At 26.7% G+C, this 47,065-nt stretch carries 25 protein-coding genes and 1 tRNA gene; 8 read left to right on the forward strand and 18 right to left on the reverse strand.

What is annotated here, in order from left to right; all coding sequences use genetic code 11:
* Nucleotides 1–971: DnaD domain protein (locus ACYUE0_RS13800; RefSeq protein ID WP_460271024.1), on the forward strand; the 971-nt coding region annotated here is incomplete at its 5' end.
* Between the two features lie 532 nt (nucleotides 972–1,503).
* Here the strand turns inward: ACYUE0_RS13800 and ACYUE0_RS13805 are convergent.
* The 3 genes from ACYUE0_RS13805 to ACYUE0_RS13815 form a co-directional block, all read right to left on the reverse strand.
* On the reverse strand, nucleotides 1,504–2,010 hold the full coding sequence (locus ACYUE0_RS13805; protein ID WP_460271025.1) for a DNA topology modulation protein: 507 nt from the start codon (nucleotides 2,008–2,010) through the stop codon (nucleotides 1,504–1,506).
* A gap of 438 nt (nucleotides 2,011–2,448) precedes the next feature.
* Nucleotides 2,449–3,432: an Rpn family recombination-promoting nuclease/putative transposase gene (locus tag ACYUE0_RS13810; protein ID WP_460271026.1), complete on the reverse strand. Its 984-nt coding sequence runs from the start codon at nucleotides 3,430–3,432 to the stop codon at nucleotides 2,449–2,451.
* A gap of 378 nt (nucleotides 3,433–3,810) precedes the next feature.
* Nucleotides 3,811–5,169, reverse strand: a complete 1,359-nt coding sequence (locus ACYUE0_RS13815) for an MATE family efflux transporter (protein ID WP_460271027.1) — start codon at nucleotides 5,167–5,169, stop codon at nucleotides 3,811–3,813.
* Nucleotides 5,170–5,456: 287 nt separating this feature from the next.
* Between ACYUE0_RS13815 and ACYUE0_RS13820 the strand changes: the two genes are divergently transcribed.
* Genes ACYUE0_RS13820 through ACYUE0_RS13830 form a run of 3 tightly spaced genes read left to right on the forward strand, consistent with a single transcriptional unit; the run spans nucleotide 5,457 to nucleotide 8,033 of the window.
* A complete protein-coding gene (locus ACYUE0_RS13820; RefSeq protein ID WP_460271028.1) occupies nucleotides 5,457–6,428 on the forward strand; it encodes a helix-turn-helix domain-containing protein in 972 nt (323 codons plus the stop codon).
* Nucleotides 6,429–6,484: 56 nt separating this feature from the next.
* A complete protein-coding gene (locus tag ACYUE0_RS13825; RefSeq protein WP_061996347.1) occupies nucleotides 6,485–7,246 on the forward strand; it encodes a thioesterase II family protein in 762 nt (253 codons plus the stop codon).
* Between the two features lie 13 nt (nucleotides 7,247–7,259).
* Nucleotides 7,260–8,033 carry a 4'-phosphopantetheinyl transferase family protein gene (locus tag ACYUE0_RS13830; protein ID WP_460271029.1) on the forward strand — a complete coding sequence of 258 codons (774 nt, stop codon included), beginning with the start codon at nucleotides 7,260–7,262 and terminating at the stop codon, nucleotides 8,031–8,033.
* A gap of 138 nt (nucleotides 8,034–8,171) precedes the next feature.
* Here the strand turns inward: ACYUE0_RS13830 and ACYUE0_RS13835 are convergent, their stop codons facing one another.
* The 10 genes from ACYUE0_RS13835 to ACYUE0_RS13880 all read right to left on the reverse strand — a co-directional run bounded on the left by ACYUE0_RS13835 (nucleotide 8,172) and on the right by ACYUE0_RS13880 (nucleotide 32,418).
* The gene (locus ACYUE0_RS13835; protein WP_460271030.1) at nucleotides 8,172–13,658 is read right to left on the reverse strand and encodes an amino acid adenylation domain-containing protein; all 5,487 of its coding nucleotides are present in this window, start codon (nucleotides 13,656–13,658) and stop codon (nucleotides 8,172–8,174) included.
* A gap of 40 nt (nucleotides 13,659–13,698) precedes the next feature.
* Nucleotides 13,699–14,793, reverse strand: coding sequence for a Gfo/Idh/MocA family oxidoreductase (locus ACYUE0_RS13840; protein ID WP_460271031.1), 1,095 nt, complete (start codon nucleotides 14,791–14,793; stop codon nucleotides 13,699–13,701).
* 27 nt (nucleotides 14,794–14,820) lie between these two features.
* A complete protein-coding gene (locus ACYUE0_RS13845) occupies nucleotides 14,821–15,945 on the reverse strand; it encodes a saccharopine dehydrogenase NADP-binding domain-containing protein (RefSeq protein WP_460271032.1) in 1,125 nt (374 codons plus the stop codon).
* A gap of 14 nt (nucleotides 15,946–15,959) precedes the next feature.
* A complete protein-coding gene (locus tag ACYUE0_RS13850) occupies nucleotides 15,960–23,828 on the reverse strand; it encodes an amino acid adenylation domain-containing protein (RefSeq protein WP_460271033.1) in 7,869 nt (2,622 codons plus the stop codon).
* A 188-nt stretch (nucleotides 23,829–24,016) separates the two neighbouring features.
* Nucleotides 24,017–25,606, reverse strand: a complete 1,590-nt coding sequence (locus ACYUE0_RS13855) for a (2,3-dihydroxybenzoyl)adenylate synthase (protein ID WP_460271035.1) — start codon at nucleotides 25,604–25,606, stop codon at nucleotides 24,017–24,019.
* A 44-nt stretch (nucleotides 25,607–25,650) separates the two neighbouring features.
* Entirely contained in the window at nucleotides 25,651–27,387 is a 1,737-nt protein-coding gene (locus tag ACYUE0_RS13860) for an ABC transporter ATP-binding protein (RefSeq protein ID WP_460271036.1), read from the reverse strand.
* On the reverse strand, nucleotides 27,387–29,198 hold the full coding sequence (locus tag ACYUE0_RS13865) for an ABC transporter ATP-binding protein (RefSeq protein WP_460271038.1): 1,812 nt from the start codon (nucleotides 29,196–29,198) through the stop codon (nucleotides 27,387–27,389). The genes ACYUE0_RS13860 and ACYUE0_RS13865 overlap by 1 nt, the downstream gene beginning before the upstream one ends.
* Before the next feature lie 35 nt (nucleotides 29,199–29,233).
* On the reverse strand, nucleotides 29,234–30,658 hold the full coding sequence (locus tag ACYUE0_RS13870) for an ABC transporter ATP-binding protein (protein WP_460271040.1): 1,425 nt from the start codon (nucleotides 30,656–30,658) through the stop codon (nucleotides 29,234–29,236).
* Between the two features lie 462 nt (nucleotides 30,659–31,120).
* Nucleotides 31,121–31,816 (reverse strand): energy-coupling factor transporter transmembrane component T, encoded by a 696-nt coding sequence (locus ACYUE0_RS13875; RefSeq protein ID WP_061995095.1) that lies wholly within the window; start codon nucleotides 31,814–31,816, stop codon nucleotides 31,121–31,123.
* The gene (locus tag ACYUE0_RS13880; protein WP_460271041.1) at nucleotides 31,816–32,418 is read right to left on the reverse strand and encodes an MptD family putative ECF transporter S component; all 603 of its coding nucleotides are present in this window, start codon (nucleotides 32,416–32,418) and stop codon (nucleotides 31,816–31,818) included. Before ACYUE0_RS13880 ends, ACYUE0_RS13875 begins: the two co-directional genes overlap by 1 nt.
* A gap of 327 nt (nucleotides 32,419–32,745) precedes the next feature.
* On the opposite strand from ACYUE0_RS13880, the gene ACYUE0_RS13885 reads away from it, so the two are divergent.
* Both ACYUE0_RS13885 and ACYUE0_RS13890 read left to right on the forward strand, forming a co-directional pair.
* On the forward strand, nucleotides 32,746–35,223 hold the full coding sequence (locus tag ACYUE0_RS13885) for a GxGYxYP domain-containing protein (RefSeq protein WP_460271042.1): 2,478 nt from the start codon (nucleotides 32,746–32,748) through the stop codon (nucleotides 35,221–35,223).
* A gap of 188 nt (nucleotides 35,224–35,411) precedes the next feature.
* Nucleotides 35,412–36,401, forward strand: a complete 990-nt coding sequence (locus ACYUE0_RS13890; protein ID WP_460271043.1) for a DUF4003 family protein — start codon at nucleotides 35,412–35,414, stop codon at nucleotides 36,399–36,401.
* 70 nt (nucleotides 36,402–36,471) lie between these two features.
* On the opposite strand, the gene ACYUE0_RS13895 is transcribed toward ACYUE0_RS13890, so the two are convergent.
* The 4 genes from ACYUE0_RS13895 to ACYUE0_RS13910 all read right to left on the reverse strand — a co-directional run bounded on the left by ACYUE0_RS13895 (nucleotide 36,472) and on the right by ACYUE0_RS13910 (nucleotide 42,542).
* Complete coding sequence (locus tag ACYUE0_RS13895; RefSeq protein WP_460271045.1) at nucleotides 36,472–37,809, reverse strand: MATE family efflux transporter; 1,338 nt, start codon at nucleotides 37,807–37,809, stop codon at nucleotides 36,472–36,474.
* 353 nt (nucleotides 37,810–38,162) lie between these two features.
* A complete protein-coding gene (locus tag ACYUE0_RS13900; protein ID WP_460271047.1) occupies nucleotides 38,163–39,521 on the reverse strand; it encodes an IS4 family transposase in 1,359 nt (452 codons plus the stop codon).
* Between the two features lie 142 nt (nucleotides 39,522–39,663).
* Entirely contained in the window at nucleotides 39,664–40,344 is a 681-nt protein-coding gene (locus ACYUE0_RS13905) for an HD domain-containing protein (protein WP_460271049.1), read from the reverse strand.
* A gap of 287 nt (nucleotides 40,345–40,631) precedes the next feature.
* Entirely contained in the window at nucleotides 40,632–42,542 is a 1,911-nt protein-coding gene (locus ACYUE0_RS13910) for an ABC-F family ATP-binding cassette domain-containing protein (RefSeq protein ID WP_460271051.1), read from the reverse strand.
* A gap of 756 nt (nucleotides 42,543–43,298) precedes the next feature.
* Between ACYUE0_RS13910 and glsA the strand changes: the two genes are divergently transcribed.
* Nucleotides 43,299–44,213: a glutaminase A gene (gene glsA / locus ACYUE0_RS13915; RefSeq protein WP_199869873.1), complete on the forward strand. Its 915-nt coding sequence runs from the start codon at nucleotides 43,299–43,301 to the stop codon at nucleotides 44,211–44,213.
* A 53-nt stretch (nucleotides 44,214–44,266) separates the two neighbouring features.
* Here the strand turns inward: glsA and ACYUE0_RS13920 are convergent, their stop codons facing one another.
* Nucleotides 44,267–45,625 (reverse strand): alanine/glycine:cation symporter family protein, encoded by a 1,359-nt coding sequence (locus ACYUE0_RS13920; RefSeq protein WP_460271052.1) that lies wholly within the window; start codon nucleotides 45,623–45,625, stop codon nucleotides 44,267–44,269.
* Between the two features lie 1,030 nt (nucleotides 45,626–46,655).
* Here ACYUE0_RS13920 and ACYUE0_RS13925 point away from each other — a divergent pair.
* Nucleotides 46,656–46,737: transfer RNA gene (locus ACYUE0_RS13925), tRNA-Leu, on the forward strand.
* Nucleotides 46,738–47,065: the final 328 nt, after the last annotated feature.

A 47,065-nucleotide genomic window follows, 5' to 3' on the forward strand; every position in this document is an offset into this window, starting at 1 on the left:
ATAATAAATTTATATCTAAARTTTTTAATGGAGAAAAATACTACTGGCTAGATTATGATGAAATGTTAGAAAATCTACTTATTCTTAATATAAAAAAAGATACACTTTATAGAAAGCTTAAAAARCTTTGCAGAAATAAAATTCTTAAACATACTGTGTTAAGAGATAACGGATCATATTCCTTTTATGGTTTCACAGAAATCTTTTATAAAATATTTGATATTAAAAATAATAATAATTCTAAAAATAATCATAGTGAAAAATCTCCGAATACATCTATGGATAAAAATACCGATAGTCTTGATAATTCTTTTTCTTCTTCGGATAATTTGCAAAACAGTTGGGATTCTCCCCATAATACTATGGATAAAAATCCTGACAATATGGATTTAGGTGATTTTATGTCCGTATCAAAGGGACTTTTTAAAGACCTTCATGGAGATAATTCCTTGATGAAAGATATATATAATATATTAAATAACATAACAATGTTATTTAATAATATAAAATCTATAAATAGATTTTATATAAATAATCAAAAAGATAATAATAATATATATAATAATATAACAACAACAACTACTAACAGTAGTACTAGTAGTACTTCTAATAGTTTTAGTTATAATTTAAATAAGGATTTAAATCCTATAAACTCTAAAGTTTATTCTTACTACAGCGAAAATGGTTTTGGTAATCTAACTACAGATGCAATTTTAACTTTAGATAGGCTTATAGATGATAATGACACATTTACTGTTATAGATGCTATGGAAGAAGCAATTAGCAAAGGAAATGTTAGACTTTGCTATGTTGAAGGTATTCTTAAAAATTGGAAAATTAACGGTAAGAAGATAATGCAAAGGCAATATAAGAACTCATCTTCTAACAAAGATACATTTAATAATTTTCATCAAAGGAAATATGATTTTGATAAATTAGAGAAAGAACTTTTAGGCTATGATTTTTGTTAATATAATGACTATAGAGTTTCATACTTAAAACTTAATTTTATAGCTTTAATCAAGTCAATAATTACTATGTTTCTAGTACTACTAAATACACTATGGGATAAAAAGATAGTTCTCATTTAGTTTTTAATATAAGTTTATTAAGATTTCGTTATAAGCAATAATTTTATACTAAAAGGTACAGACGAATAATCGTCTATTTTACTATATTTAGGGGTTGATGCTTTTCTTCATTTCGTTTATCTTCTAACTACTGAAGATCAGTCCCTAACATTATATTTGGGATAAAGCACCTAGCTAAGCAATGCTTTAAAATTTCTATGTCCTAACAAGAGGGACAGGTTCATTTGCGGCTAGTTGCTTTGTTTAAACCGTAGATTCTATAATTAATGTATATCCATAATAAGATAAGTAAAGAACCAGTACCTTTCTTAACTTTTATAAAAACTACTTAAAATCAATATTTTTTAATACAACCTAAAAGAGACATATGTTTTAAACACGCTTCTTAATTCTTAATTCTTAATTTATATTATTAAATAATTTTTTTCAAGAATAACTCCACATCTTTAGGCCTTTTCAATATTACAACTTTATCTTTAAATTCTTTTTCTATATTTTTATAATGATTATGTTTTTCTTTAGTTCTACCCTCATGTAGAATCCACCAAATGAATTCTACATCAATTTTTTCTATACACCCTTCAGCCATACTTTCTCGGGTTCTATTTTGATTCTTAAAATATCTTTTTATAGCTCTATAAATACATATCCTACGAGGGAAATCTAAAAAAATAATTTTATCAGCTTGCTCTAATCGTTCTTTCTGAAAAAAATCATTATAGTTTCCATCAATTACCCATGACTCATTCTTCATAAATTCCCAAGTTATAAAACGGCATTCTTCTGTATCACGCTCAACCCAATTTGGTAAAAACTTAACTGTATCAAGAAATAAAACAGGTATATCATAATGTTCTGCAAGTTTTCGAGCAAGTGTTGACTTTCCACTACCGCTATATCCAATTATTGCTATTCTCATAGAATACCCCTCTTCCTAATGAATTAATAATATATAAAATCTAATACATTTTCGATAAGTATGTCTAAAATTCCTCCATTAATTTTTAAAATTTAAAATTTTTATGTTTATACTTTAAATCCTATATTTATAGGGAAACAAGCTCCAATTTAAATTTATTCAATAACCTTAAAATACTCTTATACAAGTTACAGTGTTGAATTCTAGGTGATTGGGAGCATGTCTCACTATTTTAGGTATCCAAGTTTTGGAATGGATAATTTTAAAAGTCAACTTGGAACCCTATAGCTTTTTTAAAACTTTATAAAATAAAAAAACATATATTGTCATATGTTTTTTTATTTGTTTTCAATTGATTATATTATAATGTTATAAGCATGCACGTAAATCTAAGCCATTCTATTTCAATACTATAATTGAGAAATTTTTACAAATAAATTAATTACTTTTTTCTAAGTCTTTTATAATATTATTTATTTCCTCTAAATTTAATTCTGTTGTATCAATAATAATATCAATATCTATACCTTTTTTTAAAAGTTTTTTAGCTATTTCTCTTTTGCCTTCCTCTCTACCTTCTTCTCTACCTTCTTCTCTACCTTCTTCTCTACCTTCCTCTTTTCCAACTTGTTTATAATGTAGTTTTCTAATTTCTTCTATAGTCATTTTAAATGCACCTCCACTTTTCTTTTTATACTCATCAAACTTTTTTTCTAATTCATGATTTTCAATTAAAAATAAGTATTCTAAAAAGTCTACTAATGCCTTTATTTGCTCATTATTTTTTACTTTATCATAGTTTTTTAATTCATCAGCTAAATTGATTTTTGCGTCGTATATTTCTTTATCAGTTACACCTGTTTCCAGTAAACTTTTTGCCATTTTAAAAACCAATTTTAATGGGTTATTTTCACTAATTTCCTCAAAATTTATTTTCTCTATATCTATAGTTCTAAAATTATATGTTAATATATCATTATCTATTTCTGGCAACTTATAAACATACCTTTTATCTTTTCCACGTTGCCCCTTGTAAGTATATATTGCTGCAGCTACTATTTCTGATTTATCTTTTTGTTTATATCTAAACTTATCCCATATTCTGTAAAAATATCTAAACATTCTTTCCCCAAAAACTTCATGGTCACTACTATAACTTTGTACTTCCACATGTATAAATAGTATTTTACTTCCTTCATTTTTTAACCTTACTTTTATTATCTTATCTGAAATTATTTTCTCGCTACTGTCTCTATCAAATATATCCTTTTGAATTTCTTGCAATTCTTTATCTAGTGATTCGGTTCCTAAATTCCAATTTATCTTATTAAATATCTCTGGGAAAAGTAGTTCTACTATTTCTGTTTCAAAAGCTTCTAATATAGACTTCCAAGCTGCATCAAAATCATGTTTTTTAGCCAATTTATTCACATCCTTTGTTTATCTAATTATATCATAATTTAATTATTTTCTTCATCTCTTTATTTCATAAATAATTATTGTATTACCTAATTTAGTTACACAATTTTATTGTAAAAGGTTTTAATAAAAATTTTATTAGTGAAAATAATGCTTTAATGTTATTAAAAGAAAAAAATATTATAAAGATAAAATATTGGAACAATGTAATAAAATAATAAATATTGATGATTTTAAACTTAAATAAAATTCCTAGCTAAACTATATATTTTTTAATATATAATTTAACTAGGAATTTTTCAGTAAACTTACTTTATGCTTTTTTAGTCTATAATAAATCTTTTACATTCAACTTTAACTACAAACTTAATTTTATGCATATTACACTTTTACTTTCATTTCACTTGAGCTATCCATATTTTTATATTCCTTGAAAATTAAATATAACGCCATAATAAATACTGTTCCATCTACTAATGGTGTTGCAAGCCACACCCCATAATTTCCTATTATTTTAGGAAGTATTGTTATTGTCGGTATAAAAAGTATTACTTGCCTTAACAAAACCATAATACTAGCATTTTTTCCATTACCTATTGATTGAAAAAAAGTTATTCCCATAATTATTGTTCCCAACACTGGGAATACACTATACATAGTTCTAAAGCTAACTATTCCTGCCTTAACAGCTTCTACATCTGTTATAAATAATGCTAATACATTAGCTGAAAAAATTTCAATAGGAATCCAAAATATTAATGCCAAAACTGTTGCTCCTATTATAAATATATTGGTAGATTTTTTTACCCTTGAAAATAATTTTGCTCCATAATTTGTACCTACTACTGGTTGTAACCCTTGACTCATCCCCCAAAGAGGAATAAAGGAAAATGCTTGTATTCTTAAAACTGCACCCATTAATATTAACTGACTTTCTCCACCATACTTTGATGCCATCCTATACATTAAAGTTTGTTGTAGAATACTCATTAGTTGCATCATCATAGCAGATAATCCTACTGAAAATATTTGAGGAAGAAGTAGTCTTTCAACTCTTATTTTATGGAATCTTACAGTTTTACTCTTCTTAATAAAATATATCATTGTTATTACAAATTGTACAAATTGAGAAGATATTGTAGCTACTGCTGCACCTTCAATTCCATATTCGCCAAAAGCTATAATTAAAATAGGATCTAAAATTATATTTAATATTGCTCCTATACCCATAAAAATCATAGCTTTATTCATAAGTCCTTCACCACGCATTATCATATTAGCGCTTTGTGCAAAATTAACAAAAATTGAACCTAGAAAAACAATTCTAATATATCTTACTGCTAATTCTAATATTTCTCCTTTTGCTCCAGTTAAAAGTAATAACTTTCTAGCAAATATTATACCTAAAATCATAACGGCAAGTGAAAGTAATAAAACTAAAGATAGTAAATTTCCCATAATTTTATCTACAGTTTCTTGGTCATTTTTCCCTATAGCCCTAGCTAAAACCGAAGCAGATCCGATACCTACTAAAGTAGCTATGGCACAGTTAATTAAAGTAAGTGGATATGCTACTGATACAGCTCCCATAGCATTTTTTCCTATTAATTGTCCAGCAAAAACTCCATCCATGAAAGAATATAAGCCTATTACAACCATACCTACTATTGCTGGAACACATAACTTAACCATTAATTTTTTAGGATCTTCATTTATTAATTCTTCTCTATTTTTACTCATAAATTTATCCCTCCATTAACCCATTAATTATTAATAAATATTAATAAATCTAAAACACATATTAATCCCCCCTTAAACTTCAATTGACTTAAATAGTAAAATAATGATATAATTACCTTATAATAATGATAATCATTATCATTATTATATTTCAATATATGCTATAAAATTTTTACTTATACACTTATATATAATTCTATTTAGAATCATTGTCAATTGATAATACAATAGTTGTCTATTAGCGGAAATTTAATGTCTTATTCTGGTATTTAAAATAGGGGGTATTTATGAAAGATATTATAAAAGAAATGCATGAACCTTGTTTATTTAAATGTGGTTTTCGCCCTGTCAAATCTACTTTTAATTATAACAAAGAAGGCCTATGTTATTGTGTATCACCTAATAAAGGTAATGGATATTACTGGGTATATGCTAAGGAAAATCTATTTTCTATTTCTATACAGGACTATGTTCTTTATGATGATCTTTTTTTAGAGTATAAACAACCTACTTACATAGGAATAAACTATTATGATTCTATCTCAAAAAAAGAGCTTCAACCTTATAAACAATTTAATAAGAGTTGTATACGAGGACATATTTCCAACAACGATTTATATAGAGCAATTTACCATAGAAATATTCCAGTTCATTCAGTTGGTATAGAAATAATGCCTGAATTTTACGAAAACTATTTAGATATAAAATATCCTGGTGAATTTAAGAATCCTCAATTTGCATTTAACTCTATTAATGACATAAATGACTTTTCAGAGCTTATATTTGTCTTTAGACAAATAAGGAATTTTCGTGGTACTGGCGCTGCTGCTAAGATGTATTACGAAAGCAAAGTTTTTGAAGCATTTTCTTTAATAATAGAGAAAAATAGAAACTTTACTAAAAAAAAGATTTTAACTTCTCAGGATTCACATTTTCTTTCTTTAGTACATGATTATATTGAAGATAATTTTATATATGATATTAAGCTAGATACACTTGCTGAAATTGCTCTTATGGGAAAAACTAAGCTTAAATACATTTTTAAAGAAACATATAAATGTACAATTACTCAATATATTCAAGATATGAGAATCAGCTATGCTGAATATCTTCTGGTAAATAGTAGTTTAATTATACGTGAAATTTCTAGAGCTGTTGGCTACAATCATGTTGGTTACTTTTCAGAGCTATTTAAACGTAAAACAGGTTTATTGCCAACTCAATATCGTAAACTAACTAAATGTAATATAGGCCTATAACTATAGCTTTCATTGACAAATGATTTAAAATGAATAACAAATTATGGGAGGTTATTATGGAATTTAAAACTAAAACTACATCTTGGTTGTTAACATATCCAAATCCTAATGATAAAATTCGTATTTTTTGCTTGCCTTGTGCTGGTAGTGGAGCATCTATATATGGTCAATGGCATAAATTCTTACCAAAAGATATAGGCGTATACCCTATTCAGTTACCTGGAAGAGAAAATAGAATCTGTGAAGATCCTATCCTTGATATGGATAGTTTAGTTAAATATATTACAAACTCTATATTGCCATATTTAGATAAACCTTTTTTGTTTTTTGGTCATAGTTTAGGTGCTAGAGTGGCTTTTGAAATTACTCATAATCTTAATTCTGTTTATAATAAAATACCAAACTGTTTGATTGTTTCAGGAAGTCGAGCTCCACACATCCCAGAGCCAAATCCTATTCATTTTTTACCTGATAATGAATTTTTAAATGCAATAGGAAAATTATCTGGTATTCCTAATATTATTTTTGAAAATAAAGAACTTATGAATTTATTTCTTCCTATATTAAGAGCTGATTACACAATAGATGAAACTTATGTATTTAAAGATAAATCTCCTTTGCCTTGTCCTATAATAGCTTTTGGAGGCGTATATGATACAGAAGCATCTGAAGATGAAATTCAAGACTGGTCAGCTTATACAAGTAATTTATTTTCTTATAGTATGATTGAAGGCGATCATTTCTTTTTCAAATCACATGTTGAGGAGCTTTTAAATAAAATCTCTAAAATCATTTCAAATTATAGGGTTCCAAGTTAACCTTAAAAATTAGATGATTAATAATTATTTTGATTTTTTTAATAAAAATGATAATAAATTTTTAAAGATAATAGTAAAAGATTTTGATACTATCAGTTTTAAGATTTCAAGTTTATTAGAATTAAATAAAAATGAAATTCATATTTGGCTGATTTATATTGATTTATATAAATCTAATACTTTATTCTTTGAAAATCTTCTTTGTAATGATGAAGTAAATAAAATGAATAGCTTTTGTTTTGAAAAAGATAAAGAACGTTTTGCAATAACACATGGATTATTACGAATCTTGATAAGCAGATATTTAAACTTATCAAATAATGAAATTAAATTTGAAAAAGACCTATATGGAAAGCCAAAAGTAGTTATAGATGATAAAAATATTAATTTTAATATTTCTCATTCAAATAATTTAATTGCTTTTGCATTTTCAAATTCAGCAACTATTGGAATAGATGTTGAATATAATAAGAATATTAATGATTTTAATGATATAGTTACTAACTATTTTCATGAACTTGAAATCGAAAACTTTAATAAAGTTTCAAACTTAAAAAAACAGGATATTTTTTATAAATATTGGACCCAAAAAGAAGCTTTTCTTAAAGCTACTGGCGAAGGATTAAATAGATCACTAAGTTCATTTTATATACAAAATAAATTTGATAATTATTATAAAGTTAATGATAAAAATTATTCAGGATATATATGGAATATAATTTCATTTAATATCCTAGACAACTATACTGCATCTATTTGCTTTAAACATGATAATTTAGGTGAATAATAATATTAAATAATTTAAGACTTTGCCTATAATTCACAACGTATTTTTTAAAATTTAATAGAACCTATTTTGTAAAAATTTTAAGCTATCATTTATCTAAATTAAATTATTAGATAAATGATAGCTTTTATTATTTAACTAGTTAGTAATTATAGGAGATGCAATTAATTTAACTAGTTTTTTAACATAAGATTCATTATTTACACAAGAGAAATGATTTCCTTCAATTTCTATAACTTCTAAGTCGCCAATACATATATCTTTCCATAAATCTATAACTGATTCATTATCACCTACTAATATATTAGAAAATTCCTTGGCTTTAAAAAATCTAATGTCTCCTACATACGCTTCTGGAATATAATTAACTGATTTTGAACTATGACAAAACACACTAAATAACTCTTCCAACATTTCTACTGGTATTTTATTTTCAATAGAGCTACTATATATTTTAAACCTTTCTTTTTTGCTTAAAGAGTCCATTTTTCTAAACATATCTCCAACTTTATTTAATGTTTCATTTCCACCTATTAAACAAGCTGAACCCTTAGAAATTTTCTCTTTATTTTCTTTTAGCAAATAATTTATTCCTTTAGATAAACTATTTATACCTACATTATTACAGCCAACTTGGTTTAAATTTATATTTAATGCTAATTGAAACATAGCTTCAAGAATTAAATCATCTTCAATATAAAATGTTCCTGGGAAGCTATCAATTAAAGCAACATCTATTACAGATATATTATTTTCTAATAAACGTCTTGCAACTTCAACTGCTATTAATCCCCCCATACTATGGCCTATTAATTGAAACTTTTCATATCCTGTATCAATTAAAAGCTTTGAATAGTCATCTGCAAGAGCATTAATAAGATTTTTTTCATTTATTTGTCTATAAATTTTATCATCATTTACAGTAATACCTACAACGGTACCTAATCCTTGTTCTTTTAAATTTTCTAAAAGTAAACCAAATTCATTTATGCTTCCTAATCCGGCATGAAATACTACTCTTAACGGCTCTTTCTTTTCAGAATTAAATTTTGTTATTACTCCATTACTATTATTCTCTTGTTTTAAGGAAACCTTCTTATAATCATTATCATAGTTTCTTATAAATTTTGCACTTGATTTAATATTAGGTTCGTTGAGCATTTGCTTTAATAACACATCAAAGGGTATATCCTTTTTAAAAGGCTCTTTTGAAAGTTTGCTACGTAATTTTGCAGCAACTTGAGCCATAATTAAAGAATCTGCACCACAATGATAAAAATCTTCTGTTTTATCAATACATGGAATACTTAATGCTTCTGTCCATAAATCAGTTAAATAATTTTCTAGAAAATCTTTTTCTTCATTTTTAACTGTAATTATATCTTTATTTTCTATAATTTTCGGTCTCCATGTACTTAATTCTTTTTTATCAACCTTTCCATTAACAGTAAGAGCAATCTCGTCTACTATTTGTATATGAGAAGGTATCATGTAATCTGGAACTTGTTGTGATAAATAGTCTACAATTTCTTTTTCTTTAACTAACTCTTTTTCTTCCTTTACACACATTGCAAAAACATTAATTCCAAAAGGAGCCAGTCTATGTTCTCTTTGTGGCAACATTAAAATTGGAGATTTACTATGTTGTTTCATAAGATTTAACCAGCTATCTGCATTAAGATATGAACTCTTTACTCTAAGCTCATCACTAGGTTTTGTCATCATAAATGCTTGTGATATTAAAATCCAATTCTGTTCCTTAACTGGTTCTGAAAAAACCATCCAACCTTGTGGAGACAATAACTCTATTAGATTTTTAAAAGTTTTAGGTATATTTTTTGCATTTTCTATTACTTCTGCTCCAATAATTATGTCAAAACTATTTGGTGCAAATCCTTGATTTCTATAATTATTATCTATATCAAATATGCCAAAGGTTACACCTTTATATTTTTCAAATCGACTTTTTGCACTAGGTATAAAAAACTTTGTATTATCCGTAAATAAGTATTCTATTTCTTCTTCCTTAAGAGCATTTAATACTTGCTCAGTAGTTGCTCCTGTCCCTGCTCCTATTTCTAAAATTCTTAATGGTATTTTAGGATGATTTTCAGCTATTCTTTTTATTAAAGTAGCTATACAATTATTTAAATATCTAGAAATTATATGATCAAAATATAAAGATTGTACATAATCCATTTTACCTTCTGGATAAAGTAATGAAACTGGATCTTGCTCTTTAGATAATAACTGTGGCAACTTTTCAAAACATCCACGTAAATAGTTTATAAATCCATTAGTGCCACTTATTTTTTCCCATACTTGTTCTAAAGTATCCCACTGTTTTTCTATCTCATCTTTAGTTATATGTTTACTACATACATAATTGTTATTATCATCTGTTAATAAAACTTTATCTTCTTTTAATTTTGATAACCAACGAATTACAATCCAATGAAAATCATCACTAATTTTTTCACAATTAGTTATATCTTCAATATTTATTTTTTCTCCATTCTTTAACAGTCCGATTTTTTGAAGTGAATATAACATAGAGTTTTGTACTACTTTATCAAGACAGTTTACTGCATTTTTTATGCTATCACTATCTATATCTTCAATGACTGAATCAGAACTTTCATGAATTCCATCATATAGTTTATACAACTTAGAGTTAATTTCTTTTTTGTCTATATTCCTACTGTTAGCAAGTTTAACAACACCTAATAAAGATTTTTCATCATTTATTTTATCTACTAAAACATTGGCCATAGCAATAGACGGATGTTTAATTAATGCGCTTTCAATTTCTCCTAGTTCAATTCTATGTCCTTTTATTTTTACTTGATTATCTATTCTTCCTAAGAATTCAATATTGCCATCAGGGTGATAACATCCTAAATCACCGGTTTTATACATTCTCACTTTATCTGATGGATGGGTAACAAACTGTTTAGATGTACTCCACTCATCATTTAAGTACCCATATGCTAGACCATCACCTAAGATATACAATTCTCCTTCACACCACACTGGACAATCATTCATTTTACAATCTAAAATACGAAACTGTTGATTAGCTAAAGGTTTTCCATAAGGTATGCTTTTATATTCATCATTATATTCTTCATAAATATGATAAATAGACCATATTGCTGCTTCTGTAGCTCCACCTAAACTAACAACCATGCTATTAGGTAAATAGTTATTTATCATATTAGGTAATTTTAAAGGAATCCAATCACCTGAAAGTAATGTTAAACGTAATGTAGAAACATTGATATTTGAATTATAACTTAGATAAGATATTAAAATTTCCATCATTGCCGGAACTGTATTCCATATTGTTACTTCATGTTTTATCATTAACTCAGACCAATGAGATGGATCTGTTAACCTATCATTATCTGGATATATTAAAGTTCCACCTACTGAAAGTAGTCCAAAAATATCATAAACTGATAAATCAAAGCTTAATTTAGCAAGTCCAATAACCGTATCAGTATATTTAACATCAAACTTTGTATTCATATCATCAATTGTATTCATAGCAGCTTTATGGCTTATAATTACACCTTTAGGCTCTCCAGTAGAACCAGATGTGAAAATTACATATGCCGGAAGTTCTGGATTCCCTAATTGAGGGATTACATCATAATCATTAGAATATATTAATTTATCAACTTCTATTACACTTAAACTTTCATCCCAAGTTCTTTTTACTGATGAATTTGTTATAATATATTTTATATTTGCTTTTTTAATTATATTTTGTAAACGTTTATATGGCTGTTTTACATCTATTGGAACATACACTCCCCCGATAGCTAATACTCCTAATACAGAGGATACTTGGTGTACAGATTTGTCCATAATTATTGCAACTTTATCTTGAGGTGTACAGCCCAATTCTTTTAATTTGCTACCAATATTTAAACTTCTAAAAACTAATTCACTATAACTAAGTTGCTCTTTTGAGTCAATAACTGCAATTTTTTCAGGATATTTTATAGCATTTTTAAAAATATCATAATGTAATAATTTGGTATCCATATTTAACTTTGTATCATTAACTTTCTTTAAAACTTCTTCCTGCCAAGAAGGAAGTTTTAAAATTTCTTTTTCGTCCCATAACTTCTCATTTTCTGATAAAATGTTTAAAAGTTTTTTAAATGTCTTAAACATATCTTCTATCATATGTTTAGGAAATACACCTTCTCTAACATCCCAATTTATATCTAATCCCATTTCATTATCCATTGCTTGACAATCTATAAATACTTGTGGAGTTTGACTTATTCCATGTTCACCTATTTGTCCTTTCATTTTGCTTTTTTCAATCTGTTTTGTAATACCAATTGCACTAGTAAATACTATTGGCATTAAAGCATTTTCTCTACCTTTTCTACGAGATGTTTCTCTTAATACCTCTACGCCAGAAAATAAACGGTGATCTAAATCATCTAATAATTGGTTCTGTATTGATTTTGCATATTCTTTAAAAGAATAATCATTTTCCATATTAATTTCTAGTAGATTTACTGATGTAAAATCTCCAATAATCTCGTTTACTTGTTGGTGCAATGGTTGGCGATTCAGTAATGTAAGATTCAATAAAAACTTTTTATTACTACTCCACTTTTCTATTACCTTTGCATATGCAGTCATTACTATAGTAGATGGTGTTAATCCAAAATTCTTAGTATGATTTTTGATTTTTGCCCATTTTTCATTATCAAGATGTAATGAATAACGTTTAAAATTAACTGCTTTTTTATCTTCTGCTTTTTTATTATTTAAAGGTAATTTAGGTGCTAATGGTAAACTATCTATTCTATCCATCCAATATTTTTTATCACTTAAATATTCAGGACTTTTCTTTAAATTATGTTCCTTTACCATATAATCTTTAAATGTTATTTTTAGTTCTGGCAAAGAAATATTAGGATTTTCATATATTTTTTCAAATTCTGATATTAGTAAAAGAATGCTTGTCCAATCCGCAATTAGAAAATCCATAGAAAAATGTAAAATTGAATTATTCTTCATTTTAGTTATTCCCACATCAAATAATGGCCAATTTTCAGCATTATATATTCTATGTCCCATTTCTTCTCTTATAGAGTTAAGCTTTAATTTATTATATGAAATATCACCTTCAGACAAGTCCATATAGTTTATTTTAAATCTAGGAACAGTTTCTAATATTCTTTGATTACCTTTTTTATCAAATACTGCTCTCAACATATTATGTCTTAAAATAAGTTTATTCCATGCTTCTTCTGCCATTTCATGCTCTAAATCTGAATAATTTAACTCCATATAAATATGACAAGCAACACTACCATATTCAAAAAGTTCTTCTCTTCCTAACAAATATGCAGATTGCACATCTGATAAAGGAAATGGTATAAATTGTGATTCTGAATCTATTTCTGTTTTACCCTCCCTCTCTTGATTTGCTAATATATTTATTATATTATTTTTATAAAATTTTAGTTTTTCTAAATTACTGCTAGATAATACTCCTTTAGGTGCTCTATAGCGTAAGGCTCCATCCTCTTGCCATAATGTTACACCTATATTATTTAAATATTTCAAAAGTTCTTTAGCTTCATTTTCCACTCAAATGCAACTCCTTTCAAATGCTCGATCTAAATATTTTTTAATCATTTACTATAATTTGTTGTAGATTATTTATAGATATATGTTTATAATCATCATTGTTTTTTATAGAAGGGTATCCTAATTTTTTAGTTATTTCATGCCAATACTTAGAACATAAAAGATTCTGTTGTCCATTTTTGTTTAACACTTCTTTTTTAATGTCTTTTAAAATCATATCTTTTATGAATATTAAATCTTTACCTATTGATACTGGCCACTCTTTTGTAAGTATATCTTTAAAAGAGTTTTCTGTTATTCCACCAAGTATTTCAGAACTATTATCAATTAAATTCAAAGGACACTTATCTTTAAACTTATTTGGAATTCCATTAACTTCAGGCACATATAAACAAGGTGACCAAACTATAAAACCATGAGTTTCTATTAAAGATATTCTTCCTCCTTCAAATCCAATATTTATTTCATGTAACAAAGGTAAACAGTTATCTGGATTTTCTGGATCCAATCTATTGTCCGCTTTTATTAAAATAGGAATATCTCCAATTTTTCCAGTAAGTATTTTTAATATCCCAACTTTTTCAATATTATCATTAATTTTTAAAGGTCTGGTTGATGATAATATTTTCAATAAAATATGAACTAATGGAAAAGATACTTGAGTTGTACATGATACATCTATATATAATCCTTTTTGCTCTTTTAATATTGCCTTAGAATATAAGTTAAATTTATTCACTGATGGAAGATTTACATATAAATCACCTATATGGAAACAAACATTATTTTTTCTAGCAACTTTCATGCATTTTGTTATATCATTATAATGAACAGGTTGCTCTAGAATTACATTTATTCCTTTAGATAAAAACTCTAATGTTAAATCTGTACCATTGCCACCGATGACACCAGATTTTACTACAACACAAGCTAAATCTATATCCGTTGGTAACTCTTTAATATCTGTATATAATTTAATCCCATATTCTTTTGCACAGCTTATTGAACGTTCACTTCCTTTAGCTAATAATCCAACTATTTCAAAATCTTCTTTTAACAAATTTAAAGCCTCTATATAAAATTGTCCAAATCTTGAACCACAAACTATAGTTTTTAGTCTTTTTTTCAACTTCATTTTTTTATCCTTTCATTCTTCAATGGTTTAAATCATACCTTCTTCAATATTTAAAATTTCAGTTTTTATTATTATAGATTGCTCTATTAACCTATTAATAAAATTTTTTAGATTTATTACTTGTGACGGGTAGTAAGTTCCTACAATATTAGATTTATTAGAAATAATATTATCTACAACATTAGCTGCAACTACTCCAGATAATTTATTTCCATTATATTTGCACAAAAGCTTAGATATAACTTCAATATAACAATTATCCTTATAACCATTAGCTTGAATATCCATTGATACGAATTCCTCTTTTTGTATTGATTTTAAATTGTGCTTCATCAATAATTGGGCAGATTCTTTTTTTTGCTTTTCTGTTTCATATTGTTTTAATGCTTTAATGATTACATAATCATTTAGTATTGATTTATCTTCATAAACATTATAGAAATATGCATTTTTAATTTTTTGTTGCCTTACCATTTCAATAAATTCTGTATTCAACACTGGGTATACATCAAAATTTTTTTCTGAATCATAATCCTTATAATTTTGATTTGTTCTATTTTCTAGTTTTACTGAAATACCCTCTCTACAATACATCATGCCTTGTCCACTATTTTCTTCAATGCCACATACAAAATCGTATGCAGCATTGAATGACATTTCTCCCTTATGCTCAAAATAAATTTCTAATTTATCTACTTTATCAAAAATACTTTCAGATATATAAGCAGGATAAATTTCAGATAGGCCTGGGTATATTCCAGCTGAAATAATAAATAATAATCTCTTTTTTATGATTTCACTCTGTTTTTCTTTAAGATAATCATATAAAATTTTATTACCTGAAACATCTAAATAATTAACATTTTTTTTAATACATGATTTTACTATTTTAATACTTATTAAATTAGACGGCCCTGCACAATTAACTACTAAATCACATCTATCACAAAAATTATCAACTAAATCCTCATTGTTAATCTCTACCTTAATATATTGGTCTTCACTAATCATATCTTTATATAAACTTTTAATTTTCTCTAAATTTCTATATCCAAGCAAAACATCATATTTATTTAATTTTAAAATAGTTTTAACAGCACCTACACCAACTACTCCTGTAGCTCCTAAAATTCCAATAGTTTTCTTATTCACTCTATTATCACATCCTATATTTCACCTTCTACAAAGGTTTCAGTTAAATTTGTTTGTATTGGTTTATTTTCTATAAATTTTTCTAAATCGTATATATTAGATGCTTCAAAGAAATTTTTTAAAGATAACTTAATATTATATTTATCCTTTAATATATTTACGCACTGAATTGCTTGTAATGAATCTCCTCCTAGTTTGAAGAAGTTATCTTCTACACTAATTTCATTATTATGAAGTATATCTTTCCATGAATTAGCTATTTTAATTTGAATATCTGTAAAAGGTACTACATTAGATTTTTTATAATCTTTATTGTAATTTTCACTGAATTCTTCTAATATTTTTCTATCTACCTTTCCATTTTTTGAAAGAGGTATCTCATCTAATAAAAAGTATTTTTTAGGCAACATATAATTCGGTAATTTTTCTTTCATGAAATTAGAAAGTGCATCTGATTTAAACTTTTTAACAGTTTTAGGACCTTCTGCAATAATTAAGTTTTGTCCAAAAATTTCAGAAATTTTACTATACAATAAAGAAAAATCTATATTTGAAAACCCTTGTGATTTTAATATATCTATCCATTGATTATTAGATAATAATGGAAGCCTGTTTTCTTTTCTTATATCTTCTATATTTGAAAACCCATCTTCTAAAAGAGCTACTGTATTTAATTGAATTTTTCTATTTTCAGTAGCTTCTACAATCAGTAATATACCTCCAGGTGCTAGCATATCTTTTAAAAATCTTAAAGTTTTCACAATATTTTTTGAGCGATGTATAGAATTATTAGCAACTATAATATTGTATTTATGATATTCATAACCTTGATTTAAAGGAGATTTATTAACATTTAATAGTTTAAAATCTATTATTTGGGACCCTTTATGCTCATTTTTTACTTTTTCTAAAAAATAAGATGATTCATCTGTGTATATATACTCACAGTTTTCCTTAGGCAAACACTCTTTTATTAATGATAGAATATTACCCATTCTTCCACCTATTTCTAAAATATTTATTTTGTTATTGTATGAGTTTATAAAAGTTTTTAGAGCTTTACATAACAACCCCTTATAATAGTCTCCTCCTATATTATATTTTTCTAATTTATTAGGAGTTAAACATAAACTATTGTCAATAACTACTTCACGTGAATCTTTTTCACCTTTTAATATAGAAATATTAGTATTTATATCTTTGTGCATTTTCATATCTACTAAAACTATTTTTTCTTTTAAATCTGGGTATGAATTTAACTGATTAATCATCTCAGTATTTTTCTTGTAATTTCCTATAGGATATAAATTAAAATACTTTCCTTTGCAATCTTTTTGTAGAATGCCTTCTTTAACAAAAGTGTCTAACCAATGAGTTATTAACGTTTTAAATCGATTATCCAATTTATATTTTTTAATTATATCTTCTATTGTATATTCCCCTTTAGCATCACTGCTAAAAATACCTATATTGCTAAAAGTATCACACATGGCCTTAATACTAATATGATCTAGACAATTATTAAATAATACTATTTTACTTAAATTCACATCATTTGATAGGTTATTCATTGCCTCTTCTATAGACATTTTTATATGCTGTAAGCATTTATCACTATGCTTTTTATCAGATTCTACATTTTCAAAACAAATTGATAACTCTTTATTTTTAGGAACTATATAACTTATTAAATTACGTTCTTCATTATTCTTTTCATCTACAATAACTACAGCATCCTTTATATCTTTGTTAAGTTTTATTGTACTTTCAATTTCACCAAGTTCAATTCTATATCCATTTAATTTTATTTGAGAATCCTCTCTACCAAGGAACTCTATATTTCCATCTGGCCAATATCTTCCTAAATCGCCGGTATAATATATCTTCTCTCCAGTTTTAGGATATAATATAAATCTTTCTGATGTTTTCTTTTCATTTTTCCAATAACCCTTAGCAACGCCAATACCACCAATATACAGCCTACCAGGAACCCAGTTTGGACATTCTTCCATTAATTCATTTAATATATAATAATGTTGATTAACCATTGGTTTACCGTAAGGAATACTCTTCCAATTTGCATTTATTTTATCAATTTTATATATATTAGACCAAATTGATGCCTCAGTAGCTCCACCAAGTCCAATAACTTCAGTATTTTTAAAATGAAATTTTATTTTATCCGACAATTCAAGTGGAATCCAATCCCCACTTAATAGAACTAATCTAAGTGACTGTGGTAAATCTCTTGTTTCATTACTTAAATATTCCATAAACATTTGCATAAACATCGGTACTGTATTCCAAATTGTAATATTATATTTTTCTAATAACTCTAACCAATGAGAAGGATCTTTAATAGAATCACTATCTGGAAATACTATTGTGGCCCCAGCAGCAAGTGTTCCAAAAATATCATACACAGATAAATCAAAATTCAAGTTAGAAAGTGCTATTATACTATCTTCTGGTCCTACTAAAAAGCGTTTATTAATATCAAGAATAGTATTTACAGCACCAATATGGTCTATCATTACGCCTTTAGGAACTCCTGTAGAACCTGATGTGTAAATAACATATGCTAAATCCTTAGGATTTACAATTACATCCTGTGATATATGACTACTTTCTTTATTAGCAATATTATTTATTTCTAACAATTCAAATTTTGTTGGTAAAATTAATTTATCTTTTATACTGCCTTGAGTTAAAACAAACTTTATCTCTCCCTCATTTAGTAACATTTCAAGTCTATCTTTAGGATTATTAGGATCAATTGGCAAATATGCCGCTCCTGCTTTTATTATTCCCAAAACAGCTACAACTTGTTCCCATCCCTTTTCCATAATAACTGCTACTAAATTGTTAGGTTTTACTCCTTTGTCTATTAAAACATTACTAACATTAGTAACCTTCTTTAACAATTCTTTATAAGTCAATTTATAATTTGTTGATGATATTGCAATGTTATTAGGATATTGTAAAGCTTTCTTTTCAAATAAACTATTAAGTGTTTCATAACATATTGGTCTTTTAGTGCTATTTGCCTCTATTCTTTTTTCAATATTAGGAATAGAGATAATATTTCTAGACTTTTTCTTCCATACTTTTATATCATTTATAACTTTATCAATAGTTTTAGAATAAGCTTCAAACATGTCATCTGTTAATCCCTCTGGGAACAGTTCTTTTACTACGTCCCAAGTTAATATAAGCTCTTTATTTTCTTCTATAACTTGATTATCTATCCAAACTTGAGGTGTTTGTGAAATACTATATATTCTTTTTCCTAATAAAGATCTACTAATTTCTTTAGAATTTTTGTTTTCATATCCTATTGCACTTGTAAATACCACTGGCATAACCATACCTTGATTCTTACCATTAATCTTTGCAAGTTCTCTTTGCACATCAACACCACTTACATATGAGTGATCTATATCTTGCCATAATTTTTGTTGTATATTTTTACACCTTTCAATGAATGTGTCTTTTAAAGAATTGTCTATAGCAAGTAATGTTAACAATGTGAAATCTCCTACAATTTCATTTATTTTAGGATGTATTGGCATTCTATTAAATCTTGTTAAGTTGATAGTAAACTTTTGATGTCTACTCCATGCTCCTATAACCTCTACATATATTGCAAGTAACACTGCTGATGGTGTTAATCCAAACTCTGTAATATCTTTTTTAAATTTAGTCCAATTATTTTTGTTTATTATTTTCTCATAATGTGTAAATTGATGATTGTCTAATTGGTCTGGATTTTTAGCTAACGGCAGCTCTGGAGCCATTGGTAAATCTTTTATCTTATTAAACCAATACTCTTTATCTCTTTTATATAATTTACTATTTTTTATTTTTTCAGTAGCTAGTACATAATCTCTAAAAGAAAAATCTAATTTTGATAAAGGTTCCTCTGGGTTAAAATAAACATCAGCCATTTCATTTAGAATATGAAATATGCTCCAACCATCAAAAATTATATTATCAAAACTAAAATGAAGCCTTACTTTTCCTTTATCAAAACAGGATGCTCGTACATCAAATAATGGCCATTTGTCTGTTATAAATTTTTGATGAGACATTTCTATACGGACATCTTTTAATGTCTTTTCTGCATCTATAAGAGTTTTTGAATTTAAATCATAGACTTTTATCTCATAGCTTGGAACATCTTTATATATTTGCTGATTTTCCCCATCAGGAAGTATTATTGCTCTCATCATATCATGACGTTTTATGATTTTTTCCCAAATATTATTTATCCTAGATACATCTAAGTTTTCACCTTCAAATTCAAAGTAATAATGAGTTGCAACCTTTCCTAAAGAATATGCTCCACTTCTTCCTATCCAATATGCCTTTTGTATATCTGTTAATGGAAATGGTTTATATAAATTTTTTAAATCTTGATTTACTTTTGGTAATTGAACATCTTTTTTTATAATTTCATTGCTATTCTTTAATAAGCTATCAATACAACCTACTTCATCAATAAACACAGGATTTTTAAATATCATCTCTAAAGATAAATTAACACCAAACTCCTTTTGTATTTTTGTGCTCAATTTTGTTGCCATTAATGAATCGCCACCTAAAATGAAATAATTATCATTTATATTTATTTCATTTATATTAAGAATTTCACACCAAATTTTAGATAATAACAATTCTGTTTTTGTTTTTGGTTTCATAAAATGCTTCTCTAATTTTTCATTTTTTTCAACACTAGGTAATGGCAATAATTTTCTATCTAATTTTCCATTAATATTAAGTGGTAGTTCTTTTAATAATACAAATCTAGTAGGAATCATATAATCTGGTAATATGTCATGTAAGAAAATCTTTATATTTTCTTCAATACTATTAAAATCATCTGTATTATAATCTTCATATTTATTTTTAGGTGTTACATATCCAACTAAATGCTTATTTTTATATGAATCATCTATTGTAATAACTACAGCATCTTGAACATTAGGATATTTTTTTATTGCAGTTTCTATGTCCCCAAGTTCAATACGATGTCCTCTAACTTTGACTTGAAAATCTTTTCTACCTAGGAACTCAATATTCCCATCACTCCAATATCTACCTATATCTCCTGTTAGATACCATCTATTATTATTCCACTCTACAAAACGCTCTTTTGTAAGTTTATCATCACCTGCATATCCCCTAGCAACTCCAACTCCACCAATCCATAATTCTCCTGAAACCCAATTAGGACAATCTCTTCCTTTTCTATCTACAACTCTATAAATTTGATTAGTTAATGGTTGTCCATAAGGAATTGACTTCCACTTAGAATCTAGTGGCAAAGTTACATTAAAATAATTTGACCAAATAGATGCCTCTGTAGCTCCACCCATAGCTACCATTTGTGCATTTTCTGATATATTATATAATCTTGAAGGTAAATCAAGTCCAATCCAATCTCCGGATAGCATAGCTACTCTTATTGATGGTATTTTTATTTTTTTGCTTTCAGCCATTAATAAGAACATATCCAATAATATTGGCACTGAATTCCATATGGTAACATTATAATTTTGTACTATCTCTACCCAACTTGCAGCATCTCTATAGTTATCTTCTGTAATAGTAACTACTGTTCCACCAACAGATAATATGCCGAATATATCATACACTGATAAATCAAAATCTAAGGATGAAAGAGCTAACACTATATCTTCATTTGAAACATTATAACGTTTATTAATATCAATTATTGTATTTACTGCTGCGCAATGTGAAATTTCAACACCTTTAGGTTCTCCAGTAGATCCAGATGTGAAAATTATATATGCTAAACTATCTGAAGAAACTTTTTTAAATTCTGTAAATAACTCCATTTCTTTAGAATTTTCAATTTTTAAAATTTTATTAGTTGTTGGCCATTTTATATTTTCATATAACTCTTCATTAGTAATGGTAAAACTTATATTAGCTTTTTTATAAATTGCATTTCTACGTAAATATGGTTGTTTTTCACTAATAGGCACATAACATGCACCTACAGCTAATATACCTAAAACTGCTTTTATTTGATTTATTCCTCTTGGCAAAGTTACTGCAACTAAATCTTTATTACTAATTCCATTTTTCTCAAGCATTGTAGCTATTTTTAATGCATCTTTTGCTAATTCTTCATATGAAACTTTAATTCCCAATACTCCGTCTATAACTGCTATTTTATTAGGGGTTTTTTTTGCAATTTCGAAAAACGACGTATGTAAACATTTTTTATATTTAAATGAAAGTTTATCATTTTCTACGTCATAACTCTTTAATTTTCTAATATTATAAAGAATTTCAGGAACTTCACTCCAACTTTCTTCATTAACTATCCAATTAATTAATTCTTTAAATTTATTAAACATATCATCAATTAAACCTTCTGGGAAAAGTTTATCTACACTATCCCATGCAAGTAATAACCCATTATTAATCTCATAAACTTGAAAATCTAGCCACACTTGAGGTGTTTGAGAAATCATATATGAAAGTTTTCCTAAAACTTTTTCAAATTTTTCACTAATAAGTGGAGTCTCATAATTACATGAAAATACTACCGGTGCAAAACTTCCTTCTCCAGGATATAATCTTCCCATATCTCTTAATATGTCTATTCCTGAATATGATGAATACTCTACAGTTTTATGAAAATTTTTCTGAATGTCTTTTATCCTTTGTAAAAATGGCTTTATATTATTGCAATCTATTGGTAATAATAATACATTTGTAAAATCTGCTATAACATCTTCTATTCCTTGTTCACTAGTTTCACGGTCAAACAACGGCATATTTATTAAAAATTTAGAATTTTCACTCCATTTGTCTAATATTTCTGAATATGCCGCTAACAATACCATAGCTGGTGTAACCTGATTTGCTGCTGCTTTGCTTTTAAGTGATTCCCACTGAGAATTATTTAAAAAATATTTTCTTCTTTTAAATACAGGTTTTATTATATTTTCTGGTGTTTCTTCTAACGGTATTGTAGGTCCTTTAGGTAAAATATTTAAATTATTCTTCCAATAACTTTTAGCTTTTTTCTTTTCTTCTAATAACCTTTGTTGATTCCTTTTTAAGTACTTTCCAAAACTCCAATCAATCGGTGCAGAAAGCTCTTTTACTCCGTCATAAATTAATGCTAAATCTCTAAAAATCACTTGGAGACTTTGCATATCTGCAACTAGTAAATCTATATCAAAATGTATCCTTGTTTTATTATCTGGTAATAAGCTAACTTCTAGCCCACAAACTTGTCCATTTTTAACATCTAACACCCTATGAGACAACTTTTCCCTAATATTTTCTAAAGATTTTTCTATATTTTTTAAAGATTCATCTTTAAAATTATTAATTACTATTTCTTTTGAATATGGATTTTTTAATATTTCTTGTTTTCCATTTTCTAAAAATCTTGCCCTAAGCATAGGATGATGGTATAACAATTTAATCCATGCTCTCTGTAATTTATCTGGTATAATATCATTACAATCTATTTCAAAATAAGCATGACATCCCACTCCACCAAGTGGTTGATTTTCACGTCTTCCTACCCAATATGCATACTGTACATCATTTAATGGAAATGATTTTATAAGCTCTAAATTATCCTCATCTATATTTGATTTTTTATCTTCATTAATATTTTTAGATTCTACTTTTATTTGCTCTTTTATTAGTCCCCACCAATGATTCAGATATGGTGATGAAATAAGTTTTGAAAATGTAATATCTATTCCTTCACGACGCCATTGGTTTACTAATCTCATTATTTGAAGTGAATTTAATCCTAACTCAAGTAAATTACGATTATCTTCTATATCACCTTTTATTGATAATATATTTTTAATTTTATCTTTCATATCTTCATAGTTAAATAATATTTGTTTGTTATTTATTTTATCCAGTTTGATCACTCCCTTATAAAATAATTTATACTAAATTGAGAACTATATAATATATCTTTTATCAATAATAATTATCAATTGATAATGCAATAGCATTATACCTCTTTATATATTTATTTTTCTTATAAATTCATTAAATTAATCTATTTTAAAATCCATTTTTTAAGCTCTTTTTTATTAATTTTTCCAACCCCTGTAAGTGGAAAATAGTCTACAAATTCCATTTGATCTGGTATTTTATTTGAAGCAACTCCCATATCTATAAAAAATTTTGTAATATCAGCCTTTTTTAAATTTACATTATCTGAAATTATAAATGCACAACTTCGTTCACCTAACACTTCATCTTCAATAGCTATTACAGCAGAACTTTTAATATTATTATGTTTACATAATAAATTTTCTATCTCAGAGGGCATTATTTTTTCTCCTGCTCTATTAATTTGTTCTTTAAGACGTCCTACTATTTGTATTTTATTATTAAATACTATTCTTGCCTTATCTCCAGTGCGATAAAAACCATCCTCAGTAAAATAATTATCCTTACTTACGTCTTTTTCATAATAACTTTTTATAGTGTATGGTCCTTTTACTAAAAGTTCGCCATACTCTCCATTTGATATAATATTGCTATTTTCATCAATAATTTTTATTTCATCAAATCTAGAAATAGGCTTACCTTGACTATTATATAAAACGTTATAATCATCATCTAAATCTGTAAAACATATAACTCCTTCTGAAGTTCCATACACTTGCTGAAGCTTACACTGCATATTATTTACTATCTCTTTTGCAGTATTACTACTTAACATAGCTCCTCCCACTTGTAGAACTTTTAAACTTGATATATCATGCTTTTTGTCCCACTCTAAAACTTCGAGCCATAAATTTATTAAAGATGGTACTAATGATGTTATTGTTACTTTTTCATTTTCAATTATTGGAAAAACCTCTTCACAACTTCCCGATTCACACATTACAACTTTTCCACCTAATATTAATGTTCCAATAACTCCAGGCATACTTAGTGCAAATTTATGTGCTATTGGCAAAATAGCTAAATATGTGCTTTTTTCATTTACTTTAGAATTTATTGCACACTCCTTTGCATAATAAGCACAAGCACTATGTGTTATTGGAATTATTTTAGGAAGACTGGTTGTTCCACCAGATAAAATTAAAAAAGCAGTATCATTATATAATGGCTTTTCATATTTTATATTTGATTCTTTAAAATCTTTTATACATGGATTTTCATCATCTTTATCCACGTTTATTATCCAATTTATACTTTTATGTTTTTTCTTTAGGTTAATTGCCATGTTTTTATAATTAAATCCTAAATAACTATCATTAATAACCATTGCACTAGGTTTAGTTTTTTTAATAATTTCATCAATTTCATTTTCTCTATAACTAGTCAAAACAAAAATTGGTAAAGCACCTATTTTAAACAAAGCAAACGAAATTATAACAAAATTTATGCAATTAGGAAGTTGAATCAATACTTTATCACCATTTTTTATTCCAAGTCTTAAAAATCCTCCTGAAGCCTTACTTATCTCTTTATAAAGCTCTATATAAGTTAATTTTCTACTTTTCTCTACAAGTGCAATTTTACTTTTGTACCTTTTTATAGCCAATTCTAGATGGTCATAAAGTGTTAGTTCTTCTAAAAAAATTTGTTTACTATCTTCTCTTTTTTCACATAATCCGTAATTTTTAATCATATTTTATCCTCCTGAAAAATGATATATATTTTTATAAGGATTTATTATGAAGTTATTTTCCATCCTCTTGTTTTCATTTGTAAATTCCATAATTTAAAATAAAGACCTTGTTTTTTTATAAGATATTCATGATTACCTTCTTCAACTATTTTTCCATTATCTATAACAATGATTTTATCTGCGTTAACTACAGTTCTTAACTTATGAGCAATCATAATTATAGTTCTATTTTTCACCAATTCATTAATAGCCCTTTGAACATCTAATTCATTCTCTGGATCAAGGGATGATGTTGCCTCATCAAGTAAAACTAGTGGTGCATCCTTTAAAATAGCACGTGCTATTGAAATACGTTGTTTTTCTCCACCTGATAAAGTAGAACCCCCTTCTCCAACTATAGTATTATATCCCTTTGGAAGTTTAACTATAAAATCATGGCAACAAGCTTTTTTTGCTGCCTCTTCTATTTCTTGCTGAGTTGCATTACTTTTTCCGTAACGAATATTATTTCCTATTGTGTCTTCAAACAAATATACATCTTGAAATACCATGGAAATTTTTTTCATTAATTTTTCCGAATTTATTTCACATAAATTTTTATTTCCCAAAGTAATCATTCCATCATTAGGGTCATAAAATCTTGCTATAAGTCTAAGCATTGTACTTTTTCCACTTCCAGATGGACCAACTATAGCAGTTAATTCTCCTTCTTTTATTTCAGTATTAATATTATTTAAAACCATATTTTTTTTATAACCAAATGTAACATTGTTAAATTTTATATTGTGCTTATTATTAGGACTACCTTCTCCTGTCATCTTAGGCTGATTTAGCAAATGAATAATACGTTCACCTGCAATCATGTCATATTTAAGCTCTGGAAGTTTTGTAATAGCAGCTGACAATGGATCAAAAATACGAGTTCCAACCAATAAAAACAGGGCAAAAATTGGTATAGTTAAACTTTTATTTAAAATTAAATAAACACCAGAAATTGAAATAAAAGATAAACCAGATTTAATGAAGGAAACTGCTACTAAGAAAAATGGGCCTACTAGTCCTTCTTGTTTAATACTCATTTTCATAAAATTATAAAAAGCTTGATTTAATTTGGAAAAATTTTTACCAGTTAAATTATAGGCTTTAATAACTTTTATTCCAGCAAGATACTCTTCAATACAATTGGATTGTTCAAGTTTTGCCATAGAATGTTTTGTCGCTAAGTTACGTTGAAAGTTTGAAATAGCTACTATTATAAGAATTGATATTGGAAATCCTAAAAACATTGATAAAGATAATCTCCAATCAATAAATGCCATTCCAACTAAAGCAATTATTGGTACAATTATGCCACCTATAAGTTGTGGCAATATATCACTTGATGCTTCCTCTATTAAAGTAATATCATTCATTATCATACTTCCTAATTCTGCTGAATCCTTACTCATTAAAAATCCAAGAGGAAGTTTTCTTAAATGCTCAGCAATTTTTATACGTCCTTGTGTTGAAGTCTTATATGCAGAACTTACAATAGCTCTATATGATTTTCTTTTACAGATAAACACTATTAAAAAAAATATTATCATTATAGAAAAGGCTATCCAAAGTATATTAAAATTCAATTCTTGTATTTCCTTAGCATGATACTCATATATTATGTTTATAATTATTGTTATACAAGCAAAAGGAATCATATTGATTATTTCAGTAGCTACTTCCCACAAAACAGGTTTAATCATATTCTTAGGATTTCCTGCAGTAATGGTATATAAAAATTTCATTACTCTTTTTTTACCTCCTTAATAAACCTACTATCAACTTTCCAATTTAAAGATGCATTATACGCTTCCCACATTTTCTTATATAAACCATTATTAGCTATAAGACTATCATGAGTCCCTAGCTCTGATATTTCCCCATTTTCTATAACAATTATTTTATTTGCATCTACAATTGTAGTTAATCTATGAGCTATAACTAATACAGTTTTATTTTTTATAAGTTTTTGCAAAGCTAATTGCATTTCATATTCATTTTCCGGGTCTGCAAATGCTGTTGCTTCATCTAATATTAAAATTGGTGCATTTTTTAATATAGCTCTTGCTACAGATATTCTTTGTTTTTCCCCACCTGATAAATACGTACCTTTATTTCCTACATAAGTGTCATATCCATTAGGAAGGGCTTTTATAAATTCATGGCATCTTGCAGCTTTTGCAGCATCAATAACCTCCTTTTTTTGTGCATTTGGACTACCAATTAAAATGTTATTAAAAATTGTATCTGTTAATAAAAAATTTTCTTGAAAAACAAAGGATATAATATCCATAAGTTTTTTATTTTCAATACTTTTTATATCTATATCTCCAATAGTTATGCTTCCATTATTCACATCCCAAAATCTAGGTATTAATTGAGCTATAGTAGATTTTCCTGATCCTGATGGACCTACTAAAGCAGTAATTTCTCCTTGACATGCAGTAAATTTAATTTTTTTTAAAACCTCTTGTCCATCTTCATTATATGCAAAGGATACATCATTAAATTTTATATCAAATTTAGATGGTATTTTAACATCTTCTAAAATTTTAATAGGTTCTTCTTCCATAATTCTATCTATTCTATTTAGTCCCTCTGATATTCTATTTACTGTTGTAGCTAATGCATTTAATTTTAAAATTGGTGAAGAAATGCCCATTGATAGAATAAGAAAGAAAATAAATGTTATTGATAATGCTACATTACTTGGTTCTTTGCTTATAAATAACAGTCCAACTGGAACTATAAATGTAAATAAAGACGCAATAATTGTATTAAACAAAACATAACTTTTCTCATAATTTTTTGCATATTGTATACTAAAATTACGATATGCAATCATATCATTATAAAATTCACGAAAGGAGTGAATAGTTTGTCCAAATATTTTTATAGATGGCATTCCTCTGACGTACTGTATAGCTGATGTATTAATATTTTCTAATGCATCAAAATATTCTTTTAACCCAGCTTTTGCTTTCTCTCCACATAACATAGAGTATTGCAAAGAATATCCCACAACTATTGGTATGATAGAAGCTACTCCATACCAAAAATTTAAATATAACATAGATATAAAAATTATTATAATCATTACAACAGTACTAACTAAATCTGGAAGTTGATGTGCAATAAAAAGTTCTATTTTTTCCACATCAGATTCTATTATACTTTTTATCTTTCCAATAGAATTTTTATTAAAATATCCCATTGGAAGCTTACCCATATGTTCTGAAAGTTTTATCCTTATCTTATATATAATGTTATAAGCAACTATGTGAGCTATCATTGCACCTATATACAACAAAATATATCCTATAAACATTGCTATATTTCCATAAATAGCCCAATTCATTAAACCACTTCCATTTATATTTGATATACTAGAAACATTTTTTAAAAGTTCCTCCATAATTTTATACACCATTAGATAGGGGAATAATAAAAAAAATGCACTTATAACTGATACCACTCCAGATATAATAAGAAACTTCTTTTTTTCACTGGCAATTTCAAAGAGTCTTGCTAATCCTTCTTTTTTTTTAACCTCCAATTTTTTTACTTCCTTTCTAAAACAATAAATGAGTTTTATTTTACTAAAAATTCTTTTACTTTTCTGCCATTTTCCAACTTCAAACCTTTATTGCAAGTTATTTCAAAAAGTTCTTTATCATGTGTAACAATAAATATAATATGATTTTCTTTACTAAGTTTTTTTATAATATTACTTACCTTATACATATGTATATAATCTAGTCCACTTGTAGGTTCATCAAATATTAGTATTCTTTTATTAGCTAATGCTCCAACTGCTATTGCAAGTCTTTGTTTTTGACCTCCTGACAATGACATTGGATGTTTACCCTTAAATTTATCAAGATTAAATTCCTCTAATATAGATAATATTTTTTCTTTTGGTATATTTTCATTTGTTAAAGTAAATTCTTCAATTACACTTTCGGCAAAAAGCTGATGGGTTACATCTTGCATAATCATATAATGATAATCTAGTCTTTGCTTATAATTTAATTTTTCTCCATCAATAAATATATTTCCACTTTTTTCTTTTATAAGCCCTGCTAAACATCTCATTAAAGTTGTCTTACCTGCACCATTTTCTCCAAGAATACCTATAATATCTCCTGCAGATGCAGAAAATGATATATCTTTAAAAACTTCTTTTTTCCCATAATTACATGAAAGATTTTCTATAACAAGTTCTGCTTCATGTGATTTTTTATCTTCTACAATATGGAATTTTTCTTCAATTTCAGGTATCTTTAATGTTCGTAATCCCATATTTCTACGAGTGCTATCTTCTAAATTTAAAAATTCTTCTCTTGTTAGTTGACTTTTTATCTCTCCATCATCTATAAACACAATTTTGTCAATAATATCAGCTAGATAATAAATTCTATGCTCAGTTATTAATATTGTTTTTCCTTGGTTTTTAATTTTTATAAGTAATTCTTTTAATAACTTTATTTTATTAGCATCTAAATTAGCAGATGGTTCATCTAGAACATATATATCTGGATTCATTGCATGAACAGAAGAAAATGCGAGTATTTGTTTTTCACCTCCAGACATTTTAAAAATATTTCTTTTTAAAAGTTTTTTTATATTAAGTTCTTTAACTACCTTATTAATTCTATCTCGCATATATTTAGGCTCCAACCCTTGATTTTCAAGTCCAAAAGCAAGTTCACTATTAGAATCAATATTAAAGAATTGTGATTTAGGATTTTGAAATACTGAACCAATTTTTAAAGACAATTTATACATTTCTGTCTCTTTTACATTCATATTATTAACATGAACATTTCCTTTTAAATCTCCATCTATAAAATGTGGTATTAATCCATTTACAAGTTTTGTTACTGTGGTTTTACCACATCCACTTTTACCACATAATAAAACACATTCTCCATGATTAATTTTTATATCTATATTTTTTATATTGTGATTTTTCTCTGTTGGATAAGCAAAGAATACATTATCAATATTTATCACATTTTTACCTCCAATATTAATTTTATAAAAATGGAAAGCTGAAAGTATTAGATTAAAATAATATACTCTTAATTATAAAATTAATTATTTTCAGCTAACCACTATAGGATTCCAAATTAAATTTTAAACTTATTCATTTATCAAATGAGAAAATTTAAATTAATATTTTATCAATAACTAAAAGATTATTTTAGTTAAAAGTTAAGAGTGAATAGTTAACAGTTGTGGTTATTACTAATCATTTCATTCCTAGTAATTCTCAACGTACCTTTTTATAAGTTTGCAAAGCAAATTATATTGATAGATTTTTTAAAATCATTTTCAGAAAGTGATTGCCACTTTCATCCTAAATTCATAATAACTATATTTGTACTTATTTTCTCAACTGATAACAAAAATTTGATGTATAAATTTAAATTGGAGCTTGTTTCTCTATATATTTTAAAAACATAAATTTTACTTTTATATTTGAATTTTCACAGTAAATGCAATTATCATGCAAATTACCCCTACAACCAAAGAAAAATAATCTTGAAAATGAAATTTAATATTTATTACACTAGTTTTAGGTACAGGATTTTCAATGCCCCTTGTTATTGCAGCTTCACTTAATTCTTCTGCAGTATGTGTTGCAGATATTAATAATGGAACATATACACACTCAACCTTTTTTACAATACCTTTTATTCCTCTTAACTTCATTGCGTCTTTAATGTATGAATATTCTTCTTTAATAGAAGGAAAATACCGTATAGTAATAGCTAAGGGTATTAAAATTTTTTGTGGAACTTTCCACTTTCTTAAAGACAACATAATTAGCCTTACTGGCGTAGTCTTAACTATAAGTGTCCCGATCATCAAACAAGGAAGTATTTTCCTTGCATAAACTGCAAGGACATTAAAAGTCATTACAAGTATAGCTGGTAACACTGGTATTACATAAAATTGAATTAATATTAGTGAAAAAAAAACTATTACTAATTTTAAAATTGACTTGAAACATCCGCATAGTGATATAAGCATCATAAGAAGCAACACCACTGCTATCTCAATATATACCTGTGTAGTTGAAAAAATAATAATATTAGTTATAAACAATAATACTAGCTTAGTTCTCGGGTCTAAATTCAAATAACTTTCATTTGATACACTTTCCATTAAACAATACCTGCTTTTTGAAAATGTTTTTTCAACATTGATTTACCAATAAATCCACCTATTATTGCACAAATTATAGTTACAATTATCATACCTATAAAAGACCATCCAGAAACCATTGTTGATATCTTTTCAACATAAGATGGATCCATACCCATCTCTATTATTGATTGAATAAAACTATCATGAAATAACCACAATGGTAGTGGTGAGCCAATCATTCCAAGTGAAAATACACAATAAGCAAATAAATTACCTTTAAAACTTTTATATCCAAAAGAACTACGAATTACCTCAGCAATTAATCCTGTAACTACATAAGTTGCTAATATCACCCATGTACATTCTCCTGTAACTAAATATATAATTCCTGTTATAGTGCTCATAATAAACACTGGACCAGTTTTTTCAATTTTGGCTGTTAATAACATATATATAACACCACAAACAACTGCTAAAATTCCAGGATATAGTAACCATATAACAGGTGCTATTGCAACTAAAATCATAACTAATATAGTTATGACAAAATATATTGCTGTAAAAATACCTATAGTAACTAAATCTTTTGTTTGTAACTTATTATTTTTTAAGTTAGACATACTACAACTCCTCCTTTTAAATTTAATTATTATTTAAACTAACTTTTTTTACATACTCCCATCTCCTTATACAATTTTTTATGTATTCTTGTTTTTCTATAATTCTAAGACATTGTAATGTCCTCCTATTAATTTCAAGTATATATTTACAGTAATTGATAATCAATATCAATCAGTCATTCTTGTCCTATACTGCATTAACATTGACCATTAGTGATATTTTAAAATTATATAACTGCTTACATATAAATTTTTTATTACGCACATCATATATATAGCTATAAATTTATAATAAAATTTTATGCTAATTTATGGAGGTGATAATAATTGAATAAAAAACTTAAAAATCATATTTCTTTTTTATTAATATTTTTATGTATGTTCTACGGTATATTAATAAAGCCACAAAACATCAAAGCATATGATACTCCAATAAACACTGTGAATCTTGTGTTAGATGTATCAAACCCATCACATTATAATGAAGTTCCTGAAACTTTCCGTAAAACTTCTGATATTTCAAGTATAAAAAATAATGCTAATTTAAATCTTACTGGTCTAGATAAATTAAACATCTCTGGTAGTCATCAATTTTCTGGACATAATTTACCTATTTTAATAAAAAATATAGATACAAAGCTTCCAATAACAGTTATTGATTTAAGACAAGAATCTCATGGATTCATAAATAACTTTCCTGTTAGTTGGGCAAATGCTCAAAATAATGCTAATGTAGGGTTATCCAAAGATGAAGTTCTTAAAAAAGAAAAAAATGATTTAGATAGTATTAAGTTAGGCGTGCCTATAAAAGTTTATAACAATCCTAATTTCACTGTAGTTCCAGCTACTGTTGAAAATGAAGAAAAACTTGTTACTTCTAACTCATTATCATATATCCGTATTCCGGTTACTGATAATAATCTTCCTACAGATGATATGGTTGATTACTTCATTGAAACGGTAAAGTCACAACCGAAAAATACATGGCTTCATTTTCACTGCAAACATGGTGTAGGTCGAACCACAACATTTATGGTTATGTATGATATGATTAAAAACTATAAAGACGTCTCAGCTGAAGATATTATAAAAAGACAAATATTACTAGGTAATTTAAAAGACACCCCAATTAAACCTTTTTATGATAAGAATTCTCTTGCATTTTTGCAGAACTTTTATAAATACTGTAAAGAAAACGGTGATAATTTTAACATCAAATATAGTGATTGGAAAAAAACTACAACTACAAGCAATAGTTTTTTTCCTATTGCTTTTTTATCTAATTCTTCCTCTAAATCTTACTACATAAAAAATTCTAAAACTCCAACTACTTTATATGTCATTTCACAAAATGCAATGACTGCTAGTGAAAGAACAATGATATCTACTCTTCAAGGAATAGTTAATTCTAAATGTTCTTCTCAGATATATACACTTAACTCTTCCCAACCTGATTATGAAATATGGCTAAATGATTTGAAAAATAATTACGGTATTATATGTAAAAACATTTCAGACCCTTGGGAATTATTGAATACATTTAAAGATTATACTGATGGATACGTACTTTATAACACTACATCTACAAAAAATCCTTCAATAAATAATGCATGTTCTTTTGCATCATTAAATAATTGCATTGCTATTGATGAAACACTTCAAGATAAAGTAAAATCTCAAGGTATAACAAGAATTAAAGGAGATTGTAGAAATACTGATAAGAACTGGGCTTATGATAATTTATGGGATAAAGGTTTAAATCACTCAATAGTAATTCAACTTTCTCCTGAAAAAGACACTGCTTTAAGAGATTATGCTATAATGACTAAATCCTTAATATTTTATGAAGATAGTGTAAGTGACACTTCTCTTAGAGATAAAATATTTTCATCTATGGAAATAGACTCTATTTGTTTAGGTTGGGGCCCTGATGAATTTACAAATGTAAGTACAACATCAAAATATGGTGTAGGTATGGTTGCTGCAGATTGGTCTTATAATTTAACTGTATTAAGTGCCTTTGATTCATTACCTGTTAATCAAAAATCATCGCAAAATATTCCCAATAAAAAAAATGCTCATTATGTAACATTTATAATATCCGATGGTGATAATCAACAATGGAACCTTGGAAGTAATTATGGTTCTTTAAAGTGGTTTGGCTCTCCATATAGAGGGGAATTTAATTTAGGTTGGTCTCTAAGTCCATCATTATTTTTTTTGTCTCCTACTGTATTTGATTTATATTATAAAACTGCTTCTAATGGAACTAATAATGATTATTTTATAGTTTCTCCATCAGGTAATGGATATATATATCCTAGTAAATTTAATACAAATGCTCTAACATCATATACTACTAGATTAAATGAATATATGAAAAAGACCGATGAAAAATATGTTGCAATTATAGACGACTCATCTTTTTATAATAATGAACTTTGGGATAAATTTACTATTAAATCTAATATAGATGGATTATTTTATCTTGATTATCATAGACATGACAACTATCATGGAAAGATTAATTGGTCTAATAATAAACCTATTGTATCCTGTAGGGATTTGCTTTGGAGTAACTTAGAGGATGAAGATACTTTAATTAAGAATATAAATGATAGAGTTAAATCAGGTCAAACAGACATTCATGATGCTAATAGTTATACCTTTGTTTATGTTCATGCTTGGAGTAAAGATTTAAGTAATGTTAAATATGCTGTTGATAAGCTTAAAGAAAATCCTAACGTTGAAATAGTAACTCCTAAAATATTTATGGAACTTATATCTAAGAATGTTACGCACTAATTAAAAATATTTCATTATTAATTATATATTATAATTAAGGGGTTATTTTTTTAATTTTGTAATTTTTTTGTAATTTTGACCATTAAATTCTATGTTAAAATATTTTTTGTAATAATATTATTACTTACTAAATGATTAAAATAACATGATAATTTTAAAATTTATCTTACTTTTATGGGGGGGACAATATGATTTGTGATAAATTAAATTTAATGATACATAATTGCCATGATTTAGATAAAGTTCATGGTACTTTTGGAATGAGTCTTTTTAAAAAATGCAATGCTTTAAATGTAACATTAAAAGATAAAAATGTTGATGCTGAAAAAATTAATATGGCTATTGACTTAATCAAAGGTAAAACGTCTATATTTTCAAATTTTAGAGGAAATAATCTATTAACTTTAGCTGTAAATATTTCACTTACTGATAATATGGAGGCTAGTTTAGAGGAAATTATAAATATATATAATAAATTAAAAGAACAATTTTTTTCAAATCAATATCTCGTTTTAGCAGCTCAAGTTATTTTTGATGCAAAAGATAGAGTTAATACACATGATGCTATAATAAATACAAGAACTGTGTATAATCTTATGAAAAACAATCATAGATTTTTAACTGGTCATGAGGATATAGCTTGTGCTGCTATGATTGCTACAACTTCTAAGAATTATGATGAAACTTTTAATGAAATAGAAAAATGTTATACTATTCTTAAAAAACATGGACTTTGGAGCGGAAATAACCTTCAAACATTATCTCATGTATTGTGCTTTATAAATCTTCCAGCAGAAGATAAGTGTAAAAAAGTTGTTGAGCTTAAAGAAAAACTTGAAACCTACAACGTTCCTTTAAAAAGTTATTCTTTGCCACTATTAGGTATAGCCTCGTTTGTCACAGATGACACTGATGCTTTTGCTAAAACTATGGTTACTACAAGTAATGAATTAAAAAAGGAAAAAGGTTTTGGGACTATTTCTATGGGAGCATTGATTAGAAATATGATTTCTGCGTCTTTAGTAACTTCAATGTATATTGACACCATGGATGAAGTTATCAAAGAAAATTTAATAAATACTACAAATAATGTTGCATTAACTGTAGCTATTGCAATAGAAATAGCTACAATGGCAGCTGTTTCATCTGCCGCTGCAGCATCTAGTGCTAGTAACTAGTTTAAACTGTTAAATTTAATAAACCATTGAAAAATGAATTATTATTTTTCAATGGTTTTATTATTTTTACTTAAATTTTATTCCATCTTCCACTTTTTATATATACAAAAGATATAGTTACAGAAATAAATGTTGCTATTGGAGCTGCAAGTCCTATTCCTAGCAAACTAGTTGGTATATAAACACTTAATATATACGCTAATGGTACACGAATTAAAATTGATGCTAAAATTCCATTAATCATGGTGAACTTAGTTTTTCCACATCCATTTAAGAAACCATTTTGACAAAATCCAAAGGCAACTAGCATGAAATCAATACTAAATGTTCTCATATATTGTGCGCCTGCCAAAGTTACATCTGCATCTGCTTTAAACATATGCATAATTGACTGAGCATTTATTTGGGCCCAGGCAAAGAATACTATGGAACATAAAAAAGCAAGTAACATACTAGCATTTAAAGCTTTTTTAGCACGTTCTGGTTTATTAGCCCCAATATTTTGTGCTGTAATTGATGTTATTGCACCTGAAAATGCAATGGCTGGAAGCATTGCAAACATATCAAATTTACTGGCTATTCCCACTGCTGCTGCTGGAACTACTCCTAAAGTATTTATAATAGCTGTTATAATTAAAAAAGATACTGAAACCATTGTTTCTTGAAGCGATACTGGTATTCCTAGCTTTATAAGCTTTAATGCTTTATCCTTATGTATTTTAAAGTTTTTAAATTTAAACTGAAATATAAAATTTTGTTTACTTAAATAAATAATAGCCAATATCATACTTAAACCTTGAGAAGCTATAGTTGCTATTGCTGCTCCTGCTGGTCCTAATTTGAAAATTCCAACTAAAATCAAGTCAAGAACAATATTAGTAATGCAAGCAACTGCAATAAATATCATTGGACTTTTTGAATCACCTATTCCTCTTAACATAGCACTAATACCATTATACCCAAAAATAAATATTATTCCTGCTGAGCAAATTAGAACATATTCTTTTGCTCCACTAAATGCTTCTACTGGTGTTCTTAACATTTTTAAAAATGATGGTGTCAAAAACATCATAACTATAGTAAACAAAATTGCAAAACCAACAAATAATGTTAGCATAGTACTTATTGTTTCAACTGTATCTTTTTCCTTTTCCGCGCCAAAGTATTGAGCTATTAATATGGTTCCCCCCATAGTTAATCCAGATATTAAACTTGTTAATATCTGCATAACCTGCGTTCCAATAGAAACAGCTGAAATACTTACTGAACTTCCGAACCATCCTACTATAGCCATATCAACAGCTCCATATAAAGCTTGTATAAAGTTTGCAATTAAAAATGGTATAGCAAACATCAATAATGATTTATAAATGTTGCCTTCTGTTAAAATTTTATTGTTTTTTTCCATTTTACCCCTTCTCCCAATTATTTAATTATTACTAAAAAAGCCGGATAAGTCAGTTAACGATAGTTAACCATCTTATCCGGCATATATTACAAATATATCCTCCGATGACATTATTGATAATATCATATAAAAAAAATAATTGTCAATAAAAACTTTTAAATTTATATTTTTAATATATAGTGTTCCAAGTTGACTTTTAAACTTATCCACTCCAAAACTTGGATACCTAAAATAGTGAGACATGCTCCCAATCACCTAGAATTCAACACTGTATTTTGTATAAAAACATTTTAAGGTTATTGAATAAATTTAAATTGGAGCTTGTTTCCCCATGTGCGTAAAGCTAAGCTAATTTATTCCAAAGTAGGGGGAAGTGCATAATCGAAAAGTATTTCCTCACTATTTTTCCTTCTTCTTTTTTCTCTAAGACTTTTTCTAGCTACTCGGTTCAATATTTGTAAGATATCTTCAATGTCATTCTTTCTAGTTGAAAAATTAATACATATATCTTTTAAATTATTAGCAATAGTTGAATAGAACATTATAATACTTATATCTCTATTTTTGAAGACTTTATAAATATATTTAATATTTGAATATGCACAATTTATAAGTAAACACATAATCAATCTTCCATAGATTAAACATTTTAAATAGTATTCTTTTGCTAATTTAACCTTTTCAATATGACCAAAAGATTTCCAACATTTAAATAAGATTTCTATTTGCCAACGGATTCTATAAGTTTGCATTAAAAATTCTACAGTAGCAAATTCTTTATCAACACTTGTAAGCATTATGGTCCATTTTAATGTTTCTTTTTCTTTTTTACTTAATGTTCTACCTTGATTGGTACGTCTTAATTTTTCTTTATAAAGTTCTTCAGGTAATTTTTCACCAATGATCCTAAACTCAAAGAATTCATTATCTTTTGACTTAGTATAAAGGTATAAATCAATTTGATTATTTATAGATTTTTTTAAAAAGCCTTCTAAATCAAATTTTTCTAATTTATTTGTAATTAAATTTTCTTTATAAAAAATAGTATTTAACTTTGCTTTACTTAAAAAATGTGCACCTTTATTTAATATTTGATTAAAATATTTCTTATCAAAATATCCTAAATCAACTAATAAAAGCTCATTTTCATTAATTTGTTCTGTTAAATCATTCATATAAACAGCATCATTTTCACAAGCACATCTCAATTCTACATTTTCAATAGAATTATATTTAAAACTATATAATGTTTGAAGTTTTAAAGCAGCCTTCGGCACACTATTTCCATAGCCTTTCCAAATTAATTTTAATTCATCATTCACTGGTATAATTGAGCTATCACAAATTTTAATATCTGAAAAAAGTTGTAAACTACGTATATTATTCATCTTTTGAATTTTAAGATATTTTTCTTCTATAGTGTTTTTAAAAACTTTCTCTAAAAATTCACTACCTTTTTCAAGTCTATTCTCCAATCCTTGTCTAGTTATTTCTTTACTTGAATCAATTCTTTCGTAGAAATCGGATAAGCTTCTTAAAGAAAGATTATCAACACTAAATGCACCAAAAGTAAATAGTTTAAAAAACATATTTCCATCTATTTTGCTACGTCTTTGAATAAAGCCTACTTCTTCAGCAATTTTATTTAATCTTTTTTCAGAAAAAACACTTATATTTTTTGAAATTTTACTAATACTATTAATGAATTTCATATAAAGTCACTCCTTTCTTTAGGTTAACATACTATTAGGAGTGGCTTTTTTATTTGTTTTTATAACTAAAAAAGTTATGAAAAACATGAAAAATATGGCTTAGCTTTACGCACATGCTTGTTTCCCTACACAAATCTAATTTTTAAGATTGATTGTTAAGCTCATTGTAATACTCATCTATAAGCTTATATGAAGCTTCTTTTATATCACTATTTTGTAGTTCATCTATTTTTGATTCTGCTTCTAATTTATTTTCATCTAAAGTACTATTATTATCTTTAAATAGTTTTGCTATTTTATCTGCTGCCCTTACAATTTCAACAACTTTCAAATAATTTTCATCTTTTATCTCTTTTGTATATTTAGATCCTTTATGCCATCTTACTGCCAATATTATAAGTTCTTTGGCTTTATCATCACAATTTAAAAATTCATCGATATTTTCCTCCAAATATTCTGCACCAATTTTATTATGTTCATCACCAGTATGCTTTTGAATATCATGAAGTAATGCTGAAATCCCAACTATATCTTTATATTTTTCATCCATTCCTAACTCATCAAAAAGTATTAATGATATTTCTTTTACTTTTTTGCTATGCTCTACTAGCTCTTCAGCATCTTCTCCACCTAATGATTTATTTATTTCTTTTATTTTTTTTAATATATCCTCTTCATTATATGTAATATTGCTATCATTTTCATTTATTGTATTAGTAGCTATACTTTTAGAATGATTTTTATTTTTTACATATATAAAACTTCCGCTAATTAAACTGATTATAGATATACCACACAGAATAATTATCAATTTTTTTCTCAAGATTATACCTCCAGTATATATAAGATTTTTCTAGTTAAGAATTAAGAGTGAATAGTTAACAGTTACTGTTAATTTCTAATTTTTTAATTAACTATATTTATACTTGCTTTTTTAACTTATAACAAAGATTTGATGAATAAATTTAAACTTATTTATTGCTTAAAACAATTTTATATTTTAACCTTGTCAGTTTAATATCAAAAGTTTAAATTTTTATTAAATATAACCACTTAAACTAAATAAGCCATTTAAAGTAGTATTAAAAACTATCTTTAAATGGCATTATTTTAACTATTCTTCTGCTCTTCTATTCTATCTGCAAGCTCATTTAGGTATACCCATCTTTCCATTAAATGATCCAGTTCACCTTTTAATGCTTCTTGAGTTTTTAATAGCTCTTGTAATTTCACAAAGTCGCTTCCATTTTTAGCTATTTCTTTTTCTATATTTTCTATTTCCTCTTCTTTTGATACAATATTATCATCTATTTCTTCATATTCTTTTTGTTCCTTAAATGAGAACTTTAGTGGTTTATCTTTTTTTCTATTTTTATATTCAGTTTTTTCTTTAAACTCTTTTTTATCCGCTTCTTCTTTTAAGAACGCTTCTTCATAATCTTTATAATCACTATAGTTTCCTGTAATTTCTAAAATTTCACCATTTCCTCTAAAAGAAAGTATTTTGTTAGCTACCCTATTTAAAAAGTATCTATCGTGGGATACAGTTATTACGGTCCCATTAAACTCCTCTAAATATTGCTCAAGTATTGCCAAAGTATCAATGTCTAAATCATTGGTAGGCTCATCTAAAAATAATACATTAGGGCTCTCCATAAGTATTTTAAGTAGATATAATCTTCGTCTCTCTCCACCAGAAAGTTTATTTATAGGGGTATACTGACTTGGTCCTTCAAATAAAAATCTTTCAAGCATTTGAGATGCAGATATTTTACTTCCATCGTTAGTTGTTATAAACTCTGCACTTTCTTTTATATAATCTATAGCTTTTAAAGCATAATCCATCTCTTCATTTTCTTGTGAAAAATATCCAAGTTTTACTGTTTCTCCAAAGGTAATTACTCCACTATCTGGTTTTAATTTATCACTTAAAATATTTAAAAGAGTAGACTTTCCTATTCCATTATTACCTATTATTCCAACTCTATCTTCTTTAGTAGCTATATAATTAAACTCTTTTATTATAAGTTTATCATCAAATTTTTTATTTATATTTTCAGCTTCTATTATTTTTTTACCAAGTCTGCTACTGCCAGTACTTATATTAACTTTTTCACTACTTGTATCAATTTTTCCATTTTTGATTTCTTCAAATCTATCAAGTCTTGCCTTTTGTTTAGTACTTCTTGCCTTTGCACCTCTTTTTACCCATTCAAGCTCTCTTCTATATAAATTTTGTCTTTTTCTTTCAAGACTTTCTTGCATTTCCATACGTTCTATTCTTTTTTCCACAAAAACAGAATAGTTTCCATCATATGTATATAAATTACCTTTTTCTATTTCAAAAATTTTATTTGCAACTCTATCTAGAAAATATCTATCATGAGTAATCATAAGTAATGCACATTTTCTTACTTTTAACTCATTTTCAAGCCATTCAATGGCCTCATTGTCCATATGATTTGTAGGTTCATCTAATATCAAAAGATCACATTGTGCGATTAAACTACTAGCTAATGCTATTCTTTTCCTCTGACCACCGGATAAATTTTTCACTTTTTCATTAAAATTGTTTACTCCAAGTTTCGTTAAAGTTCTTTTAGCATCGCTTTCTACTTGCCATCCATTTAAAGCATCCATTTTACTTTGTAATGCTGTTAACTTATTTTGAAATTTAGTATTAGCACTATCCTTCTCTAGATTATACAATGTCTCTTCATATTCTCTTAAAACCTTCATAACTTCTGAAGACCCTTTAAATACCAAATCTAGAACGTTATCTTCATCATCGTAAAACACTTCTTGAGCTAAATATTCTACTCTTAACCCATTCATTTTTACCATAGTTCCATTTTCATAATTTTCTATTCCAGCAACAATTTTCAAAAGAGTTGATTTACCAGCACCATTTACTCCTATAATTCCAATTTTATCTTCATTGGAAATCGTTAATTTTATATCATTTAGCAAAATTTTATCACTATAGCTTTTAGTTATATTATCTAAAGTTATTAAATTCATTTATTACCATCCTCTTGCTTCAATTTATCTATAGGGCTCCAAGTTGACTTTTAAAATGATTTATTTTAATACTTGGATGCCTAAAAGAGTGATACAAGCTTTTAAGTATCTAAAAGTCAATACTTCATTATCACATAAAAATATCTTTAAATTATTGAACAAATTTAAATTTGAGCTTATATCCATATAATACTTAAATAAATTATATACTATATTAAATTTTTCTGCTAGTTTACCTTTAAATACATGTAAAGTTATATTTTTAACATATATTATTATGTAATCAATGTTTTTTACCACATTTTACATATTTTTTCTATATAAAGTTACTAAATTTATATATTAATAACATTTTTTTAATATAATTTAATTTTAGTAATTGATTTTCACTTAAAAAGCATATATACTCAATGTATAGTATTTTGTTAATAATTTGATTATTATTTTATTTCACAAGAAAATTTTATTATTATTTATTTTTTATTTTTTATAGCAATTCTAATTCATAAATTCTTAATTGTACTTACATATTCAAAATTGTCTTAATACTTTTTATATTAAAACTGATATAACAATTAAGTTTTTGCTGAATGTTTTGCTTTGTATTTATTTTAATATTATACAAATATTGTTTTTAGTTTTTCAAATTCAAAGTCTTTTTGCATAATATAATTCATATATAGATGATATGATTATATAATGATAGTTGAAAAAGACTTTAACAACAAAACATTGAGATTATAAAGGAGTGGACTTATGAAAAGAATTTTAGATAATATTATTGAAAAAAGTAGAGATTGGACTCAAAAAGGTGCTGTAGCAGATTACATTCCTGAACTTGCAAAGGCTGATCCAAATGTTTTAGGAATATGCATCACTACATTAGATGGGAAAGAGTACTATTCAGGAGACTATGATACTAGTTTTACTATTCAAAGTATATCTAAGGTTATAACCTTAATGGTTGCAATATTACAAAACGGATCAGAATATGTTTTTTCTAAGGTTGGTATGGAGCCTACAGAACTTGCGTTCAACTCTATAACAAATCTTGAAACCAGCCCCCAGAAAAAGCCTTTAAACCCAATGATAAATGCAGGAGCTATAGCTGTTACTTCTTTATTAAACGGAGAAAGTCCTGAAGATAAAATTAACACTATTCTTAATTTCACAAGAAAAATTTGTGAAAATGATACTATTGAGCTAAATGAAGATGTTTATAGAAGTGAAAAAGCTACTGGAGATAGAAACAGAGCACTTGCTTATTACATGAAAGGTAACGGTATAATAGAAGGCGAAGTTGAAGAGATTCTTGATGTTTACTTCAAAGCATGTTCTATGGAAGTTACTTGCAGAGACTTAGCTAGAATAGGTGCTATGCTTGCTAATGATGGCGTACTTATAAGCGGCGAAAGAATTATATCTAGAGATATATGTAGAATGATAAAAACTATAATGGTTACTTGCGGAATGTATGATGCATCTGGTAAATTCGCTGTACATATTGGAATCCCTTCTAAGAGCGGAGTTGGCGGTGGTATAATGGCTGCTGTTCCTAGAAGAATGGGCATTGGTTTAGTTGGACCTGCTCTAGATTCTAAAGGAAATAGTTGTGGTGGATTAAAAGTTTTAGAATACCTTTCTAACGAATTAGATTTAAGTATATTCTAATATAAGATTAAGATAAAAAAGGAAACGTTAAAATTAACGTTTCCTTTCTATTTCTATTTTTTTAATTCATCGTAATCTTTTGTAGCTTTAACAACTAACCTACTTAATACTAATAATGCTATTAAATTAGGAATGACCATTAATCCATTAAAAGTATCTGCTAACTGCCACACTAAATCAACTTTTAGTGTGGATCCAACAACAACTACTATCATCACTAAAATTCTATAAGGAGTTAATCCTTTTTTTCCAAATAAAAATTTTATGTTATTTTCTCCAAAGAAATACCATCCAATTATTGTTGAAAATGCAAAGAATAATAAACATATTGCTACAAAAACATCACCAAAACCACCTAATGTTAGTTCAAAAGCTCTTTGTGTTAATTGTATACCTGTCAAGTTTCCTTCATTTAATGCTCCGCTTGTTATTATAACTAATGCTGTTAATGTAAGAATTACAAATGTGTCTATAAATACACTAACTATAGCAACAGATCCTTGCTCACTTGGATGTTTAACATTTGCAACTGCATGAGCATGTGGAGTTGAACCCATTCCTGCTTCATTAGAAAATAATCCTCTTGAGACACCATATCTTACAGCCTGTCTTATAGTTATACCTATTGCACCACCAACTACAGCTTGTGGATTAAAAGCCCCTACAAAAATAGCTTTAAATGCTGGAATTAATTCACTTCCATTCATAGCAATTACTATTACCCCAACAAGTATATACATTCCAGCCATAAATGGAACAACTTTTTCTGTTACAGATGCTATACGTCCCATACCTCCGAAAAATACAAAACCACCTATAATTGCAACTATTATACCTACTATTAGTGGAGAAACTCCAAAGGAGTTATTAAAAGCATCTGATATGGAATTTGCTTGAACTGCATTCCCCATAAATCCTAATGCTAATGTACATGATATAGCAAAAAATACAGATAAAAATCCACCAATTTTTTTATTTTTGATACCATTTTTAATATAATAAGCTGGTCCTCCTGTAACTTCGCCTTCAACTCTAGTTTTAAATAATTGAGCTAGAACAGCTTCTGCATATATTGTAGACATTCCTAAAAATGCACTTACCCACATCCAAAAGATAGCACCAGGTCCACCAGCAGCAATTGCTGTAGCAGCTCCGGCAAGATTTCCTGTTCCTACTTGTGCAGCAATTGCTGTCGCTACAGCTTGGAAAGAGCTCATCCCATCTTTTCCTGCTTTTTTTCCTCTTAAATTTATACCACCAAAAACTCTTTTAAAACCTTCACCAAACTTTCGAACCTGAACAAACTTTAACCTAATTGTAAAAAATATTCCTGTACCTAATAGCAGCACTAATAAAACACTACTCCAAAGCACCTCATTTAAATTGGTAATAGCATTAAGTAATCCATCCATAAATAATCCTCCTATAGTATTGATTAAATTTTTGCTATTTAAATTTAAATTTGCTTACATAGAGGCACAAAATAAATTCTATTAATTTTGTATCTCTAATATAACTTTTACCACCCTCTTATTACCTTAATTTTAAATAAATATTAGAAGTAATTAATTAAACTAATTAATATTAGAGCTTTATATTTTGTAAATACTATTAGTTACTACAAATAAATACCTTTTATTTGTTCTTTTTCTAAAGCTTAATTTTATATTTTTTATAATCATAAATTGCTTCAATATATATGTATATATTTTCTCTATAGGGTTCCAAAATTAAATTTTAAACTTATTCATTTATCAAATGATAAAACTCAAATTAATATTTTATCAATAACTAACAGATTATTTTAATTAAGAGTGAACAGTTGTGTTTATTACTACTCACTTTGATCCTAGTAATTCTCAACGTATTTTTAACTTTAATAAACTGATGCTCAGTTTCATCAATAATTTTTAGTCCTTAACTAACTATATTTGTATGGTATTTTGAACTAATCTTATATATACTTTAAAAATATTCTTTTTCACTTAAGAATATACCTTATTTCTATTATTAATACATATTTAACTATTTATTAATTAATTCAATTAATATAATATATTTTATATATTATAGTATTAACTTTTATTTAATAAGTTTTTTAATACTCTATAAGTATTATTTTAAATTTACTTTCTTATAGAGCTCCAAGTTTACCCTTAAATTTATTCATTTTAAAACTTGAATACCTAAAATAGTGAGACACTCTCTGAATCATTTAAGACTCAACACTGCATCTTGTATGAAAATGTTTTAGAGTTATTAAATAAATTTAAATTTGAGCTTGTTTCCCTATATCTTTAATATATTTAAATTCTTTTTTTCGCTTTTTTTAATAATGTAATTATTTTTTATTACTTTTAGTTAAATTTGGAACTTTTTTATAAAAAACTATTGATTTTTAATATATATCATGCTAAAATAAATATTGTCAGTTGGCAATTTGCTAGTGTGGCGGAATGGCAGACGCATTCGACTCAAAATCGAACGGGAAACCGTACGAGTTCGACTCTCGTCACTAGCACCAAAAACATGGTTTTTTATAAACCATGTTTTTTGTTTTGTTTATAAATAATTATATAAGGTTTCAATGTAACTTTTAAACTTATTCATTCATCAAATGAGAAAACTCAAATTAATATTTTATGTATAACTAACAAATTAGTTTAGTTAAAAGTTAAGAGTGAATAGTGAACAGCCTATAGCCCCCCCTAATTGGATTGGACAAAGTTAATTTAGATATTTACAATTATATTAATGAAATTAGGAGGGCTACAATATGTCAAAAGTTGTTTTTAAAAGAAAGTTTTCAGAAGAACAAAGAGTTGCTTATGTTAAAGAAGTTCTTGAATCTG

The sequence above is a fragment of the Clostridium sp. CTA-19 genome (genome assembly GCF_054767855.1).

Excerpts from the sequence above, each read along its gene's own strand:
- ACYUE0_RS13855 (WP_460271035.1), bottom strand. The coding sequence starts at position 25,606 with ATGATTAAAAATTACGGATTATGTGAAAAAAGAGAAGATAGTAAACAA.
- ACYUE0_RS13900 (WP_460271047.1), bottom strand. The coding sequence starts at position 39,521 with ATGAAATTCATTAATAGTATTAGTAAAATTTCAAAAAATATAAGTGTT.
- ACYUE0_RS13890 (WP_460271043.1), top strand. The coding sequence starts at position 35,412 with ATGATTTGTGATAAATTAAATTTAATGATACATAATTGCCATGATTTA.
- ACYUE0_RS13840 (WP_460271031.1), bottom strand. The coding sequence starts at position 14,793 with ATGAAGTTGAAAAAAAGACTAAAAACTATAGTTTGTGGTTCAAGATTT.
- ACYUE0_RS13850 (WP_460271033.1), bottom strand. The coding sequence starts at position 23,828 with ATGAAAGATAAAATTAAAAATATATTATCAATAAAAGGTGATATAGAA.
- ACYUE0_RS13825 (WP_061996347.1), top strand. The coding sequence starts at position 6,485 with ATGGAATTTAAAACTAAAACTACATCTTGGTTGTTAACATATCCAAAT.
- ACYUE0_RS13820 (WP_460271028.1), top strand. The coding sequence starts at position 5,457 with ATGAAAGATATTATAAAAGAAATGCATGAACCTTGTTTATTTAAATGT.
- ACYUE0_RS13910 (WP_460271051.1), bottom strand. The coding sequence starts at position 42,542 with ATGAATTTAATAACTTTAGATAATATAACTAAAAGCTATAGTGATAAA.
- ACYUE0_RS13895 (WP_460271045.1), bottom strand. The coding sequence starts at position 37,809 with ATGGAAAAAAACAATAAAATTTTAACAGAAGGCAACATTTATAAATCA.
- glsA (WP_199869873.1), top strand. The coding sequence starts at position 43,299 with ATGAAAAGAATTTTAGATAATATTATTGAAAAAAGTAGAGATTGGACT.
- ACYUE0_RS13805 (WP_460271025.1), bottom strand. The coding sequence starts at position 2,010 with ATGAGAATAGCAATAATTGGATATAGCGGTAGTGGAAAGTCAACACTT.
- ACYUE0_RS13920 (WP_460271052.1), bottom strand. The coding sequence starts at position 45,625 with ATGGATGGATTACTTAATGCTATTACCAATTTAAATGAGGTGCTTTGG.
- ACYUE0_RS13880 (WP_460271041.1), bottom strand. The coding sequence starts at position 32,418 with ATGTCTAACTTAAAAAATAATAAGTTACAAACAAAAGATTTAGTTACT.
- ACYUE0_RS13830 (WP_460271029.1), top strand. The coding sequence starts at position 7,260 with ATGATTAATAATTATTTTGATTTTTTTAATAAAAATGATAATAAATTT.
- ACYUE0_RS13815 (WP_460271027.1), bottom strand. The coding sequence starts at position 5,169 with ATGAGTAAAAATAGAGAAGAATTAATAAATGAAGATCCTAAAAAATTA.
- ACYUE0_RS13860 (WP_460271036.1), bottom strand. The coding sequence starts at position 27,387 with ATGAAATTTTTATATACCATTACTGCAGGAAATCCTAAGAATATGATT.
- ACYUE0_RS13875 (WP_061995095.1), bottom strand. The coding sequence starts at position 31,816 with ATGGAAAGTGTATCAAATGAAAGTTATTTGAATTTAGACCCGAGAACT.